This is a genomic window from Buchananella sp. 103232, assembly GCF_058725725.1.
On the sequence record NZ_JBZXJM010000033.1, the window covers coordinates 1 to 57671 of the forward strand.

A 57671-nucleotide genomic window follows, 5' to 3' on the forward strand; every position below is an offset into this window, starting at 1 on the left:
ACTACCTGTACGGCTACGTGCTGGTGGGACTACTGGTGCTGGTGGGCATCTTCTTCACCGTCCTGATGCGCGGCGGCCAGTTCACCTTAATGCCCGACGCTCTGCGCGCGCTGATGCGAAGCAGGCGCGCCTCCCACGGCATCTCCTCCTTCCAGGCCTTCGCGGTCGGCATCGCCTCCCGCGTCGGCATCGGCAACATCGCCGGCGTGGCCCTCGCGCTGGTCTACGGCGGCCCGGGCGCGCTGTTCTGGATGTGGATGGTGGCGCTGCTGGGCATGGCCACCTCCCTGGCGGAGTCCGCCCTGGCGCAGGTGTTCAAGGTGCGCCACCGCGACGGCTCCTACCGGGGCGGCCCGGCCTACTACATGGAGCACGGCCTGGGCTCGAAGGCACTAGGTGGCGTGTTCGCGTCCCTGTTCATCTTCGCCGTGGGCCTGTGCGTCACCATGGTGCAGGCCAACACGGTGGCAGAGATCTTCTCCGCCACCCACGGCGTGCCCATGTGGGCCACCGGCATCGGCCTGATGGTGCTGGTGGCGCCCGTGGTGATCGGCGGCGTGAAGTCCGTTGCCCGCGTCACCGAGTGGCTGGCCCCCGCCATGGCAGTGGTCTACATGATCGCCGTGGCCGTGATCGTGGCCCTCAACATCACCGCCGTCCCGGGCGTGTTCTCTGACATCTTCCGGGGCGCCTTCGGGCTGGACCCGGCCCTGGGCGGCATCGCCGGCGGCGTGCTCGCCACCGTCCTCAACGGCGCCCGCCGCGGCGTGTTCAGCAACGAGGCCGGTCTGGGCACGGCCGCCAACGCGGCCGGCACCGCCACCGTGGCCCACCCGGTCAGCCAGGGCCTTATCCAGTCCCTGGGTGTCTTCATCGACACGATCCTGGTGTGCACCACCACCGGCATCGCCATCCTGTTGGCGGGCCCGGAGATCTACGCCCCCGGCGTGGACCTGGCCTCCCGGGGCGCGGTGCTCACCCAGGAGGCGATCGGGGCCGGTCTGGGCGCCTGGACCGCCACCCCGATGGCGATCATCATCCTGATCTTCGCCTACTCCACGCTGCTGGGCATCTACTCCTACTCCCAGGTCAACATCGACTTCCTCTCCCGCAAGCGCGACCTGCACGTGGTCAACGGCGTGATCGTCACCGCCGCCGCCGGCCTGGGCACCGTGTTCAGCCTGAAGACCGTGTGGGCCATGAGCGACGTGGCCCTGGGCCTGCTCGGCATCCTCAACCTGCTCACCATCATCGTGCTCTCCCCCTGGGTGCTGGCCGTGGTGCGCAACTACCGCGCCCAGCGTGCCCGGGGAATCGAGGAGCCGGTGTTCGACGAGGCCGCCCGCGAGAGCCTGCCCCGCCTGCTGCCCACCGACGCCTGGGTGACCCACGCCGAGAAGGAATAGACCCACCCGGCCCCGCCAACCGGGGCGCGGAACTAGGAAGTCCCGGGACATCTACGGCGATGTCCCGGGACTTCCCCCGTTTTGGCAGCGCGGCTAGTCCCGGCCGCGGCTGCGCGGCAGCGAGGAGCCGCGATCGGCCCAGGAGGCCATGGCCTGCTCCAGCGGCCCGCGCTGGAAGAACCACGCCCAGACCAGCGCGAATACGCTCAGGCCGACCGCCTGCCAGATCAGGGGCGCGTTGGAGCTGTTGTAGCCAGTGCTGGTGAGCACCGCCGTGGTTACCACGTGGATGGTGTAGGCGGTCAGGGACATGGAGCCGACCGCGGCCAGCGGGGCCAGCGCGTACTTCAGGCGCCGCCCGATCGCCACACACCCGGCGATCACGGCCATGGCGAAACCACCGGAGGAAAGGGCCTCAAACGGGGAACCCGTGTGGGGGTCCATCGTGAAGACGTGGGAGACGTAGCGCTGCCAGAAGGAAGAATCCTCCCCGGGGACAAACTCCTGCGGCCCCATCAGGCCGTCGTAGTAGCGCCAGTCCTCCTCGGTCCAGGTGGTGGTGATCCGGCCGAACTCCTCGCCGGTGCAGGGGTAGAGCTCGCCGTCCTCCATGCACATGAAGTCGCTGGGGGCGGTGATGTCGTTTCCGGTCACGCCCTCCTCGAGCCCGGGGGGCGGGGTGGTGGCGGCCGCCAGGCCCCGGATGTCCGGCCCGAGTGGCTCGGGCGAGGGCTGCGGCGGGATCGGGACGCTGATGCCCGGGTAGCTGCCGAAGGGGTCAACAATGCCGTTGTCGACGTCGATGCGCAGCAGCGGGTTGACGCCGTCCTTGGCAACGAACGGGGCGGCGAAGGCGGCGAACAGGAGCAGGCCGCTGACGCCGTAGGCCAGCAGCACCCTGGGCTTGGTCAGGTCGCTGCGCCCGATCGCCATGCCGATCAGGACGAAGCCCATCCAGACCACCGCCGGGTAGACGGAGACGAAGAGCATGGACAGGAAGCCGTTGCCGGGCGAGCCGCCGGTATAGTAGCCGAACCTGACCGAGGCCTCCTCGACCAGGAAGATGGCGGTGCTACCGAGGGCGGCGAACGAGAACCCCCAGGCCAAGAGGGCGCGCACGCTGCACCGCACGAACGGCAGGGCGAGCACGAACCAGAGGGCGTAGGCCCCCAGGATCACGGCGATGGGGGTGGCCAGGGTCTCCAGCACGGAGGCGAGCACCAGCAGCACCACGGCGCGGGTGAAGATCCGCAGACGGTCGCGCAGCAAGTATTCGCCCTCGCGCGGCCTGGTGCCGCCGGTGATGATGGCCAGGGAGATGCCCGCCACCATCGCGAAGAGGATGGAGGCGCGCCCGTGCGCAAAACCCAGCCAGCGTGGCGTGTTGCCCACCGCGTCGATGGCGCCGGCGTGGGCGATGACCATGCCCAGCAGTGCGATTCCGCGCGCCGCGTCCAGGCCGGTCACGCGGCCCGCGCCGCCCAGGTAGGGGCCCTTGCGCAGCTGGGGCCACCACGGGCGCGGTTTCTGCGTCCACGGCGACTTGCTCTCCGGGGCATTAGCGTGGGCTGGCAGGGCGGCCTGGTCCACCGGGAGGGCGGCCTGCGTGGGCGGGGCGGTGGGGGCGGCAGCGTCGTCCACCAAGGAAGTCCCAATCTGCGCGGCGGCCCGTGGGGGGACCGGGCCGGGGGCGGGAATCGAATCTGTCATGGTGGGAGCCTAAATGGGCGCGGCCGGTTTGCAGGTCATGCGTCGGTATGAACGCGCCGCCCGTATCCTCATACCATGCGCATTGCTCGTTTTTCCCTTGCAGACGTTCCCGCCTACGGCGTGCTGGAGCCGGACTCCGACCGGATCGTGGTGCTGGACGGCGACCCCCTTTTCGGCGGCACCAAGCCGCGCGGTGAGATCACCAGCGTGGACGAGGTCCGCCTGCTCTCGCCCGTGATCCCGCGCTCGAAGGTGATCGGCGTGGCCGGCAATTTCCCGGTGGACGACGCTGCCGCCCCGGCCGCCCCCTTCCTGTACGCCAAGCCGAACACCGCCGTGATCGGGCCCGACGTGCCGGTAAACCCGCCGGCGTGGGCGTGCGAGCTGCACGTGGAGACGCACCTGGCTGTGGTGATCAAGTCGCTGTGCAAGAACGTGGCGCAGGCCGACGCGGCCGCCGTGATCCTGGGCTACACGGCGGCTGCGGACTTCACCAGCGCCACCGCCCAGGACGCCGACGGGCAGTGGACCCGCGCCAAGAGCTGGGACACCTCCTGCCCGCTCGGGCCGTGGATCGCGTTGGCCGACGAGTTCGACCCGGCCGCGGCCGTGCTGCGCACCTACGTGGACGGCCAGGTGGTCAGCGAGGCCAAGATGGCCGACGCCGCCTGGGACGCCGCCCGCGTCGTTGCGGAGGTCTCTGCCGTCATGACCCTGCTGCCCGGGGACGTGCTGCTGTGCGGCGCGCCCGCCCCGGCCGCCCGCGTCAAGGCCGGGCAGCGCGTGGACGTGGAGGTCTCCGGGATCGGTTCCTTCTCCAACCCCGTGATCGCGCTGTAACGGCGCGGGAAGGGAAGGGGCGGCGGCGGGCTGGTGGGCCCGCCGCCGCTGTTTTCGCCCCGGGCTCGTGGGCCCGCTTGGGGCAGACGGGCGCAGGGCAGCGGCCGGCGGCTGGCGGGCGGGGGAGATCAGCCCGCTTGGGCGTAGGCGTTGGCCGCAGCGGCGATCTGGCGGGCCAGCTGCGTGACCAGCTCCCGCGAGGTGGCCAGGTTGACGCGGAAGTAATCGGCGTACGCGCTACCGCAGGCCCCGCCGTTGTTCACGTCCACCAGGGCCTCCTTGACCACCACGTCGTGGACGCTTCTGCCCTCGGGCAGCAGCTGGGCCAGCGCGGTGGCGTCCACCCACGCCAGGTAGGTGCCCTCGATGGGGAAGGTGCGCAGCAGGGGGCAGGCCCCTAGCTCGCGGGCAAAGACACGGGCGTTTCCCGCCAGGTAGTCGTTCAGGGAGGCCAGCCAGCCGCGAGCGCGGCTGTAGCCGGCCGCGCTCGCGGCCGCCCCCACCGGCGAGTGCTGCGAGGCGAGCAGGTGCAGCGAGGTCGCAAACCGCCCGGCCAGGTTCGCGTCCGTGACGATCAGCTGGGCGCAGCGCAGCGCCGGGATGTTGAACGCCTTGGTAGCCGCCAGCGCGGTGACCGTGTGCGCGGCCGCCCCCGGCAGGCTGGCGTAGGGCACGTGGCCCGCCCCGGCACTGGGGGAGTGGACCAGCGGGGCGTGGATCTCGTCGGCAAAGACCAGCGCGTCGTAGCGGCCGACCACGTCGCGCAACTCCTCCAACTCGGTGCGGGACAGCACCCGCCCCACCGGGTTCCACGGGTTGCACAGCACCACCAGGCCCGCCCCCGCCTTAAGCGCGTCCTCGATTCCCTCCAGGTCCAGCCGGTACACGCCAGACTCATCCGGGGAGCAGGGCACCTCGATCACCTCGCGGCCCTCCGTGGCCGGCAGCGTCAGGAACGGCATGTACGCCGGCGTGGGGACCACCACCGCGCTACCCGGGCGGGTCAGGCGCCGAATCATCTCCACCAGACCGGACAGGACGTCGGCCGCCAAGTAGACGTTCGAGCACTCGATCTGCCAACCGAAGGTGTCCCGCACAAAATCGCACGTCGCGGAGCGCAGCTCGGCGGTCTCAGCGGGCGTGGGGTAGCCCAGGTGGGCGCTAGTCACGCGGGCGGCCGCCGCCGCTAGCACCGGCGGCGGGGCAGGGAAGTCCATCTCCGCCACCCACGCCCCAATCGCGCCCGGGGTGCGCGACCACTTCAAGGAAGCATCCCGCTCCCGCTCCTGGCGCGTCACATCATCGAACACGCTCATAGCCCGCCAGCCTCGCCACCAGCAACGCGAAGGCCACCCACGAAGTCCTTCCACTCCGTGGGAGCAAAATCCATGGCGTCGCACACCGCCAGCCCCACCAGCATCGAACCGGACTCCACGTCCACGCGCGCCGCGATCGCCCCGTAAGACTTCGACGTGAGCCGGGGCCGGTTCATGAACTCCACCGCCATGAACTCGGTGCCATCCGCGCCCCTCATCGCGCGCGGCTCGCTGCGCTCCTTCAGCTCCGCCTGCTGATTGATCCGCTCCAGCTGCTTGTCCAGGTAGGCGAGCGTGGCGGACTCATCAGAGTCCGCGGGCAGATCAGTGTCCAACTTGAACGCGGTGCCCACGTAGTGGCAGGAGGACGGCCCCGAGAGCTCGAAGGACGCGTTGTTCTCCTGCAACGTGTTCCAGCCCTCCAACTCCGGCCGCACCAGCGTCAGCGGCGGCGCCTCCACCGGGGCCGCCTGCTGAGAACCGGCAGATCCGGCAGACCCGGCGGACGGAAAAGCACAAGCCCCAAGCAAGGCGGTACACGCGGCGGCACTGGCAAGGAGGGCGGCACGACGGCGGCGTCGTGCAACTGGCGCAAAACTCATGCCCACAAGACTAGAGGCTCAGGCGACGCAAAAAGGCGGACGGCGCGGCCGTGCAAGAACACAACCGCGCCGTCCAGGCAACTAGCCAGGCGCACGCCCGGCAGTCAGAATCAGAGAGAACCGGGGTTGCCGGACTCCAAGCGCAGGGAAGAGATAAAGGTAGTCGCCTCGGTGACGTCGAAGGCGGACTTGTCCTGGCACGCGCCCAGGAAGTGGATCGCCTTGTTCGACTCCACGTCGATGCGGATACCAATAACCATCGGAACCTGGAGGCCGTCCTTCTCCAGGGTCACGGAGCGCATGAGCATCTGGGTGCCATCAGCCATCTTCACCTCCTGGATCGCGTCCTTGGACACCACAGTGCCGCCACCGATGGCCTCAGCGATGTGCTCCAACGCGTGCTCGGAGGCGGCCCGGTCGGTGGCACCCTCGAACGGCGGCGGGGCATCCACACCGGTCGCCACCAGGCAACCCGACGGGGTGTTGAAAGAGATCTTCTTGGGCGGCTCGATAGCCAGCGGGGTGAAACCGTCCACCTCCGGGACGGCCAGGGCCAGCTCGCCGGCAGCGGCAGCGCCTTGCGTGGCCTCAGCAGAAACGGACTCGGACGCCGCCTCCGTGGTAGAGACCTCGGGGGCAGCAGAGGCGGACTCGGAGGCGGCCTCAGAAGCGGCGGCGGACGGGGCAGCCGCAGTCGCATCAGGCGTGTTGTCCCCCTGGCTGGAGCAGGCAGACAGGAGCAGGGCGGCACTCGCCGTCAGGGCAATCAGAGAACGTTTCATGCCTCCAGGCTACTGGGGGTGCGATTTTGGGGACTAGGAATATCCACAGAGACCTGGTGTGAAATCGCACAGCGGGGTTGGGCGTGTCCGGGGCCGCTGGGGCTGGTAGGCGCGGGCGTGCGGGCGTGCGGTTGGGTGCGGGTGTGGCCGCTGCGGGAGTGCGGTTGGGGTGGGTGCGGCCGCGGCGGGTGTGACGGCCGCGGCGGGTGTGACGGCGGCGGCGGGGTGCCCCCGAGCTCACAAGCGTGCGGTCGGGGTACATGCGACCGCTCGGGGGCGTGGCACCGGTCGGTCGGATGTACCCCGTTGCAGCATTTGCGAGCTTGGGGGCCGGGGATGGGTGCTGTGGGCCTCGATGGGGCGCCGGTGCTCGCCGTAGGTGCCGGGTGTGCGCAAGCGATTGAGGGCTTAGTGCACCTCTCGTAGGGTTGGTGTACCTCTCGTAGGCTTAGTGAACCAGTCGTAGGCTTACCCGGCCGGGTAACCCCTCAATCGGTGCACCAAACGCTCAACAGCTGCACCAACAGCTCAAAAGGTCGGGAAACCCTACAACCGTTTGCGCAACGATCACTGGCCCGGCGTCGAAGTCCTTCGCCCCCAGGCCCGGGTTGGCTGGGTCGCTCCACCGAGCAGTCCGGCCAGGGCGGCCCCTTCGCCCCAGGCCCGGGTTGGCTGGGTCGCTCCACCGAGCAGTCCGGCCAGGGCGGCCCCTTCGCCCCCAGGCCCGGGTTGGCGGGCCCCGCGAGGCGCGAGATTTGAACTGAGCCGCTGACCGGCGCCTGTATTCCACCTGGGCGGCAGCGGTCATAGACTTATCCCCATCATGACTACTGCAGCAGTTTCTCCGGTTCGCGTTCGTTTCTGCCCATCTCCCACTGGCACCCCGCACGTGGGCATGGTGCGCACCTGCCTCTTCAACTGGGCCTACGCCAGGCACGTTGGGGGCACCTTTGTTTTCCGCATCGAGGACACGGACGCAGCGCGCGACAGCGAGGAAAGCTACGCGGCCATCCTGGACTCCCTGCGTTGGCTGGGCCTGACCTGGGATGAGGGCATCGACGTGGGCGGCCCGCACGGTCCCTACCGTCAGTCGCAGCGCATGGACATTTACAAGGACGTGGCAGCCAAGCTGCTGGAGGGCGGCTACGCGTATGAGTCCTTCTCCACCCCGGATGAGATCGAGGCTCGTCACCGCGCCGCCGGGCGCGACCCGAAGCTGGGTTACGACGGTTTTGACCGCGACCTGAGCGAGGAGCAGAAGGCCGCCTACCGTGCCGAGGGCCGCGAGGCGGTGTTGCGTATCCGCATGCCCGATGAGGACATCACGTTCACCGACCTGGTGCGCGGCGAGATCACGTTCAAGGCGGGCAGCGTGCCGGACTACGCGATCGTGCGCGGTAACGGCCAGCCGCTCTACACGCTGGTCAACCCGATTGACGACGCGCTGATGGAGATCACCCACGTGCTGCGCGGCGAGGATCTGCTTTCTTCCACGCCTCGCCAGATCGTGCTGCACCGCGCTCTGGTGGAGTTGGGCATCTCGAAGGGGGTGCCGGAGTTTGGTCACTTGCCCTACGTGATGGGCGAGGGCAATAAGAAGCTCTCCAAGCGGGACCCGGAGTCGAACCTGCTGCTGCACCGCGAGCGCGGCATGATCCCGGAGGGCTTGACCAACTACCTGGCGCTGCTGGGCTGGTCCATCTCCCCGGACAACGACGTGTTCTCGATGGAGGAGATGGTGGCGGCGTTTGACGTGCACGACGTCAACCCGAACCCGGCCCGCTTTGACCCCAAGAAGTGCATCGCGATCAACGCCGAGCACCTGCGCCGCCTGGATGAGGATGATTTCCGCGACCGTTGCGTGCCTTACTTGCACGACGCTGGCCTCGTGGCCGCCCCCTGCTTCGCCGACCTGAGTGAGCGTGAGCGGGAGATCCTGTCTGCCGTGTCTCCGTTGGTGCAGTCCCGGGTCCAGCTGCTCGGTGAGGTGCCCGGCATGGTGGGCTTCCTGTTCACCGACGGCCCGGTGAGTGTGGAGGACGACGCTCGCGCCAAGCTGCGCCCGGAGGCGGCCGAGGTGCTGGCGGCCTCCCTGCGTGCGCTCGGTGAGTTGGGCGAGGGCGAGTTCGTTGCCGCCCGCCTGGAGGAGTCTCTGCGGGCCGTGCTGGTGGACGAGATGGGCATCAAGCCGCGCTTTGCGTTCGGTCCGCTGCGCGTGGCGATCACGGGCCGTCAGGTCTCCCCGCCGCTGTTTGAGTGCATGGAGGTCCTGGGCAAGGATGTCTGCGTTTCCCGTCTGGAGGCGCTGGCTGCATCTCTCTGATGCGTGAGCTGAGGGGCGGGAGGAGAGCTGTTGCTCTCCTCCCGCCCCCTTGCTTCACCTACGCGGATTAGCGGATAGCTTGGCGCACCGTGTTCTCCACGTGGTTGGACAGGGAGTTCTCCCCGCCCACCAGGTAGGCGTGGACCGGTCGCTTCAGGCTGCGCAGGAAGCGGTCGGCGTGCCCGTCGAGGGTGGGAGCGGCGCTGAGCAGCAGCACGCCACCGCTGCGGGCCGTGAGGGCAGAGGCCGCCAGGGCGTCGGCGAAGTTGTTGCCGTTTGCGATCACCACCCGGGCCGGGTGCGAGGCGGAGACCTGCGCAGGCGGGAACGCGGTGGCCAGCAGGTAGGCGGTCTCATACCTGGAGGAGCCCACGAAGTGCTGGGACATCGGGATGCGTGCGTTGCGTAGCGCGGTCTGCGCGCCCCCACCCAGGACCGCAATCGCTCGCTGGCTGCTCTGCTGCCGCAGGAACGCCGCCGTCCTGGCCGGGAGGGTGCTGCCGCGCGAGAGCACGGTGATCGCCCGGGCGTTGTGAGAGGCCGCGCCCGTTGCCAGGCCGTCGGGGAAGTTGTTGCCGTCGGTGACGAAGATCCGCTCGATGCTAGAACCGCTCACCGCCAGGGCCTGCTGAGCGATTTGGATTGAGGTGTCGAACCGGTCAGAGCCCGCGATGCGCTGCACGCCCATCCCGGCGCGGCGCAGGCTGGCCTCCACCCCGGCAGGCACAGAACCGTTGCCGCCCAGGATGACCACGCGCCGTGTTCCCTGCGTGCGCATCGAGTTCAGCACGCTCGGCTCGAGCGCGTAGCGGTTGACCGTCAGGTAGATCGGCGCGTCCAGTACTCGCGACAGGCCCGCAGCGCTCAGCGCGTCCGCGTAGCTGTTACCCGTTGCGAGGAGGGCGACCTCCGAGCTTTCCTGTGCCTGCGCGATCGAGACTGCCGTGGCGACGCGGTCGGAGCCCGAGAGCCGGACTACCTGGCTTTCCACCTTCGGCGGCGGAGGCGGCGCCACCGGGGGCTTGGCGGTGGCGGTCGGCTTCGCAGTGGCGGAGGCCGAGGGCTTCGCGGTGGCGGTTGCGCTCGGGGTGGGCGAGGGCTTGACCGGCGGGGTCGCCGAGGCCGAGGTCGAGGCGGAAGCACTCGGCTTGGCGGTGGCGGTCGGCTTCGCAGTGGCGGAGGCCGACGGCTTCGGGGTTGCGGTGGCGCTCGGGGTGGCCGAGGGCTTGACCGGGGGCTTGGCGGTGGCGGTCGGCTTCGCGGTGGCGGTTGCGCTCGGGGTGGCCGAGGGCTTGACCGGGGGCTTGGCGGTGGCGGTCGGCTTCGCAGTGGCGGAGGCCGAGGGCTTCGCGGTGGCGGTTGCGCTCGGGGTGGGCGAGGGCTTGACCGGCGGGGTCGCCGAGGCCGAGGTCGAGGCGGAAGCACTCGGCTTGGCGGTGGCGGTCGGCTTCGCGGTGGCGGAGGCCGACGGCTTCGGGGTTGCGGTGGCGCTCGGGGTGGCCGAGGGCTTGACCGGGGGCTTGGCGGTGGCGGTCGGCTTCGCAGTGGCGGAGGCCGACGGCTTCGGGGTTGCGGTGGCGCTCGGGGTGGCCGAGGGCTTGACCGGCGGGGCCACGGGCGTAGTCGCCGGCGCAGACACCGACGCGGTCGCCGACGCCGACGCGGTCGCCGACGCGGTCGGCTCAGAACCCGGCAGCGCGGGCAGCACGGTGATCTCCTCTTCGATCCAGTAGTGGAACGAGGAGAGCTTCACGCGTGCGACGCCGGGTGCTAGACCGCGCGCCTGGTTCGAGTTCTCGATCCGCAGCAGGTCTGGGGTGAGGGATTCCAGGGTGGCGAAGGGGGTGTCGTCGTCGCTGCCGAACGTGCGCACCAGGTTGATGACCTCACCGACGCGGACGGTCCTGGGGCCGCGCAGCTCAAGGCCGGGGCGGATCTGGACGGTTAGGGTGCGGAAGAACATGGTGCCCGGGATGGAGAAGAAGAGCTTGGCCTTGCCGGGCTTGACGAAGTGGAACTCGCCGGTTTCGCGGTCCACGGTGAGCAGATCGAGGGAGTCGGTGCCGAGGCTGAACTCGCCGGAGAGCTGCTCGGTGATGTCCCCGGAGCTGCCGTAGACGGTGAAGACACCGGTGGAGCCCACCACACTGTCGCCCCAGCTCCATCGAACGGTTCTGATCTTGTGGACGTTCACGGTCGCTTCGGCGATGCGCCCGGAGGGGCTGGCGGTGAAGATGATTCGTGCTCGGCCGGGGGAGATGGCCTGGAAGCGGCCGGTGTTCGCGTCGATCGAGATGACGTTGGGCGCGTCAGTGCTGAAGCGGCCCGTCACCGAGGCCTCCTGTCCGTCCACGAGCGCCGTGACGACGGGCGTCTCGAACGATCCCTCCAGCAGGTCGCTGCGGACGGCCAGTGAGAGCTGCGGGACGGGGGCGGCGGATACCTGCACCACCTGGGTCACCGTGTTGCTGGAGTTGGTGGGGGTGAAGGAGATCGTTGCCTGCCCGCCGGTCAGCGCGGTGATCTCGCCGGTGGTCTCGTCCACCTGGGCCACGTCGGGGCGGGAGGAGGTGTAGCGCCCGGCGAGGGCAACGGTGCGGGTGCTGAAGGAGGAGGTGACGGTGGCGAACGCCTTTTCCCCGACCCCCAGGGTGCTGATCGGCTCGAACTGGACGGAGCTGTCGCCGGGGATCGGCACATCGATGGCGTAGCAGCCGTTGCCCACGGGCGCGGCCGGGGTGTTGCCCCCGCTGCGCACCGAGTGGTTTACGTAGTGGGTCTGGTCGCTCTGCGCAAAGGCGTGGTGGGTGTAGGCCGGGTTGAGCAGGGTGTGCAGGTGGCCGGTGCGGAAGTTGAACGCGCCGTTGTCGTCCTGCAGGTAGATCAGCTCGTCCTCCCACAGGGTCAAGCCCGCGAACGGCGTCATCGTGCCGACGCTGCAGGCCAGGTTCTCCGTGTAGAGGGACTGCCCGCCCAGCACCTTGAGCCCGAACAGGTTGGTGCGCACCGGTCGGGTGTGGGTGATTCCGCTCAGCACCTGCTCGGCGGCGCGCTGCAGGGAGATGCGCTCGGCGTCGTTGTCCCAAGACACCATGCTGGCGTACTGCTCGGCGCTGGTGATGCCCTTCTCCCGCAGCACGGTCTGCAACGGGCGCCCGTTGTAGGGCGGGTTGGTCTGCCACATCCTGCGGCGCAGGTTGCGGAAGTCGTCCATTGCCCGCGCGCGAACGTCGTCCTGGTGTAGCTGGACGGGGACGCGCGCAAGCAGTCCCGTGCCCAGATCCGTGCCGAGGTCCACGTAGGTGGACTGCCGCAGGGTGCAGCTGGGGATAGTGGGCTGGTAGCACGGGTGGGTGAGGTTCTGCGGCGTGGCCTGCCCGCCTGGCCCGGAGGCGGTGTTCGACTGGTGGTTGCCCGCGCCGTCCCGGTCTGCCTCGGTGTCGGCATCGAGGAGCGGCTCGGTGAGCAGGGGCGCCTGGTGGGCAGCGTCGTCCACCTGTTCAAAACTGTTCGCGGCGGCGTCTGGGGTGGGGGGCTCCTGGGCGAAGGCGGCGGCGCTGCCGAGTGCGGCCGGGAGGCTGAGACATACCGCTATGGAAGCGGCGAGTAGGGATGGCAATTTCTTGTTGCGCATCGTTACTCCTTTCGGTTTTGTAGTTATTTCTTGGCGGGTGAGGGGGCGGCCTGTCGCTGGGCTCGGCCTGGGGTCGCGTCGGCTCGTCGTGAGCCGATTGGCGGCGTGGCTCGGCCCGCAGGAGGGGCGTGGTGGGGGCGCCCCCAAGCTCTTTCTGGCGCGCTGTCAGCTTGTATTTGGCATGGCTGCGCCCAAACCCGCACGAGACTGGGGTTTTGAACGCAGGCCCTCCGCCAGGGCGGGAGATCAGTCCACGGCTAGGCGAACCGAGTTCTCCACCCGGGTGGAAAGGGAGTTTTCACCCCCTGCCAGGTAGGCGTGCACGGGGCCGGAGAGCTGCATCAGGTAGGAAGCGGCATAGCCCTCCAGCGTCGACGCCGTGCTCAACAGCAGCACCCCTCCCTCACGGGCCGTCAGCGCCGAGGCCGCCAACGCGTCAGCGAAATGGTTGCCGTTGGCGATCACCACGCGGATGGCCCGATTGGGGGCGGCGGGGGAGGCAAACGCCTTTGCCACCCGGTAGGCCGTCTCGTAGCGCGACGCCCCCAGGAACCGCTTCGCCGGCTGCACAGAGGCCTGCTGCAGGGCCGTGTTGGCCTTGCCGCCCAGCACGTCCACCGCCCGGAACCGGGACTGCTCCCGCAGGAACGCGGCAGTGGCGGCGGGCAGGCTGGACCCATTGGTTAGCACCGTGATTGCCTGCGCATTGGCCGACGCTGCCCCCGCGGCCAGACCATCAGGGAAGTTGGTTCCATCCGTGACGAAGACTCGTTTCACGGCCGCGCCGTTCACGCTGATCGCGCGCTGGGCCACCCGCAGCGAGGTGTCCGTGCGGCTGGCGCCCGCGATGCGCTCAACGGTCATGCCGGAGTTCAGCACGGTGCGCTCCACCGCGAGCGGCACCGAGCCGTGCCCTCCCAGGATCACCACGTGGCGCACGCCCTGCCGGCGCATCGAGGCCACCACCTGGCTCTCCAGGCCGGAGGAACTCGCCGTCAGGTAGATCGGCGCGTCCAGCACCCGGGAGAGCCCGGCGGCGCTCAGCGCGTCGGCGTAGCTGTTACCCGTGGCCAGGATGGCGGTGCTGGCGGGGGCCTGGGCCTGAGCGACGGCGATGGCCGTGTCCACCCTGTTGTTGCCTGCCAGGCGCACCACCCGGCTCGTCACTGCGGGCGGCGTCGGGGTGGCCGGCGCGCTGGCGGTAGGGGTGGTGCTGGGGGTGGCCGGTGCGCCGGTGGGGGCCGGCGGTTTTGGCGAGGCGGTAGGGGCGGTGCTGGGGTTGGCCGGTGCGTCGGTGGGCGCCGGCGGTTTTGGCGAGGCGGACGGTGTGGCGGATGGCGTGGAGGGCGCCGAGGGAACGGACGGGTTAGAGGGCGACGTCGTAGGCGACACCGAAACCGAAGGCTGCGCGGAAGGCGTGGCCGGACCATTCGACGGCGTGGGCAATACAGGATTGCCGCCCGGGCCGGGCTCCACGCGGATGTCGAAATCCACCCACCACGACGAATAGGACAAGCGCACCCGGCCGCTACCCGGAGCCAAGCCCCGCACCTGGTCGGTGTTGTGCACCTCAAGCAGCTGAGGCGTCAAAGAGGTAAGCTCCCCGACCTCGTAACCCGGCCCCTGATTCAGGGCGCGCTTGAGCTTGATACTCTGGCCCACCTTCACCACGTTCGGGCCGGTCAGCTCCAGGCCAGGCTGCACGTCGATAGCGATGCGCTTGAAGATGTCCGTGCCCGGAACGGAATACTCGAACCAGACCTTGCCGGTGTTGTTCAGGTGGAAGGAACCCGTGTCGAGATCAATCGTCGCCTTACCGAAAGACTCCGGGGCAACCACGAACTTGCCCGGCACCACCTCGTTCAGGTTGGCCGAAGCCAAGCGCACCACCAGGGTGCCGGACAAGCCGGCGTTGCTGGCAGACCACGTCCACGAATAACGCTTGACCTGCTCAACCCGCACCTCCATGGAGGTGACCCTGCCGCTCGGGACGGCCGTGAAGATCACGCGCGCCTTGCCCGGGGTCAAGCCACGGTAGACGCCCGAAACCGGGTCGACCGCGATGATCTCCGGCGCGTCCGTGGAAAAACGGCCGGTCACCTGAGTCTCGGCGCCGTTCACGGTGGCGCTCACCACGGCAACGTCGTCCAGGCCGGGCAACAGGGCGCGCCGGCCGGCCAGCTTCAGCGTCGGCACGGTGCCGGCGGAAACCGTGATCGTCCGAGTGTGCACGCTGTCCGCACCCGCCGTGCGGAAGGTGATCACCGCAGACCCGGGCGCCTTGGCCCGCATCTCGCCCGTCTGCTGGTCCACCTGGACGACGTCAGGAGCCGACGAAGAGAACGTGCCCACCATGACCAGCTCGCGCTTGTTGAAGACCCCGGTAGGCAGCAGCGTTGCGGTGTCGCCCACGCCCAGCACACCCGGGTCAGAGAGCTTGACCGCAGTGCCCGAGGGCAGCGGGACGTCGAAGGAATAGCAGCCATCCCCGACCGGGGCCGGCGAGGTGTTGCCCTGCGCGCGCACGCTGTGGTTCGTGAAATGGGTCTGGTCGGTCAGCGAGAAGGCGTGGCGGACCTTAGTCGGGTTGAGCAGCGTATGCAGGTGACCGGTCGCGGTGTTGAAGCTGCCGTTGTGGCGAATCAGGTCCGCCAGCTCCGCCTCGAACTGGCTCATGCCCTGCGCGCTGGTCATGAACCCCTCCGCGCACGCGAGGTTCTCAGAACCCAAGCCCTGCCCGCCGCTCACCCCGAGAGCAAAGATGCTGTGCCCGGAGGGGCGGTCGTGGGTGATGCCGCTAATGCTCTGCTCTGCGGCGCGCTGGATGGAGATTCGCTCCGCGTCGTTGTCCCACTGGGGCTGGTTGGCGAACGCCTGGGCGGAAGTGATGCCATGCTCGGCAAGAACTGTGCGCAGCGGGCGGCCGTTGTAGGGCGGGTTGGCGGCCCACATCCTGGTGCGCATCGCGCGCATCTCATTCATCGCCTGCGCGCGGACCTGGTTCTGGACCAGCCGCACCGGCACGCGGGCGCGGGGGCCGGGGCCCAACTCCAGGCCCAGATCCACGTAAGTGGACTCCTGCAAGGAACACGTGGGGACGATCGCCCGATTGCACGGGTGAACGAACTCGTTGGGACCGAGCGGGTCGGGGGCTTGCGGTGCTTGTGGATCCGAGGGGGCCGGCTCATCCGGGGAGGGGGCTTGCGGCGGTAGGGAGGGGGCCGGCTCATTCGGGGAGCCGGAGCCGGGAAGTGGGTCTTGCGGGGGAAGCGCCGGAATCAGCAGGCTGCGCAGTTCGCCGTCCTCGTCCTCGTCCGCGCTCCCGGTGTCGGTCCAAAGGGGCGGGGAGGAAGTGGCGGGCTCCCCCGCCAGTGGGAGGGGGGACTCGGTAGCCAAGGAAGGACTGGCCAATGTCGCTGGCAGAATCAAGCCGATTGAGAGCGAAATGGGGGCCAGTAGGGACCGGCGAGGGCGGCGCATGATTACTCCTTTCGTGAGCGGCAGCCGTGCGCTAGTTAACCGGTAAAGCTGTCCGTTTACCGAGATTTCTCGGAATATGTGACAGATGTCTGACGACTGTGGCGCGTCTCGCGCAAATCGGGGCGCTTGCGGCGGCGTGTCGGTTGCCACGCGGTGATTTGCGCTATCTATCGCTGGGCGTGCGGGGGTGGGGTGGGGCGCGAGCGCCCCTGTCGGAGGGGGCGCTAGGTGGTGGCCGGGGCTCGTGGCGCGGGGTAAAGGGGCGTTTGGGGTCGGGTGCGGGTCGGGGACTGCCGGTGGCGGGTGGGGCGAGGTTCGGGGTTGAGGGTGCGGGGTGGGGTGGGACGGTGCGTCCGGTTGGGTGTGTTGGTGGGGCCGGCCTGCGTCCGCCGTGGCGGCGGGGCGGGCTTGGGTGTTTGGTGGCTGCGGCGGGAGGGACGTCGGCCATAGTGGCGGGCCGTGCTCTGGCGGGCGGCGTTACCGGTTGCGGTGAATGGTGTCGCGTGGCGAGCAGCGTGCGCGGGAAGGTGGCGTGGATTACTCCCCGGGGATTTGCCGGGATCGGCACCCCTCGTGTAACGTTCACATCCGGCGCTCGCAGCCGGGCTTATGTCGGGCCGGGAGAGTCAAAACCCTTGGGGTATGGTGTAATTGGCAGCACGACTGATTCTGGTTCAGTTAGTCTAGGTTCGAGTCCTGGTACCCCAGCTCGCGAGTTAAATCGCGCGGCTCGAAAGAGCCAAGTGGCCCCGTCGTCTAGCGGCCTAGGACACCGCCCTCTCAAGGCGGCGGCGCCGGTTCGAATCCGGTCGGGGCTACAAATCGAAGCGGCTCGGAGGTTTTCCTCCGGGCCGCTTTCACGTTCGGTAGCGGGCCTGTCCCGCCGTCTCCAACGGTAGGGGAAATGGGAATAGGCCGGGCGCTAAGGGCTGGGAGCGCGGCTGCCCGGCTTGGCCGGTAGAGGCCGCCCGGCCTTTTCACCCGTGGTGGCCGACGTTCCGCCCACCGTCGGGTTGTCGTGCCGGCGCTCTGGGTGGCCGACGTTCCACTCGCCGCCCGGTAACACGCCGATCCCCGTGGGGGCCGCCCGTGGTGGCCGACGTTCCGCCTGCCGTCGGGTTTTCGCGCCGGCGTTCTGGGTGGCCGACGTTCCACTCGCCGCCCGGTAACACGCCGATCCCCGTGGGGGCCGCCCGTGGTGGCCGACGTTCCGCCCACCGTCGGGTTGTCGTGCCGGCGTTCCTTGGTGGCCGCTGCGGGTTACCCCCGAGCGTACAAGCGTGCGGTCGGGGTACATCCGACCGCTTGGGGGCGTGGCACCGGTCGGTCGGATGTACCCCGTTGCAGCATTTGCGAGCTTGGGGGCTGGGGATGGGCATTGTGGTCGCGTTAGGAGGCGCTGGTGCTAGCGGTAGGTGCGGGTGTGCGCAAGCGATCGAGGGCTTAGCGCACCTCTCGTAGGGTTGGTGTACCTCTCGTGGGCTTAGTGAACCAGTCGTAGGCTTAGTGAACCAGTCGTAGGCTTACCCGGCCGGGTAACCCCTCAATCGGTGCACCAAAAGCTCAACAGCTGCACCAAGAGCTCAAGAGGTCGGGAAACCCTACAACCGTTTGCGCAACAGTGCTCGGCCCGGTCCTCGGGGTGGTCGGTTCAGCTCGCGAGGTGGTCGTTCCAGTCCGCCAGGAGCTCCGGTCCCCGGGGCGGGCCGGCGTGGTCCCCGGAGTGTGCCGGGCCGGGCGAGACTGACGGGATTCAGGGGCGACGCTGACGCCCGTCAGTAAGGTGCCCACACCAATGCTCCGGCTGCGGTGGGCGTGTCCTGAGCGGTGTGGCGGCGCCCGCCTCCGGGAGGCGGGCGCTGGAGTAGGTTGCGCAAACAGTTGCGTCTTTCTTGTACCTCTTGAGCCGTTCGTGCAGCGGATGCGTCTTTGTTGCAGCTCCTGAGCCCTTAGGACGTGTCGTAGCGCATCAAGAGGTCACATTAGGGCTCAGGAGGAGCCACAAAGGCTCAACTGGTCGGGCAAAGGCGCGATCGTTTGCGCAAGCCCGATGGCTGCGCCTCGCACGAGCAGCGAGCGCGTTACGCGAGTCTCCGCCCGCGTGGATTACCCGGCGCCCCGCATCCCCGCCGCCCCGCAACCCCGCCCCCACCCGCTGGGCCTGTGTGTCATTTCACGGGCGTTCGATTGGCGCTGGCCCCGTGCGGGTCGCTAATGTTTCACCTGTTCGCGCAAGCGAGTGGCCCCGTCGTCTAGCGGCCTAGGACACCGCCCTCTCAAGGCGGCGGCGCCGGTTCGAATCCGGTCGGGGCTACAAATTGAGGCGGCCCGGAGTTTTCTCCGGGCCGCTTTCGTCTCCGGGCCACTAACCCTGTTTCCGGCCAGCTCCCGTGGCGCGTGTGCAACACTTCGACTCATGCGGATTGTGCACATTAGCGACTGCTACACGCCCCGGTTGGGCGGCATCGAGACGCTGGTGCGGGAGCTAGCCACCGCCCAGCACGCGTCCGGACACGAGGTGACGGTGCTGACCGCGACTCCCGACCGCGATGGTGTGGCCGGCGCGCGCTGGCCCGATCCGTTCGAGGTGGTGCGCGTAACGTCGCCCCTGCCGAGGCGCTTTCCGGCGGCGGCGTTTGCGTTTCGGCGCTTGAGGGCGCAGCTGGGCGCTCTGCGGCCGGACGTCGTCCACGTGCACGCCGGCGTGATCAGCGTGTTTGCTTGGCCGGGCATCGAGGCCGCTCTTTGCTTGGGGATCCCCGTGCTGGTGACGTGGCACAGCACGGTGCCGATGCGGGTGGCCGGCGTGGCTGCTCGCTTGGGGTGGGTGCGTAGGTGGCAGGAGCGCGGCGCCGAGCTGACGGCGGTTTCCGGCCTGGCCGCTGGGCGGGTTGAGCTGTGCGGCGCGAAGTCTGTTGGCGTGCTGCCGAACGCGATCGATTTATCGGCCTGGATTGGGGCGAGTGAGGGGGACGACGTTGCCGCGCCGCCGCCCGGTGCTTCCGCCGGCGAGCGGGTGGTGACGGTGGTTAGCGCCGTGCGGATCGTGAAGGCGAAGCGTCCCGAGGTGATGGCTGCGGCTTTCCTGGAGGCGGCCAGGCGCGTGCCTGGCGCGCGGGCGCGGTTCATTCTCTGCGGCGACGGCCCCGAGCTGGGGGCGTTGCGTGCTCGGCTTGCCCGTCACGACGAGCGGGGGTTGATTGAGCTGCGTGGGCGGGTGGACCGCGGCGACCTGGCCGCGCTTTACCGCGACTGCGATGTCTACCTCACCGCCCGGTTGGACGAGGCCTTTGGTCTTTCTCCGTTGGAGGCGCGCGCTGCGGGCCTGGCGGTGGTGGGCCGCGCGGGCACCGGGATGGACGATTTCATCACGCATGGCGAGCACGGCCTGCTGGCCGGGAGCGACGCGGAGCTGGCGGATCACCTGGCCGCGCTCTTGGCGCGGCCGGAGCTTTTGGACAGGCTGAAGCGGAACAACCGGCAAAGCCCCATCCCGTATTCGCAGGATGAGGCTTTGCGGTGGGTCATGGACGCTTACGGGCGCGCCGTCGCGCGCCGGCGAAATCTCAGGTGGGCGTAGCGGCTAGGCGCGCCGATCAGTGCCCGGCCTGGACCAGTAGCTCTGAGAGCCGGTTGGCGGCGGCGGCCACCATCTCGCCGTAGATGCGCCCGGGCTGGCGGCCCATGCGCTCGATGGGTCCAGATATCGAGACGGCGGCGATGACGCGTCCGCCCTTGCCTCGCACTGGGGCGGAGACGGAGCAGACGCCGGCCTCGCGCTCCGAGACGGACTGGGCCCAGCCGCGCCGGCGCACCCCGGACAGGGTGGTGGCGGTGAACGATGCTCCCTTGAGTCCGGCGTGCAGGCGGTCGGGGTCCTCCCAGGCCAGCAGTACCTGGGCGCCGGAGCCGGCCAGCATGGACAGGGTGACACCCACGGGCACGGAGTCTCGCAGGCCGGAGGGGCGTTCCGCTGCGGCCACGCAGATGCGGTGGTCTCCCTGCCGGCGGTAGAGCTGTGCGGACTCGTCGGTGTGGTCGCGCAGCATGGCCAGGACGGGGCCGGCGCAGGCCAGGAGGCGATCCTCTCCAGCGGCTGCGGCAAGCTCCGCCAGGCGGGGACCCAGTACAAAGCGGCCGTGGGAGTCCCGCGACACTAGGCGGTGGTGTTCAAGTCCCACCGCGAGGCGGTGGGCGGTGGGTCGGGTGAGGTGGGTTGCTGCAACAAGCTGAGCTAGCGTGGCGGGGCCGCCCTCAAGGGCGTCCAGCAAGGCCACGGCCTTGTCCAGCACTCCGATTCCACTTGAAGAGTTCGTCTCGTCCATGAGATGATATTGCCATCTCAGTAACTGAGATGCAAGCAATCGGTGGAGTGAATTTCTATTCACGGACCTGTGGAGGTGTTCGGTGGGCAAGACGCTCGCAGAAAAGGTGTGGCAGCAACACGTGGTGCGCGCTGGTGCGCAGGGCCAGCCCGACCTGCTCTACATCGACCTGCACCTGGTTCACGAGGTCACCTCCCCGCAGGCTTTCGATGGCCTGCGCATGGAGGGGCGGCCGGTGCGCCGTCCCGACCTGACCATCGCTACGGAGGACCACAACACCCCGACGCAGAACATCGACCAGCCCATCGCTGACCCGATCTCCCGCTTGCAGATTGAGACGCTGCGGAAGAACTGCGCCGAGTTTGGCGTGCGCATCCACTCCCTGGGGGACGCGCAGCAGGGAATCGTGCACGTGGTGGGCCCCCAGCTTGGCCTGACCCAGCCCGGCATGACCGTGGTGTGCGGCGACTCCCACACCTCCACGCACGGTGCGTTCGGCGCCCTGGCGATGGGAATCGGCACCTCCGAGGTCGAGCACGTGCTAGCCACCCAGACGCTGCCCCTGAAGCGCTTTAAGACCATGAGCGTGACGGTCAACGGGTCCCTGCCGGAGGGCACCACGGCCAAGGACGTCATCCTTGCCGTGATCGCCAAGATCGGCACGGGTGGCGGTGCGGGCCACGTGATCGAGTACCGGGGGCAGGCCTTTGAGGAGATGACGATGGAGCAGCGGATGACCGTCTGCAACATGTCCATCGAGGCCGGTGCCCGCGCCGGCATGGTGGCCCCCGACGAGACCACCTTCGCCTACCTCAAGGGGCGCCCGCACGCCCCGCAGGGGGAGGACTGGGACGCCGCCGTGGCGGCGTGGCGCGAGCTGCGCACGGATGACGACGCCGTCTTCGACACCGAAGTGGTGCTCGAGGCCGCAAACATCACGCCCTTTGCGACCTGGGGAACCAACCCCGGGCAGGGCGTGCCGCTGCACCAGACGGTGCCGGACCCCGAGTCCTTCGAAGACGAGACGGACCGCGCCGCCGCCCGCCGCGCGCTGGAGTACATGGACCTGCGCCCGGGCATGCGGATGAAGGACATCAAGGTAGACACGGTCTTCCTGGGTTCCTGCACCAACGGCCGCTTGGAGGACCTGCGGGCCGCCGCCGCGATCCTGGACGGTAAGCGGATCAAGGAGGGGCTGCGCATGCTGGTAGTGCCCGGGTCGGCCAAGGTACGCCTGGCCGCAGAGGCTGAGGGCCTGGACAAGATCTTCATCAGGGCCGGAGCGGAGTGGCGCAACGCCGGCTGCTCGATGTGCCTGGGCATGAACCCGGACCAGCTCACGGCGGGGGAGCGCTGCGCCTCCACCTCCAACCGCAACTTCGAGGGACGTCAGGGCCCGGGCGGCCGCACCCACCTGGTCTCGCCCCCCGTTGCCGCCGCCACCGCCCTGCTGGGGCACCTGGCCGCCCCGTCCGACCTGCCCGCCTGAGCCCGAGGAGAATAAGAAATGGAAAAGTTCACCGTTCACACGGGCATCGGTGTGCCGCTGCGCCGCTCCAACGTGGACACCGACCAGATCATCCCGGCCGTGTTCCTGAAGCGCATTACCCGCACGGGGTTCGACGACGCCCTCTTTGCCGCCTGGCGCAAGGAGCCGGATTTCGTGCTGAACCAGGAGCCCTACCGGGCCGGTTCGGTGCTGGTGGCTGACACGGACTTCGGCACCGGTTCCTCGCGCGAGCACGCGGTGTGGGCGCTGCGCGACTACGGCTTCAAGGCGGTGCTGGCACCGCGCTTTGCGGACATCTTCCGCTCCAACGCCGGCAAGCAGGGCCTACTGGTGGCGCTGATCGACGAGGCCACCCGCGACGCCCTGTGGGCGTACATGGAGGCCAGTCCCGGTGCCGAGGTGACTGTGGACCTGGTGGAGCGACAGGTGCGCTTTGGTGACCAGGCCGCGCCCATCGAGGTGGACGACCACACGCGCGAGCGCTTGCTGGCGGGCGCAGACGACATCGCCATCACGCTGCAGAACGAAGCGGACATCTCCGCCTTCGAGGCCACCCGGCCCTCTTTCAAGCCCAAGACGCTGCCCGCCCGCTGGTAGGGCGTGGTGGGGGCGCCGAGTTTGAGCGGTGCGCCCGGGCTGTTGCCCGCCCGCTGGTAGGGGGTGGTGGGGGTGCCGCGTTTGAGCGGTGCGCCCGGGCTGTTGCTCGCCCGCTGGTAGGGGGTGGTGGGGGTGCCGCGTTTGAGCGGTGCGCCCGGGCTGTTGCCCGCCCGCTGGTAGGGGCTTCTTGCCCCACGCCTCAGTTAGTCGGCCACCCGGCCAGCTGGCCCAGCTAGCGGGCCGGGGTGGCGAAGCTGTCCAGCGCCGCCTGCACGGCGGCGGCGTAGACGTCGCCGCCCTCCTCGCTGGGGTGGATCAGGTCGTCCGCCAGCAGGTCGGTGCGTGCGGCGATCGCGGTGTCCCAGTCCGCGATACGGACGCGGTCCTTGTGGGCGGCGGCGAACTGGCGGGCCACCTGGTTGTTGGGCGCCATCCACTCCACCGTCTCCGGGCCGTAGGCGGTGACCAGCACCAGGCGGCGGCCGGGAGCCAGCGAGGCCAGGAACTCCTCCATCTCCTCCAGGGAAACCGGGCCGTTAGAGAGCAGGGAGACCACCACGAACGGGCGCTGCCCGTAGGTGGCGTCCAGCCCGGCCAGGATCTCCTGCGCGGAGAGGAAGTGGCGCGAGACCTCGGCGTCGATGGCGCTGTCCACCAGCTGCTCGGCCAGCGAGGGCGCGGAGGCCAAGGTGACGGAGTCTCCCACCACGGCGACGTCGGCCCCCTGCACCGGCACGGAGATCGGCGGCACCGGCGTGGGCGTCGGTTCGACGGGCGAGGGGGAGGGGGCCGGCTCGCTGGGCGCCTCGGGACTCGCGGAGGCGGGGGCGGCAGCGTCGTCGCTGGGAGAAGCGGACGCGGCGGCCGGCGGGGAGGCAGGTGCGGCTGGGGTGGCGGTGGCGAGCGCGCGCCTGCCCGCCTCGATGCTCGCCTGCGCCTGCGACATGGCGGGCTGGTGGGCCAGCGCCCACACGAACGCGCTGCACACGATCACAATGGCCAGGCCGGAGGCCAAGAACGCCTTGTGCGGCATGGTGAATAGCCGCCTGGCCGCGCCGCGCCAACCCGAGTTGCGCACCGGTTCCTCCACGTATTTGTAAGAAAGGGCCGCCAGGGCAACCGACGCCAGGCTGACTGCCAGTGCGCCCCAAAGCGAAGGCACCCTGCGGGCGGCGTAAAAAAGCAACACGTACAGCGGCCAGTGCCACAGGTAGATCCCGTAGGAGCGTTCGCCGATCCACGTCAACGCGCGCGCACCCACCACCTTTTGCAGCCAGCGGGCCGGGCCCGGGTGACTGGAGGCGGAAGGCAAAAGCGCCTGCACCACTCCAACGGAGAGAACGGAGGCCACCAGCAGGGCGCCCATGCCGCGCGTGTCCGCCACCAGCCACGCCAGACCAGGCACTCCCGCCAGCACGCCGGCGCTGAGCGCGACCAGCAGCACCACCGAGACCCAGCCGGCCACGCCGCGCCACGTGGCGCGCACGCTGGAAGTTCTGGCCGTAGAACTCAGCCCGGAGCGGTTGAGCAGCGCCAACGCCGCCCCCAGCATCAGGCCAAAGGAGTGCGTGTCGGTGCCGAAGTAGGCGCGCGACGCTGCCGCCCCGGCCGAAGTCAGTGCCACCCCGGCCCCAAACGAGGCCGCAGCTATCAGTACGCACAGGACCGCAGCCACCCTGCGGGCCTGCCAGTGAGCGGCCCACGGGAAGGCCCGAATGAGGCGGTCGGCCAGCCAGACGATGCCCAGCAGCAACAAAGGCCAGACCAGGTAGAACTGGGCCTCGATCGCCAGCGACCAGGTGTTCGTCAGCAGCAGCGGCTGGGTGTGGTCGTAGTAGGAACCCCCGGCAAAGATCTCCACCCAGTTGGAGACAAAGAAGAGCGAACCCAGGGTCTGGCGGCGCACCGCCAGCAGCGCATCGCCGCCCACCACGGCCGCCATGCCCACCACGGTCACCACCGCCAACACGAGCGCGGGCACCAATCGGCGCCAGCGCCGCAGGAAGAAGCCCCGCAGGTTGACCCGGCCGCTGCGCTGGGTCTCGGCCAGCAGTAGCGAGGTGATCAGGAAGCCGGACAGTACAAAGAACAGGTCCACCCCCAGGCGCCCCTGGGGAGCGAGCTTGGGGAAGAAGTGGTAGCCAAGCACAAAGACGATGGCCAGGGCCCGCAGGCCGTCCAGCGGCGCAAGGTGGCGCTTGCCGGGGCTTCGCGGCACACCTGCGGAGGTGGAGGGCTTGCCGTTTCGAGCAGCGCCAATCGGCTTAGCTTGCAATACCCTTCCCTCCGATAGACCAAGGGCGAGCCTAGCTCGAATGACCATGCCAGGCACCATCCAATGACTGACGTATGGATAACACCTCGCGGTTGCCCACGGCCCGCCGGTATGTGTGACGAGTGCGGGGGCAAGGGACGTAAACTCTTTTCGAGAACTTGCGGGAGGAGAGCCATGGCAGTCATGCGCGTTGAGGGCGGCAAGCCCCTGGTTGGCGAGATCTTTGTGCGCGGCGCAAAGAACCTCGTCTCCAAGGCCATGGTGGCGGCGCTCCTGGCTGAGAGCCCCTCCGTGCTGCGAAACGTGCCGCTGATCCGGGACGTGGACGTGGTCAGCGACCTGCTGCGCCTGCACGGGGTGGAGGTGGACTTCGACGAGGAAGCCGGCGTCCTGCGGATGGACCCGGGCCACGTCAAGGAAGCCGCCGTGGCCCAGGTGGGTGAACTGGTGGGCGCCTCCCGCATCCCGATCCTGTTCTGTGGCCCGCTGCTGCACCGGCTGGGCCGCGCCTTCATCCCCGACCTGGGTGGTTGCCGGATCGGGGACCGGCCGATCGACTTCCACCTGCGCATCCTGCGCGAGTTCGGTGCGGTGATCGACAAGGTGCCCGACGGCATCGAGATCTCCGCCCCCAACGGCCTGCGCGGCGCGATCATCGAGCTGGAGTACCCCTCCGTGGGGGCCACCGAGCAGATGCTGCTCACCGCCGTGCGCGCCCAGGGGCGCACCGTGCTGAAGAACGCGGCGGTGGAGCCGGAGATCATGGACCTGTGCGCGGTGCTGCAGAAGATGGGCGCCCGCATCTCCGTGGCCGCCGAGCGGGTCATCACCGTGGACGGCGTGGAGGAACTCAAGGGCTACCAGCACACCGCGCTCGCGGACCGCATCGAGGCGGCCTCCTGGGGCGCGGCAGCCCTGGCCACCGGCGGCGACATCATGGTGCGCGGCGCCACCCAGCCGGAGATGATGACCTACCTGAACGTGTTTCGGAACATCGGTGGCGCCTTCGACGTCACCGAGGAGGGCATTCGCTTCTCCCACCCGGGTGGCGACCTGCAGGCGGTGGCCATCGAGACCGACGTGCACCCCGGCTTCATGACCGACTGGCAGCAGCCCCTGGTGGTGGCGCTGACCCAGGCCAGCGGGCTGTCCATCATCCACGAGACGGTCTACGAAAACCGCTTCGGTTTCACCTCCGCGCTGGTGGACATGGGCGCCAAGATCCAGGTCTACCCCAACTGCCTGGGCCCGCTCACCTGCCGGTTCGGGGAGCGCTCCTTCCAGCACAGCGCCGTGGTCTCCGGCCCCACCCCGCTGCACGGCGCCGACATCGAGGTGCCCGACCTGCGCGGCGGCTTCAGCCACCTGATCGCGGCCCTGACCGCCTCCGGCACCTCCCGCGTGCACGGCATCGAGCTGATCAACCGCGGCTACGAGCATTTCAACGCCAAGCTGCGTGCCCTGGGCGCGCGCGCCACCATGGAGCGTTGAGTCAAACCAGTGAACAAATCGAGGCAGTCTGTGGGTAGAAGTTATCCGTTGTTCTATCGCGTCTCCGGCGCCGTTGCGCGCCTGCTGATGCGTTCGGTGGCCCGTCTGCGCTGGCAGCGCGTAGACAACTTCCCGAAGGAGGGCGCGTTCCTGGCGGTGGGCAACCACGTCTCCAACGCGGACGGCCTGACGCTTCTCCACCTGCTGCTGGACCAGAAGATCCCGGCGCGCATCCTGGCCAAGCACGAGCTGTGGCGCATCCCCGTGCTGAGCTTCTTCCTGCGGCGCAGCGGCCAGGTGCCGGTGGTGCGCGGCTCTGCCCGGGCGGTGGAGGCGCTGTCGGCGGCATTCAACGCGTTGGAGAAGGGGGAGGTGATCGCCCTCTTCCCGGAGGGCACGCTGACCTCTAACCCCGACCTGTGGCCGATGACTGCGAAGCTGGGCGCCGCCCGCCTGGCGCTGGCCTCCCGCGTGCCGGTTATCCCGGTGGGGCAGTGGGGCGCGCACGCCCTCTACCGCCGCGAGGGCGGGGTGCCGCGCTTCTGGCGCCGCCCGCGCATCGTGGCCCGCGTGGGCAAGCCGGTGGAGCTGAGCGACCTGTACGGCCGCACCGACGCCGCCGCCTACAAGGAGGCAACGCACCGCATCATCCTGGCGCTCACTTCGCTGGTGGAGGAGCTGCGCGGCGAGCAGGCCCCCATGCCGATGTGGGATTCGCGCCGCGACGGCCGCACCTATGACACCTCACCGCGTGTGCACGACGTCCAGTGGAACCCGCTCCTGAGCGTGCCTGCCGAGCAGTCGCGTGGCGGCGACATCACCGAACTCCTGGAACGCGAGGCCGCCGCGCCGGCCGGCGGTGGCTACGACTCCGCCCCCTACACGTGGGGCAAGCGGGCCGACGACGCTGCCCGGCCGCGCCCCGAACTGGCCGGCCCGTCCGTGCCCGCCTCCTCCCCGGAGGCCGTGGCTTCCAAGCAGGCCGGTGAAAAGCGGGCCGAGCAGGAGGGGGCGACCGGCGGAGCGTCGGGCATCAAGGCGGATCGAATCGTTGCGCCCGAAAAGCCGGGCAGCCAGCAACCCGGGCAGGGAGCATGAACGGTCACATCGCCGTAATCGGCACGGGCGCGTGGGGCACCACGTTCGCGCAGGTGTGCGCGCACGCAGGTAACCAGGTGGTCATGTGGGGGCGCGACGCGCAGGTGGTCGCCTCCATCAACGCCCACTGCAACGAGCGCTACCTGCCGGCGCTGAGGCTGGATCCCAAGATCGGTGCCACCACGGACATGCTCGGTGCCGTGGAGGGCGCCCAGCTGGTGGTAGTGGCGATCCCGTCGCAGATCGCCCGCGAGGCGCTGGCCCCCATTCGCGGCAAGCTGGGGCCCAAGACCGTGGTGCTCTCCCTGATGAAGGGAATCGAGCTGGGTACGGACCTGCGCATGAGCGAGGTCTTGGCCCAGGCGCTCGCGGTGGACCTGGCACAGGTGGCGGTGCTCTCCGGGCCCAACCTGGCCAGCGAGATCGCCGAGCAGCAGCCCACCGCCACCGTGATCGCCGCCAAGGACGAGGCCGTGGCAAACCGGGTGGCGCAGCTGTGCGCCGCGCCCTACTTCCGCCCCTACACGAACACCGACGTGGTGGGCGTGGAGCTGGGCGGCGCCGTGAAGAACGTGATCGCCCTGGCCGCCGGGATGGCACTCGGGCTGGGGTACGGGCAAAACACCGCCGCCACGATCATCACCCGCGGCCTGGTGGAAACCACCCGCCTGGGCGAGGCCATGGGGGCGGAGCGAGAGACCTTCGCGGGCCTGGCCGGCATGGGTGACCTGGTGGCCACCTGTGCCTCGCCGTTGTCTCGCAACCAGCGATTTGGGCGCGCGATCGCGGAGGGCTGCAACCTCGAAGAGGCCCAGCGGCGCACGGGTGGAACGGCAGAGGGTGTGAAGTCATGCCAGTCGGTCAGCCACTTGGCCAAGAAGCTTGGGGTGGACATGCCCATCACCTTCGGCGTGCTGGCGATCCTCCACGGCGGAATCGACCCCAAGGAAATCACACGCGTGCTGCTGTCCCGCCCCCGCAAGGCCGAGGGCGTCAGCGGCGCCACCCAGGAATGACCCTGAACAGGGCGCAATTATCAAGGTAGTGAGGTCATCTTGACTGAGGCACAGTCCGGCGCAGCGAAGCCCCGGGTGGCGGTAGTTTTCGGTGGACGCTCCGGCGAGCACGGCATCTCCTGCGCCACCGCGTCCAACGTGCTGGCGGCGATCGACAGGTCCCGGTACGACGTGGTGCCCGTGGGCATCACCCGCGAGGGACAGTGGGTCCTGGTGGCTGACGACCCCGAGCGCTACGCCCTGCGCGACGGCGAGCTGGCGCAGGTGGTGGCGCAGTCCCCGGCACTCCAGATGGTTCTGGAGGACCGCGGTGTGCTGCAGCTAGTTGCCGGCGCGCAGCGCATCGACGTGGACGTGGTGTTGCCGCTACTGCACGGCCCCTACGGCGAGGACGGCACCATCCAGGGCCTGCTGGAGCTCACCGGCGTGCGCTACGTGGGCTGCGGCGTGCTGGCCTCCGCCGCCGCGATGGACAAGCACACCACCAAGCTGGTCCTGGCGGGCGAGGGCCTGCCCATCGGCCGCTCCGTGTCCATCACCGACTCCCTGTGGCGCCGCGACCGCGCCCTCTGCCTGGAGACCGTGGCGGCCCTGGGGCTGCCCGTGTTCGTCAAGCCCGCCCGCGCCGGCTCCTCCCTGGGCATCAGCAAGGTGGAGAGCGCCGACCAGCTGGTGGAGGCGATCGAGGAGGCGCGCCGCCACGACCCGAAGGTCGTCGTGGAGGCCGCAGAGGTCGGACGAGAGGTCGAGGTGGCCGTGCTGGGCGGGCGCGACGGCGCCGCCCCGCGCACCGCGCCCCCCGGCGAGATCGTCATGAACGGGCAGAGCGAGTTCTACGACTTCGACACCAAGTACGTGGCCGGCGCGGACCTCAACCAGATCCCCGCCCAGTTGCCCGCGCCCGTGACCAAGCGGCTGCAGGACCTGGCCGCGCGCGCCTTCGAGGCGCTTGGCTGTGAGGGCCTGGCCCGCGTGGACTTCTTTGTCCGCCCCGGTGGCGACGTGGTGATCAACGAGGTCAACACGCTGCCCGGCTTCACCCAGTTCTCCATGTACCCGCAGGCCTGGCTCGCGGCCGGCATGAGCTACCCCGAGCTCGTCACCGAGCTGATCGAGCTAGCACTCGAGCGGCGTGTGGGCCTGCGCTGAGCGGGGGTTTGAGGCGGTAACACCGGTTGCCGCCAACGGTGCGCCGATCCCTACGGGGGCCGGCGCACTGCGTTTCCGGGGCCGGGTCGGGGTTGGCGCGTGGCCGAGCCGGGGGCGGGGGAGGCGCGGGGGTGCCGAGCCGTCACTGCGCGGATGCGGCCTTTCCCCCTTGCGTGCTCGTATTGAAGGGTGAGACTACGGAGCTCAACTCTTGGAGGGGTGCCGGTTGACTTGTACGCTAAATTGAATCAATCAAGTTTAGCGAGTGGGGTGATGGTGGTGACTCACCAGCAGGAAATGCAGGAATCTGACGCGAAACAGATCTCCCTGGACAAGGTGCCGCAGGGGTGCTGGGCAACGGTCATCGCCATCGAGACGGGGCTACCCACGCACCTGAGCAGGCGCCTGCTGGGCTTAGGTCTAGTGCCCGGCACGCGGGTGCAACTGGTCCGCCCGGCCGCCTACGGTGGGCCGGCCATCTTCCGGGTCGCCAATCACGACGTTTGCCTGCGCCCGGACGACGCCTCCGCCATCACCGTGGTGGCAGCGTAGTTGCGCCCCGTGCGCGGGGAGCTGCCGGGCCTCGACAGGTTGCAGCGGTGGTCGGGAGCATGCTCCCAAAGCCAATCCGGCTGCCGGGCCAGGGCGCTTGAGTTAGCGGGTCAGGGGCAGCACGTGGGAGCGGGCCGGGCGTTTTGCCCGGCCCGCCGCGCATTCGCGAGAGTTAGTCCTTCTGCTGGCTGCGGCGTGCGGCCTCGACCTGGGCCCGCTGCCGCGCGGCCTTCTTGGACAGTCCGGCCGTGGAGGGTCGAGCCTGCTTCTGCTCCTCCCTGGCGACGGGAGCCTTGCTGGCGCGCCACGTGGGGCGAGCAATGCCCGCGTCGCGGTCGCGGTTCCACGCGGCCGACACGTCACCAAACAAGGTCTTACGCACGCCACGGTGAACGTCGCGCATCCGGTAGAACAGAATCAGGCCCACTAGGAAGCAAGAGACGATGACGACGGCGCCCCAGAACTCGTCGTACAGAGCAACGTATCCGCCGCCAAATGCCGCCACCAGGGCGCAAACAGTGATCGTGAGGCCGACCGCCCAGCGGTAGTTGCGGCGCTGAGAGAAATCCATTACTCCGTCCTTGGCAGTAGATAACGGTGCAAAGTCTAGCCGCAGCGCGATACGGTTAGAGAATGAGCAAGCCTGTGGTGACCTTTGCAACCAGCGCAGATCAACCGAACCTAGACGTCGAGGAGCATCCGCTCCTGGACGCAGTTGCCGAGCGTGGCATGGACCCGCGTGTGGCAGTGTGGGACGACCCTAGCGTCAACTGGGGCGACGCGGGCGTCGTAGTGGTGCGCGGAGTGCGTGACTACGCGCAAAAACGCTCCCAGTTCATCGAGTGGGCCGGCTCCATCCCGCGCCTGCTCAACCAGGCACCCGTGCTCGCGTGGAACACGGACAAGCACTATCTACAGGAGCTGGAGGCGCGCGGGCTGCCCACCATCCCCACCACCTGGCTGGAGCCCGACGCCGGGCTGACCAAGCACCAGGTGCACTGCCGCTTCCCCGCCCAGGGCGACTTCGTGGTCAAGCCCGCCATCTCCTCCGGCGGTCGCGGTACGGGCCGCTACACCTCCACCGACGCCAAGAGCCGCATGGAAGCGATCACGCACGCCGTGCGCCAGCTTCGCAAGGGCCGCACCGTCATGGTGCAGCGCTACCTGGAGACCATCGACACCGCCGGTGAGATCTCCCTGGTCTTCTTCAACGGCCTCATCTCCCACGCCGTCTCCAAGCAGGCCATGCTCCACCCCTCCTTCCGCTCCGTGGAAGAGGTGCAGCGGGAGACTGCCGTGCAGGTGCGGGAGGTAACTGAGGCCGAGCGCAACTTCGGTGAGCGCGTGCGCAGCGTGCTGCACGGTTACATCAAGGACACCGTGGGGCGCGACATGCAGCTGTTGTTCAACCGCATCGACCTGGTGCCCGACGGCAAGGGCTCCTTCTACGTCATGGAGGTCTCCCTGATCGACGGCTCCCTCTACCTGGGCGCCGTGCCGGAGGCCGTGGGCAACTTCGCCGACGCCATCGCCCAGCGCGTGTTCTGGTAGAACGCCAAAGATGGGCTGAGGGGGCCGCCGGGGCTGTAAAGCCACCGGCGGCCCCTCAAGTCGCTAATGCGTGCTGAGTGCGGGGCGGGCGCGCGGCCAAGCGATGCCGGCCGCGCGCGGGGCGCGGCCAGGAGGTAGTGGCCGTGCTGGCACGCGATCAGTCCACCCAGACCTCGGTATAGTCGGCGCAGGAGTACCGGAAGGTGGAGTACTGTGCCTCGCGGATGAAGCTCATCTTGCCCACCAGGGTCTTGTCCGCCGGGGACCACTGGGACTCGATAGTCACCTGCGGGTTGTAGGTGCCCGCGTATGCCTCGATGCAGCTGGTCTCGGGGGAAGGCAGATCGGAACGACCATGGGCCGCGAAGAACAGGTCGGTGTAGTCGTAACCGAGCACCACCGCGTAGTAATCCTCGCTAAAGCGGCTCACCCCGACGGACGGGACGGTTACGGTGCCGATCTCCGCCCCGGAGTAGTCGGTTCGACAGGAGTAGAGGAAGGTGTACCTCCCGGAGATTAGGGCCGGGAAGGTCAAGGTGCCCTCGAAGTGACCGGTCGTGTCCGTCGTGAGGGCGCTGTCGGCGAGGCGGGCCGTGTAGGACTGCCCGTCGTCGCCCGCAATCATCAGGCAGGAAGTCTCCGGCCGACGCAGATCGCTCGGGCCCGTGGCCGTGAAGTCCACGTTCAGGCGCAGACCGTCCTGGGAAACGCCCGTCACCTGTGCGGCGTAACTCTCCGAGTACCTGCTTTCTGCCCCAGCCTGCAGTTGCGCCGATGGCGCCTCCGGCAGGCGCAGGTTGGTCCGCGAGGGGGAGGGGGTGGGCGTGGCTACCTGCGTGGTGGTCGCGGGTGTTGCGGACGCAGCCTGAGTTGTTTCGCGTGCGGCGGGGGAGGAGGAAGCGGTAGGGGCTGCAGCCCCCTGCGGCTCGGGCGCCGAGCGGCCCTTGACGAGCCAAACTACCGCTCCGGTAGCCACGGCGGCCAGCGTGACCGTGGCGATGATGGCGGCCATCAGGCCGCGCTTCTTGCCCGGTTCGCGGGCCGGGACCGGGGAAGTGATCGGGGCCGAGACCGGGGCCGGGACCGGGGAAGTGATCGGGGCCTGGGGCGGGAGTGCAGGCGCGGCCGGGGCAGGTTGCGGGGCTGCGGGCGGCGCAGCCGCAGCTGCCACCGGCGGGGGCGGCACAGGAGTAGCCGCCGAGGCTGGGCCCAACGGGGCCGGGCTGACCGCAGGCTGTGTGGGAGGCGGGAAGTTCAGCGGGGCCTCCTGCTGCTGACACCACGGGCACTGACTGTAAGTCTCCGGATAGACGTGCTGGGGATTGAGACGGCAGACCAACATCGGCAGGGCCCTTCCGAGAATGAGTGAGGCCGGGAACGCGCACGCAATGTTGGCGTTCGCGGCAGCGGAGGTGACGGGATGCGGCGCGGGGCGTCGTTCAGGGCGGGGCTCGCCGCAGGGGCTCAATCCCGCCGCAGAACCCGGCGGCGCCGGGGCAGGTACCTGCCCCGGCGAGAGCATACTGAGCGCACACCGGGCCGACGGGAAACCGCAGTGTGAGGGAGCCGATCTAGGGGCGCTGCGAGACCGCAACCGGGGAAGGTGCGCCTAGCGCCGCTGGCCGTAGGCCCCGGGCCCGGGCGGCACGGAACGTACTTTTGCGACATTGGGGTACATGCGACCGATCGGGGGCACGCCCCCAAGCGGTCGCATGTACCCCGCACTAGCATTTGCGTCGCGCCCCTTGGCGATAAGGCCCCGAGCCCGCGCCGACTCCGCCCAGCCCCGGCGCGTGCGTGGCCCGGTCCTCGTGCGCTTGCCGCCCAGCACACGGCACCCGGTGGGCATGAAAAAGCCCAGTCCGCACGGACTGGGCCACCACGCATTTTGCTGCCTGGACTCACCACATGAAAGAACCCAGTCCGCACGGACTGGGCCTTACCTGGGGTGGCTGAGTAGCACGTTCGGCAACTCCGCCCCAAAGACGAAGACCCTGATCAACCGCCTGAACCGTGGGGTCTACGAGGTCTCCCGACGGCCCGAAAGCACCGCTCCCAGGGATGATCGTGGTCCCGTTGTAGGGACTGTCGAGACGGCTCAAACTTTCCTCACGGCCGCCGAGGTGGACGCGCTCGTGGGTGACTACCTGGCCGGGATGAGTGTGCAGTCTCTCGCCGAGAGGTTCGGCATCCACCGGGCCACGGTGTTCTCCCATCTGCGTCGCTGCGGCGTGCCGAGCCGCCGACCAAGGCTGGGGATCGACGAGAAGGCCGAGGCGGTGCGCCTCGCACGCGCGGGTGTCTCCATGCGCGCGATCGGTCGCCGGATGGATGTGGACCGCAAGGCCGTGCGCGCGGCCCTGGTCGAGGCGGGACTCATCGTGGGTGGCGCCGATGCCTCATAGCGCTGTTCCGGGTCGCTGGTCGTGGAGAGTTTTGCCGGACATCGTCGCTCTCGACGTGTCTCGCCCCACAGACCGAAACAGACGGCTAGCGTTCGGCATGAACGACTGCTCTCGCCGGTTGGCCGAGGGCGTGGATCGCCGGACGGAGCACGAGAGCGGGGCTGGGTATGGCTTACGAGCAGCTACCGATAGTCGAGGTCGACCTCGATCAGCTCTTCCTTGACCTGGAGAACTACCGCATACCGACGCGCCGCGACGACGAAGCTGGTGCGCTGAAGTACTTGTTTGCGTCGGAGGACGTCCTCGGAGCGGCGCGACTGATCCTCCGTGACGGTTACTTCGACAACGAAGTCCCGATTGTGACGTCGGCATCGGACTCCGGGAGCGGTTCCCCATACACCGTGTTGGAAGGCAACCGTCGAGTCAGTGCGCTCAAGGCGCTTCGGGACCCGACGATCGTGCCCGGCCATGAGGCAGAGATTCGAGCCCTGCTGAAGCGGTACGCAGTGGAGGCGGAGAATCTTCCGGAACGGGTTCGTGTGATCGTCGCTCCCGACCGAGCGGCAGCGGCACCTCACGTAGCAAGGTTGCATACCGGCATCTCGAAGAGGCGCTGGAGCCGTGATCAGCAGGCCACCTTCTACTATTCGCTCATCGACGAGCAGACCACGGTTGACGATGTGAAGGCGCAGTACCCGGACGTCGGGGTCGCCAGGTTCATGAAAATGGCCGTAATGCGGCGCTTCCTAAGTGCAGCACCGTTTTCTGATCACTCTCTCCGCGAGTATGCTCAAAGTGACGCCTTGAAGATGTCAGCCTTCGAATATGCCTACCGAAACAAGGAGATTGCCTCTGCGATCGGCGTGGAGTTCGATAAGGATGGCATGCTCCTGCCGCGGGCATCGACGCCCGAAAAGATTGCTGTGAAGTTGACGAAAGAGAAGCTCAGCGCTTTGGAGTATCTCGTCGGCGAGTTTCGTGCCGGCCATCTCAACACTCGCTCGCCAGAGTTCAAGAAGAGCAAGCAGGAATATCAGTCCCTGGTGAATCGCCTCAACGGCGTCTCGACTCCTACTTCGCCACAACCAGCGCCGCCCGATCTTCCCGCGCAACCAACGCCATCAGGACCATCCCAAGGCGGTCCGTCCAGTGTGTCCGGCGGGCCCGGCAGTGGTCGGGGTGGAACCGGTCCGACTCCACCTGGCTCACCTGGTGGCACCGGCAGCCGTGGGCCCAACCATCCAGACACGAAGGACACGCTTGACCTGTCGGGGCTTGACTACGAGAACGCGCCACTGAATCTCAAGCTGCGATACTTCGAGCTGCGCAGGATCAGCCTCACGAATCTCCCAATCGCGGCCGCGATCCTCATGCGCTCAGTATTGGAGGCGACCATCAAGGTCCATTTCGAGGGCGACCCAACCCCCGCCACCGGCCAGTTGAGCGATGCATTCAAGCATGTCGTGCAGGCCTACGGTCAAGAGAAGTCTCTCAAGTCGACCATTGCCACTATTCAGTCGGGTAACGCTCACAAGCACGGGTCGATCCAGTGGTTCAACCTCATCGCGCACAGCGCCGATGCTTCCGTTAGCGCGGATGACGTCCGGCAGGCATGGAAGGTCGTGAACCCGCTGCTTAGGCGTTTGTTGCGCCAGTCATCGCGGGCGTCGTCAGCGACGACTTGATCACCCGCGCGACCGAAGGGGATGCTACGAGCAGCTCTTCCGCCTGTCCCGGATACCTAGCGGAGTAGGTGAGCTCTAGTCGGCACTGGAACTGATCTCGGTACAGCTTTTCGATCAGTGGAGCCGCGTCATAGGTTATTAACCAGTGCGCCTCTTCGACTGAGTTGACGATCGTCGAGAGGGCCTTGTGGTCCCGCCCGTCGAAGGCGTTTAAGTAAAGTTGCGATCCTGCCTGCACGTAGGGTGGGTCGATGTACATAAACGATCGCTCATCGTGAGAGTACTGCTGAATCACGGTCCGGCCATCGAGGTCAGAGACCGTGATGTGATCTGCCAGGTCGCCGATTGCCGTCAACCGCTGAACGAGAGTTTGTCGGTTGAACCGGGCATCAATCTTGTACTTCCCCTCCTGGCGCTGCCCACCGATAACACCTGCGTTCAGAATCCCCGAGCGATTAGTGCGGTTCAGGAAGAAGAAGGCGAATCCGAGACGGAGTATATCGCTCTCATCTCGGCTCCGATATATCTCTCGTTGCCTCAGCCACTCGTCAATGGTCAACGGCGTTGACTCGACCAGCTCAACAAAGCTCGCATTGTGGGCAACGACAGACCTCCAAAAGGCATGGACGGCCGGGTCGATGTCATTGATAACCAAGTGCCGAACGATGCCCTCACGAAGTAGCGCGATCCCTGCGCCTGCGCCCCCGGCGTAGGGCTCGATGTATCGGGCTTCTTCGACGCCCAGGGCGGTGATGATGTCAGCAAAGAACCCCGCGAGCGCTGACTTACCGCCTGGGTATCGAAGCGGGGAGAGTGTGCCGTAACGGCGTGATCCAACGACACGCAGGCTGTCATTCATTGGAGTCTTTCCCTCACTCGATGTGCAGCAACTCGGCAGCGAGCAGAGCAGAAACGCGCGTCACCTCGGCCGAGAAAGGGGTCGCCGCAGTGCTCACAATCTCGCCATGCGTCGCGACGACGAAGGCGCTCGCGACGCAGAGCACGGTCCAACTCTGTTAGGCCAGCCTCAGGTAGATAGCCCAGACTCTTCATGTTACGAATAGTACTCGTTACGCGGCGAGCTGCGAGTTGCAACGCGGACAGTGCGCCAGGTGTGGATCTTCGGCGGCACCGCCTTCGCGCTCAGAGCGGAGGGAGCTCCGAGCCTCGTTGCCGCGAGATGCTCAGTGCGCACCTCCTCGGCAGGAAAGCCGAGAGGAAGCGAAGATGGCTGGCTTGACCGACCTTGCAGGTGATGAGCGGGCGGCGCGGATGGTGTTGTCCCTTCTTGTTGAGCCCAATGATCGGGTGACGGGTCGTCTTCTTGCTCGGCTTGGAGCGGTGGGGACGCTCTGGCTTGCCGAGCACGACAGCGCGGTGGTGGGCCTCAGCCCTGTGGACGCGCAGTTCTGGCGGGGCCACTTCGACGTCCCCGCGGTGAAGGGCATCGCCTCCCGTCTGGACCAGGTTCAGCGGTCAGGGGTTCGGGCACTCATTCCCGGTGATGCCGACTGGCCTGCTGCACTCAATGATCTGGGCGTGGGAGCCCCGTACGTGTTGTGGGCTCGTGGTGCGTCGTCATTTCTCGCTCGCCCGGTGCAGGACTTCATCACGATCACGGGGGCACGCGCTTCCACTTCTTACGGCGACCATGTTGCCCGCGAGCTCGCCGCTTCGATGGCTGCGGACGAGCGGGTGGTCGTCGCCGGTGGCGCGTATGGGATCGACGGTGCCGTGCATCAGGCGGCGCTCGCCGCAGGTGGGGACACGATCGCGATTCTCGCTAACGGAGTTGACCGCCCCTATCCTGCTGGCCACCGTGACCTACTCGAACGCGTGGCCGATGTCGGGCTTCTTGTCAGCGAGGTGCCGCCCGGTGCAGTTCCGACCAGGAATCGGTTCATCGCCCGCGCGCGGCTGATGGCGGCGCTCTCGTCCGCGACGGTCGTCGTCGAGGCGGGAAGCCGGTCGGGCTCCTTGGTGGTGGCGCGTCACGCTTTCGAGTTGGGTCGGGGCGTGGGGGCCGTACCAGGCCCGGTGACGAGTGTCGCGAGCATCGGGTCGCATCGTCTGCTTCGGGATGGCACCGCTTCGCTGGTCGCCGACACGTCTGATCTTGCACGTCTGGCGGAACGCGGCACTGGGCACCGTGTTTCGGTGCCACGTGCGCAGATCAAGGCGGATCGACTCCGCGCGGCCAAGCCTGCTCCTGCACACACGTTTGTAGCCGAGTACCGGCGGTCGAACGGCGGAGTTTTACCTCAGCGGCTGATTCGAGCTCAGGTCGAGACAGCTCATCGTGCGCACTGGGCTCGGCACGATTCCTGGCCCGGTTCTCCTGGGCGCGAGCCCTGACCAGCAGCACCACGCTCACTGGGCCGATGACGACCATCTTGAGAGCGTTCCAGATGCAGACCAGCACGACGAGGTGGAGCCATCCGGGGCCACCGTTGTCGATGAGCCGGGTGCACCAGACGGCTATGGCCAGGTAGGGAACGCCCAGCAGCATCGCCGGCACGCCCCACTTCAGTCCCCGCCTGCTCCGGATGAGGTCGAGAACGATGTTGCTTGGCATGTAGCGGCGCAGGAAGTAGCGGGCCTTGACGCTCAGCCCCCACAGAAGGTGGATCATGATGGGCTCCTCTCAACACGCAGGTGCATCGTTGAGGCGGTGCGTGGAGAGCGACCCGAAGGTCTGCCGCAGACGGCCCAAAGGTAAGGAGAAATCCGCCTCACCTCAAGGCTACGTCTACCGCCGGACAATCGGAAGCGTCACATGTTGCGTCCACTCTGGGCCCGGCTCCTCCTCGCAGCCTGGAGCCCAGCCGCCGAAGTGAGGCTCTCCTCTGAGGGGGAGAGCACCCGATCAAGAGCGGCCCGCGCTCGCGCGGCGTCGATCTTCTGCGCTGTGTTGTCTGGTTCCGGGCCGAGGGGTGTTTGGCTGGTGATGCGGTAGCGGTCTCGGTATGCGGCGACTGTGCGTGCGGCTCTCCGCCAGGCCGCGGCTTGGTGTTGGTCGCTGGGTGGGGGGCCGATGGTTTTGGTCCAGGGTGCGTTCTCGGTCAGGGCGGTGTCGAGGACGGCGTCGGCGCGCGTTTCGATGAGTGCTTCTCGTTCGTGGAGGGCGGCTCGCATCTCGGCGTCGATGACGCTGTGGGCGTGTGGGATGAGGCCGGCGATGAGGCGTGGCGGTTTCCGGGTTCGCCCTGATCCTGCGGGTCGCGCGGTTGCTCGTTCGACGCGGTGGTGGAGGACGGCGGCGATGTCGTCGGCGTCACCGAACCCCCGGGCAGCGACGAGCCGCGGTAGGAGGGCATCAAGGTTGTGGTGGTTGGCTTCGGCTCGGCGGAGTTCGGCCGTGAGCGGGCCGAACGCTTCGGATCCGATGGCGCGGCCGGCTTGGTCAGTGGTGAGGCCGGAGGTGCGGAGGAGGGTGGCCCAGCGGTCGTGTTGGGCGGCTGCGGCGATGGTTTCGTATTCGGCGGCGAGTTGCGCGATCGAGCCCCACTGGTCGTGTTCGGCGGTGATGGCCTGGTGGGCGGAGAGTTCGGCTCCGGAGTGTTGTAGGACTCCGTAGAGCACGCTGCGCGCGGTCACGTGCGGGTTGTCCCCGGGGTGTGGCTGGGTGTGGTCGTCGGCGCGGTCGAGGGTGACGTAGGCGTGGTTGGCGTAGCGTCCGCGGGTCATCGCGACGTAGAAGGTTTCCCTGGTGGAGGTGGGTTCGACGAGCACGTGCGCGGTGTCGGTGGTGGTGCCTTGGGCGCGGTAGGCGGTGACCGCGTAGCCGAGGTCGACGTGTTCGGCAACGTAGGCGGCTGGGAGGAGGATGCTGCCGCCGAACCGGCGTCCGGGCTTGCGGATGGTGAGGGTGCCGTCGTCGCCGACGCCGGTGATGGTCCAGATGTCGCCGTTGCGTACCCAGTCCCGCCCACTGGCGGTGCGGAGTCTGCGGTTGTTGCGGCGGGTGATGATCGTGTCGCCGATTCCCGCGGTGGTGCCGTCGTCCAGTTCGACCTCGCGGCTGGGAGTGAGGGTGCCGTCGAGGATCAGGTCGGCTCGGGCACGGGCGTTCAGGGCGGACACGTCTTCGTGGGTTTCGGCGATCAGCACCGATACGAGACCTTGGTCGCGGTCGGCCCGCCACGCGGTGTAGGCGGCGTCGGTCATGGCGTCGTGGTCGCCGTCGGTGATGCGCTGGTGGTCGAGGTAAGTGTCGATGACCTGGGGGTGCCCGTGACGCAACGCGAGGGATGCGGTCTTCTCCCAAGCGTGGGAGAACCGGTGCACGTCGACCAGTTCTGGCGTGTCGACCCGGTTGTTGGCGATCATCGCGAACGCGCCGCCGGCGTCCACGGATTGCAGTTGGGCGTAGTCACCGACCAGCAGCACCTTCGCCCCAGCAGTCTGGGCGAGGTGGGTGATGCGGTCCAACGAGAGGGTACCGGCGAGGGAGGCTTCGTCGATGATGACGATCTGACCCTGCTGGAAGGTGGTGCCGTGCAGGAGATGGTTCTGCCACCACTTCGCCGTGTTCTCGGTCGCGATCCCGAGATCCTCGGCCAACACTTGGGCGACGACCGCGGAGGGGGCGAGACCGACGACGGAACCAGGCCCGTGTTCGGCTTCCCAAGCGCGGCGCAGCGCATTCATGACAGTGGTCTTGCCCGCCCCCGCGGGGCCGACCAGGACGTCGAGCATCCGCCCGGATGCGGCGATGCGGGTCAGGGCGTCGGCTTGGTCGTCACCGAGTATCCGCCCATCCACGTCCGGTCTACCGGTGGCCTTCTCGACTGTCGCCAGCGCCACCGTTGGCCCGGAGAGGTCGTTGGCGCGTTGCAGGAGCCGGTCCTCGGCCGCCAATAGGACCTCGGAGGAGAACACGGTCGAGCCTTTCGGCCGGAACACCGTCGAGCCGTCCGCCCGGCGGAACACCAACGGGGAACTGGCCAGGTCTGGGGGCGTCAATCGGAGTGATGCGTGTTGGGCGGCGTCGGCGACCATCGCGATTATCGTTTCCCGGTCCTGCATGGTGGCGAATCGCCAGCCCATCGTCTGCCGGGACGCCTCCGCTATGAGGTTCCAGCGCCGCCAGGTCGAACGCTTCTCCCCGACGGTCTCCACCACGCGCCGACCGAGGTCGCCGATCACATCGAGTGGCACATCGTCGGCGCGGAGCAGTAGCGGCTGCTCGTTGTTGGTGACCTCTCGTGCCCACAGGGTCGCGTCCCGGCCCAGGATCGTGGTGGCGCGGGTCCGCCAGTCGGCGGTGAGATCGGCCAGGGACCGGACCTGCTTGTCCGGCCGGGTCGTCAACGTCGCCTGCGCCCGCAGCTTCACGACCACCGCCGGGGACGGCCGCCGCCCATGCTCCTCGACATAGGCCGCAATGAGCCGATCTGTTTCGGCGTCGATGTGCCGGGCGCGGGTCGAGAACTCGGTCACCAGATCCTCCGGCACGCCCGAGATCGCCCACGCCGGGTTCCGATCGCGGCCCATCTCCCGGGCCTCCCACTCGACGCCGAACGTGCGGGTCATGTGGTCGGCGAACACCGCCTCATGCAACTCCGAGAGCGCGACCACGGCGGCGTGCATCGGGCGTCCGTCCAAGCTGCGCCACTTACCGTCCAGGACCGTCTTGGCCTTGTTGCTGATCACCACATGCGTATGCAGGTGAGGGTCGCCGACGCGGGAGTCGAAATGATCGAACGCGGTCGCGACCAGCCCGGTGACTTCGACCTGCGCAACGGCACCGTCCCCGGCGGTTGCGCCCGTGCGGGTGGCTGCAACCTCGCGCTCCATGAACGCAACTACCTCCGCAACCGCCCGATGATGTGCCTCCCCAATCAGCGCCTGCTCCCCGGCATCCGCCACGGCCCACAGCACGCTCGCGGACTTCGGGATCGAGAAGGTGAAGTCGAACCCTGCCACGGCGCGCCGGGTGCCGCGAGCGGTCTCCTCGGCCACGATCTGCGTGACCACCTCGCCTTTTGCTCCAGCGGTCAACGACGGATCGAGAGCGGAAATCCGGGATTCGATCCGCTCCGCCGGGGTCTTGTAGTTCGGGAACGCCAAGCCGAGTGGGTTGCCGGTGATGGGGTCTCGCCCCATGCCGATCAGGAGTTGGAGCTGGGCCTCTGAGAGGCGGTCTCGGACGGAGAGTTCACCGTGCCCCAGCGCGCCGACTCCAGCGCCGAGCCAGCGTCCGGGAGGGGTGCCGGCCTCCGCGTAGTAGCGAGTCAACGGCGTTGATAGAGACCTCTCACCGTCAGCGGCCGCGATCGTCTTGAGCAGGTACTTGTAGCCGTCACCCGCCGACATCACGCGCATCGAAACCGTCATGCTCACCTCCGTCTTGCCGGGCAGGTGAGCACCCGCGCCCGGTGACTTCTACGGCGATAAAGCTCAGTTCCCCTCGACCTGCAAGAGGCGTGTGGCCTCAGGAAGAGGTTGGAGCAAACGCCTGAGGACGAGGCGTCGGTGACGGTGCCAGCGGGCTCTGGGCGGGGTGGCTCCGGTCGGCGTGGGCGGTCATCGGATGCGTGTCGGAGGCGTGCACCTGACAGGTGACCAACTCGGCATCAGTTCTCGACGAGGCACCGGATGCCGTGGACGCCTGCCAGCCGGAGCGCTCTTCATGCACGAACTCAACGCCAGCAGCGATTCACCACTCAGGATCGGCTCGCTGTTCAGCGGCTACGGCGGCCTCGACCTCGCCGTCGAGCACGCCTTCAACGCCAGAACGGAGTGGTTCTCCGAACTCAACGAGCCCGTCGCCCGCGTCTTCGCCAAGCACTGGCCCGACGCCCCGAACCTGGGCGACATCACCACCATCGACTGGAGTCAGGTCGAGCCAGTGGAGGTCCTCATCGGCGGGTTTCCCTGCCAGGACGTGTCCACCGTCGGCAAGCGCGCCGGCATCGCGCCAGGCACCCGCTCGGGGCTGTGGGCACACATGGCCGCAGCGATCGACGTGCTCCAGCCTGAATGGCTCGTCATCAAGAACGTCCGCGGGCTGCTGTCCTCACCCGCGACGCGGCCCGCCGCAGAAAGAGACGACCCATGAACAACGCAACCCCCGTGACGCAACCCCCGACGGCGCAACCCTTCGCGGACTGGAACCCGACCCGTGGCACCTGGGAGACAACGCAGCTCGACCTCTACGGGCTCTCGGCGCCGTTCTCGGCGATCTGGCCGACCTGCGGTTGGATGCACGATGGATCGGCCTACCGGCTTCCCTTGTCGGCGCTCCTCACCACCGGCTCCGCATCTTCATCCTCGGCCACCGTACGCTTCCGAACCCCACTGGCGACCGACTCTTCGCGTGGCGGGGAGACTCTCGATCAGGTGCGAGCCCGGCGAGGGACGATCGCGCTCTCGCACCAGATCATCGACTTCGCACTCCACGGGCCACCTGGCTCACCGAGCAGGAGAGCCGAGTCGGAGACGCTGTGGTCCCTGATCGACGGACTGTTCAACGCTGGGGACGCTACGCCGACGCAATTGCCCGGTGGGAGTACGTCATCGGGCGACCCGCGCCTGCGCCAGCCCTCCTGAACGACGCCGACGGACCCCGCCCAGCACCAGCCTTCGTCGAATGGCTCATGGGCTTGCCCGCAGGCTGGGTCACTGGCACCGACGACCTGACGCAGAATCAGCAGATCACCGCACTCGGCAACGGCGTGCTGCCGCTACAGGCTGCGTCTGCGCTGACCGGTGCTGTCCGGTTGGGGAACAAGGCGGCGGCCCGCTAGCGGCTGAGGGGGGTGCCCCTATGTTGTTTGTCAAGCGGCTTGAACGAGTTTTGGGCTTGGTTGTGGGGTATAGAGGGTGCCTGTGCGGATCATGGCGTGCAGGGTGAGGATGCGGCGGTGGGCCAGGGCGAGGAGTGCTTGGTTGTGGCGTTTGCCTTGGGCGCGTTTACGGTCGTAGTAAGCACGGGAGGTGGCATCGCTTCGTAGGGAGGCAAAGGCAGCTAGGAACATGGCTCGTTTGAGGCGTTTGTTGCCTGTTCTGGATACGTGTTCACCTCTGATGGAGCTGCCCGAGCGTCTGGTTACCGGGGTTAGACCGGCGTAGGAGGCTAGGTGGGCTGCGGTGGGGAAGGTCTTGCCCAGGGTCTCGGCGAGGAAAACAGCTGCGGTCCTGATTCCGATCCCGGGCATGGAAGTCAGGACCTGGAAAAGAGGGTGGGCCTGCACTAGGTGCTCGACCTGGGTGGCGATGTCTTTGCGTTGGGCGTGCAGGGTGATTAGCTGCTGGGCCAGGTGGGGCAGGACTGTGCCTGCGGCTTGGGTGCCGGCAACGGTGACACTTTGTTTGGCTAGTGCTTGGACGATCTGGTCGGCCCATGCGGCGTAGAGTTTGGCTCCGTTGGCTTTGAGTTTGGCGGCAATCCGCGTCTTTCCAGCTTTCTTCAGTTGGGCTGGGGTGGGGTAGGTGTTGATGAGCTGGAGTATGGAGTCATGCTCCAGTTTGGGGCCAAGGACAGCTTCCAGGGCGGGGTGGATCTGGGTGTACAGGCCTCTGATCCGGTTTGCTGTCTGGTTGACCTGACGGGCTAGGTCCAGATCAAACCCGGTCAGCATCGCCAAGGCCGGGCCGTCCTGTTCTCCATCGCCTAACGCGCGCAGGGTGTGAGGCATGGTCAAAGCAGCCATGGCGATCACGGCGGCGTCACGTTTGTCTGTTTTCGCATTGCCCGGGGTTAGGTCGGCGATACGGCGCATGGACAGACCTGGCAGGTAGGCCACGGTGATTTCCATGTCTTGGGCTACTGCCACGGCCAGGGCCCCGATGGTGGCTGGCTGGTCCACCACTACCAAGACCGTGCCGTGTCTAGCTAGGTCTTGGTAGAGCGAGCGGAGTTTGGACTCGTCGTTGGGCAAAGGCTTGTCTAGCAGTTTCTTGCCCGCGCGGTCTAGGGCGTGAGCCCAGTGTTCGCTTTTGCCCACGTCGATGCCGACAAAGACTGAGATCTGGTCTACTTCCATGTGTCCTGCCCCTTGCTAAACCACGGCCAGCGCCACGGTCGCTAGTCCCGCACCCACGTGTGCGTTAGACCTCGCTACAAGCGGGTCGTTCCCCTAATCAGCGTCTCCCCTGCGCCCAACTGTCGTGGGTGACAACACCCCCCGGATCATTGGTTAGACAGGGGCAAACCATCATGCCCACGACAGCTGGCCGAGCCCGGAACAACCGAGCCACAAACAAGGTAACGGGGAAGACCGCCGCCGCGAGCGGTCGTATGCGCTCCTCTGCGGCCCAAATCAGGCGCCCTCGATAATTCTCGCCTAGACTTGGAGGTGGCTGCGTGCTCGCTTCCGACGATCGCAGCACACAGGGGCGCCCTCGGCGCACAGGCCGAAGGAGAACAGATGGCTGACGTGCAGGATCGCTGGCTATCCGTCGAGGAGATTTGCCAGCACCTCGGAGTGAGCAGCGACACCGTCTATCGCTGGATTGATCGCTCAGCCATGCCCGCCCACAAGATGGGGCGAAAGTGGGAGTTCAAACGAGACCAGGTTGATGCCTGGGTCGAAGCTGGCGGCGCTGCCGGCGACGCGCGCGAAGAGGCGCCCGAAGGCGGGGCCAAGTGACCACGCCCCGCGTTCGAATCAACGCCGTGGACCTGTTCAGTGGGGCAGGCGGGCTGACCCATGGCCTTGCCAAGGCCGGAATCAACGTCCGCGTCGGCGTCGATGTCGATCCCGCGTGCGAGTACCCGTACACGGAGAACAACAAGGCCAAGTTCCTCCTCAAGTCAGTCGGGGACATTGAGTCCGACGAGCTCGCCTCGTACTACCTGCCGAGAAGCGTTCGCCTGCTGGCTGGCTGCGCCCCGTGTCAGACGTTCTCTTCCTACAACCAGAAGGCTTCAACCGACGACGACCGGTGGTGGTTGCTGCGGCATTTCTCGCGGCTTGCAGGAGAATTGCTCCCAGAGTTGGTCACCATGGAGAACGTGCCCGGTCTGCTCGACCATGCTGTCTTCGATGAGTTCGTTGCATCGCTTGAAGCCAGCGGTTACGAGGTATCCAAGCAGGTTGTCAACTGCCAAGACTACGGTGTTCCGCAGCACCGAAATCGACTGGTTCTCCTCGCTTCGCGCCTTGGCCCGATCAGTCTCCTCACCCCCGCTCAGTTCAAGGCGAAGCCGACGAGCGTTCGCGAAGCGATCGGCAACGGGAGGGTGCCACCCCTGGCAGCGGGCTCAGCAGATGCAACAGATCGGTTGCACCGAGCCTCTGGGCTGTCCTCACTGAATCTGCGCAGGATCAAGGCGTCGAAGCCCGGCGGCACCTGGCGTGATTGGCCCGACGAACTTGTCGCTGAGTGCCACAAGAAGGAGTCCGGCAAGACCTACCCCGGTGTGTACGGTCGCATGGCTTGGGACGAGGCCGCTCCTACCATGACCACCCAGTTCTACGGGTTCGGTAACGGACGCTTCGGGCACCCTTCCCAGGATCGAGCGATCTCTCTACGAGAGGGAGCGATCTTGCAGGGCTTCCCCCCGAACTACCAGTTCGTCGCGCCCGGTGCCCCTGTGCACATGAAGACCATCGGCAGACTGATCGGCAACGCAGTGCCTGTCACACTTGGCGAACTCATCGGCCGGAGCATGAAGGCCCACGTCAAGGCGCATCGTGAGGATGTTCTTCGTCTGCTTGCTGAGGGCCAGCTCGCATGACACCTGACCAAGCACTCTCGACTCAGACTGTTCCTGAACCCGGCCAGCTCGTCGAGGTACGTCGTCGCCAATGGGTTGTGTCTGAAGCGCCAACAGGGAGCGCGCTGCCCGGGACGCGTCCGCAGCACCTCGTCACGCTCTCCTCGCTGGACGAGGATGCGCTAGGAGAAGAGCTTCAGGTGATTTGGGAACTTGAGCCTGGTGCGCAAGTACTCGAAAAGGCCGGGCTGCCGGAGCTCACCGGCTGGGACTCGGATGACCGGCTGGAGGCTTTCCTTGACGCGGTGCGCTGGGGCGCGGCAACCAACGCGAACCGCACGTTCCTCCAAGCACCGTTCCGCAGCGGCATCTCCATTGAGGACTATCAGCTTGATCCACTCGTCAGGGCCATTGACATGGCACGGGCGAACCTCCTGATCGCGGACGATGTGGGCCTCGGCAAGACCATTGAGGCTGGCCTGGTTGTCCAGGAGTTGCTGATCCGGCATCGAGCCCGCACGGTTCTCGTCGTTTGCCCAGCGAGCCTTCAGATCAAGTGGCAAACGGAGATGCAGGAGAAATTCGGTCTGGAGTTCCGAATCGTCGATACGGAGTACGTCAAGCAGCTACGACGCAGCAGAGGAATCCAAGCAAACCCGTGGACTTCTTTCCCACGGCTCATCACGTCAGTGGATTGGGCCAAGTCAGGCGAGGGCCTGCGGTTACTCAAGGACATCCTCCCTACCTCAAGCACCTACCCGCGTAAGTTCGACATCCTCATCGTCGACGAGGCCCACAACGTCGCGCCTGCCGCAGCCACGCGGTATGCCCTTGAGAGCCAACGAACGAGGCTGATCCGGACTCTCGCCCCCAACTTCTCCCACCGCTTGTTCCTGACTGCCACCCCGCACAATGGCTACCAGGCGTCCTTTACCTCGCTGTTGGAGCTTCTGGACGATCAGCGTTTCGCTCGCTCCGTTCTGCCGGACGAACAACAGCTGCATCGCGTCATGGTTCGCCGCCTCAAGAGCGACATCACGGACCCTGACGGCAAGCGCATCTTCCCCGAGCGAAGACTCGTCGCGCTCGAAGTCGCCTACACCGAGAGTGAGATCGAAGCACACGCACTGCTTCAGGATTTCATCACCGACCGCTCAAAGTCTGTTGGCAGTGGCAAGTATGCCTATGGCACGGATTTTGCTCACAAGCTCCTCAAGAAGCGCCTGTTCTCTTCGCCGCTCGCGTTTGCGACGACGCTCGCGCGCCACCGCGAGACGCTGAGCCGCGGCTCGCGCGCATCCAAGCCCCTCGGCGCCATGGATGATCGGGTGTTGCGCAAGGCGATCCTTCGCGCCGAGGAGGACCAGGCGAACGACTCCACGCTGGAGGACGCCCAGCACGAGGCCGTGGAACTGGCCTCCGAGCTCGCCGTACCGCTGACCCAGAGCCAGCGCGACACGCTGGACCGGCTGACCGTCTGGGCCGAAGGCGCGCGCAACAAGCCCGACTCCAAAGCGAAAGCGATCCTCGAATGGATTGAGTCGCATCTCAAAGAGCCCGATGGTCAGTGGAACAACAAGCGCGTCATCCTGTTCACTGAGTACCGCGCGACGCATAGCTGGCTACAGCAGATTCTCGCGAGCCACGGATACGGTGGCGACCGCCTGGCGTTCCTCCACGGCGATGTCGACCCGGACGATCGCGAGACCGTGAAGGCGGCCTTCCAAGCCGACCCAGCGGTGTCCCCAGTGCGCATTCTGCTTGCAACCGACGCCGCATCCGAGGGGATCGACCTCCAGAACCACTGCAACTACCTCATCCACGTCGAGATTCCCTGGAATCCGAACGTCATGGAGCAGCGCAACGGGCGCATTGATCGCCACGGCCAGAAACAAGACACCGTTTTCATCTGGCACCCGGTGGGTCGAGCACGCAGCGCCAGCGCACTCACCCCAGCTGAGGTTGCTGGCGACCATGAGTACCTGATGCGAGCGGCGAACAAGGTCGAAACGATCCGCGAAGACCTCGGCAGTGTTGGGCCAGTCCTCGCGCAGCAGATCGAAGAGATCATGCTCGGTCGGCGGAACCGCTTCGATACGGTCTCGGCCGAAGCCAACGCAGCACGCGCCCGCCGCTTCGTTGCCGCTGAGCGCCAACTGCGCGATCGGATTCAGCGCTTGCACCAGGCGCTGATCCAGGCGCAAAGCGAATTTCGCATGTCACCAGAGAACATCGAACGCGCAGTCAGCGTGGCCCTCGACCTGGCCGAGAAGCCTCCACTGACCCAGGTGAAGCTGTCCGGCGCGTCAGACGCAGTTGCTTTCACGGTGCCTGAGCTCAATGGCTCCTGGGGCAAGGCAACTCGGGGACTTGAACACCCACACACCCACGAACGGCGCCCGATCACTTTCGATCATGAGGCGTCGAAGGGCCGCGATGACGTGGTGCTTGCGCACCTCGGACACAGACTGGTCCAGATGTGCTTGCGGCTCCTACGCGAGGAAATCTGGAAGCCGCACGACACCAAGAAACTGAACCGCGTAGCGGTCCGGGCTGTATCGGACAGCCTTGCTCCGCAGCCCGTTGTCCTCCTCTGGTCACGACTCGTCATCACCGGCGGGGATCACCGACGGCTTCACGAAGAACTCACTCTGTCCGGAGGTGAGCTTGGCCACGACCGCTTCAACCGGATCACCCAGGTTGCCAAGCGTGAAGAGCTGCTCGCATCGGCCACCCCGGTCAATCCGAGCGACGCGCTGTTCGCCGTACTCAAGGAGAGATTCGCGAACAGCGAGCAATCCATCATGAGCGCGGTCGAAGCCCGGTCCAAAGAGCGCCTCGACAGCCTCGACAAGACACTCAACGATCGACTGACCCACGATCTGACCGACCTCCACTCTGTGCTCGACGAGCTCGAACAAGCAATCACCAAGGAGCTGAACCCCAACGACGCCGAGAGCAATCTCTATCTACCGGGCCTGTCGCCGCAAGAGATGAGCCAGGTAGCCAAAGACATCGCTGCCCTCGAAGGCCGCCTCGACCGCATCCCGGCAGAACGCGCGGCTGAGGAGGCGGCTATCAAGCGTCAGTACGCCGATCCTGTCGCACGCACCTTCCCCGCAGCGGTGATTTTCCTGGTCCCTGAGTCTATGGCACGGAGGGGCTGAACGCGTGGTCGCACAGTCGCAGCAAATCGAATGGCTCTCGTTGGTCGAGACCAGCGGTCCGTTCCTGACGCTCACAGTCCTCGAACAGGCGTTCCCACAAGGCCTCGAATCAATCGAGACCCCTCGACGCCAGCAACTCCGTTCCGCCTACTCTGAGTGGCGCGAAGCCGTCGACGAGGACGACGAGCTTCTGCCACAACTTCACGATGCGTGGGTGAACCTGGTCGTGACCGAGTTGCTTGAGTTCGACGAGGAGTCAGCAACGCCACTCTCTTCCTGGGTGGGCGGTGGCCTGTCGGTCTCGTCGCCTGACGGGACGGCACGTTACGCGCCCACATGGATCATCCACGCTCCAGGTTCAACTGAGCCGCGCGCGTTCATAGCAGTGACTCACCCCGACGCCGACCTTGAGTCCGCCGCTCAGTTTGACGGCTGGCTCGCGACTGAGTTGGAACGGATGACCCTGCTGTGTCGTGAGCACGGCGTCCGAATCGGGATCGTTACGAATGGAGAATCGTGGGTGCTCGTCAACGCGCCCGCTGACACACCGTCTGGGCAGGCCGTCTGGCATTCGCGCTTCTGGTTCCAAGAGCCAGCGACGCTCAAGGCGTTCCAGTCGTTACTTGGCGTGCGGCGTTGCTTCGGGCCCACCGACCAGACCCTCGAAGCGCTTCTCGACGAGTCGCTGAAGCACCAGGAGGAAGTCACCGACACGCTTGGCGAGCAGGTACGCCGAGCCACCGAGGTACTGATCCAGGCGCTCGACAAGGCCGATCAGGACCGCAATAGGGAACTCCTGCACGACGTCCCCCCATCACTGCTCTATGAGGCTTCACTCACAGTCATGATGCGCCTTGTGTTCGTCTTGTGCGCCGAAGAACGAGGCCTCTTCCTCCTCGGGGACCCCATATACGACCAGAACCTCGCGGTCTCGACTCTCCGTGGCAAGCTCGCCGAGGAAGCAGACCACCTGGGCGATGAAGTGCTGGAACGCCGCTTCGACGCCTGGGCGAGGCTTTTGGCTGCGTTCCGTGCCGTCTACGCAGGTATCGAGCACGAAGACCTGCGACTACCCGCCATGGGTGGCTCCTTGTTCGACCCCGACCGATATCCGTTCCTCGAAGGTCGCGCGCTTGGCACTTCATGGCTGGACACAGCCTCGCAGCCGCTGCCGATCGATAACCGCACCGTCCTTCTACTCCTCAACTCCTTGCAGGTGCTGGAGCAGTCTCACGGTGCGCTCGCCCTCTCGTATCGAGCCCTTGATGTCGAGCAGATCGGACACGTCTACGAGGGACTGCTCGACCACACCGTAGTTCGTGTGCCGGACATCACTCTTGGCCTCCGGGGCTCAGCAAAGTACCGCTACCCAACGATGAGCTTGGCTGCCCTGGAGTCACTGCGAGTCGAAGGCCAAGACGCTCTGGTCTCCAAGATCGCGGAAGCCACCGCGCGGACGCCGGCCTCCGTCCGGAGCGAGATCACAAGACGTCCCTCGGACACTACAGCGGCAGCCATCTTGAACGCGGCGAATGGAGACCGGACGATCTCAGACCGCATCGCGCCGTTCGCCAATCTGGTGAGGCGCGACGCATGGGGTGAGCCGATCATCTTCAGAGCCCATTCGTTTATGGTCACTCCAGGTGCCGACCGCCGAGAAAGCGGCACGCACTACACGCCACGTTCACTCACCGAACAGATCGTGAACGTGGCCCTCGAACCCCTTGTATACAAAGGTCCTGCAGAGGGCCAGCCGAGAGATCGATGGGCACTCATCCCTCCTGGATCGATTCTCGACCTCAAGATCTGTGACCCCGCGATGGGTTCAGGAGCGTTCCTTGTACAGGCATGCCGTTACTTGGCAGAACGACTGGTCGAGGCGTGGGACACGGCGGAGGCTGAGGGCCTTTCAGTGACAGACGATGGCGAGCCCGTCACGGAGCTTGGCTCCGCCGCGCCACTGCCGCGAAGCGCAGACGAACGGATCATCACGGCGAGGAGGCTCGTCGCAGAACGGTGCCTGTACGGGGTAGACGTCAACTCGCTCGCGGTTGAGCTGGCGAAGCTCTCACTCTGGTTGGTCACGCTCGCGCAGGACAAGCCCTTCGGCTTTCTTGACCACAGTCTTCGGGTCGGTGACAGCCTCCTCGGCGTCCACAGCCTGTCGCAAGTCAGGCAGCTCCGGCTCACCCCCACTAGCGGGGAGCAGCAGACCGAACTCTTTGGCCGGTCTGTAGAGAATGTGGTTGAAGAAGTCATCACGCTCCGGCAGAGACTCCGCGCAATCGTCACGCACGATATTTCCGATACCTACGCCATGGCCGCGCTCGACTCGCAGGCACGAGACCATCTGGCAGCCGTTGATCTCATTGCCGATTGCCTCGTTGGCGAAGGTCTTGAGAGCGCGGGCAATGCAAAGGCGCAGAAGAACGCCGAGGCAGCCCTTCGCGCCAACGCGGAGTTCTTCATGCGTGGCGAGACCGACTATGACCAAGTCATTCACCGGAGAGTGAATCACCTCATGACTGACGGACTCCCCGCAGGGGCACGATCGCGGCAACCATTCCATTGGGCACTAGAGTTTCCGGAAGTATTCCAAGACGGCGGGTTCCACGCCGTTCTCGGCAATCCGCCTTTCCTTGGTAACCGACTCTGGAAATCATCGTTTGGTGACAAGATGCAGGCGCAGGTCAGACAAGTCCTTGGAACGGCGCCCGGTAAAATTGACCTCTGCATCGCCTTCCACCGTCGCGCCGTCGACCTGCTCCGTCCGGGCGGTATGTACGGGCTCGTAGCTCGCGACAACATGACTGAGGGAAGTGCCATCAAGGTCGGACTCGGCGTGATCGTGAAGAACGGCGATGTGACCTGGGCGCGTAAGAGCGTGCGGTGGCCAGGAGCCGCATCCGTCGTAGTCTCACTCATCGCGTTCTTCAAGGGTGCTTGGGCCGGAGCCCGCCACTTGGACGGTCAAGAGGTCGGCTACATCGGCCCTCGCCTTGAAGACGGGAGCCGCGACGATTGGCAGCCGAAGAAACTTGGGGCGGCGCCAGAGGCCTTCGCTGGCGTGGACAATAGCCAAGGCTTAGCGTTCGTCCTCACGCACGGAGACCCATGGCTCGGACGCCTCAGTAGCGAGGCCAACACGTTGGTGAGGCCGTACATCAGCGGAAACGACATTACCGATCACGCTTTGCAGAGGGTGAGACGGTGGGTGCTCGACATTGGCGACCGCGATCTCACTGACATCGCAGCCAACTGGCCCATTGCTTTTGAGTTCCTGACTGAGGTTGTGAAGCCGACCAGGACTGACGCGAAGCTGCGGAGCTACAAAGGGTTGGTTGACCGCTGGTGGCAGTTCTGGAACCATCGATCAGAGGGCATGCGTGCGCTCCGCAAGCACGATTCATTCATCGCGTTTCCCAAGGCCGCCAAGTATCCATTCAGTATGCTTGCGCCGTCCGACTGGGTGTACACAAACATGGTTGTACTCCTGTCGCCCGTGCGATCGGATATGTACGCGATCTGCTTAAGTTCTTTCTTCCGCAGGTGGCTCTACGCATTCTCTGTTCGGAGTCTCGGCGCCGATCCCAAAACGATCCGGCTCTCGATCAGCGAGGCGGTATCGACATTCGCCCTACCGGAGTTGAGTGTCTCCTTCACGGGCGAGCAGGCAGCCGACCGTTTCAATCAGGCTGTGATGCAATGGTCGTTTACCTCGGGGGAAGGACTCACAGGCTTCCTCAACCTCTTAAATGACCCAGCTTGTACAGATGAGGCGATCCTTGGCGCACGTACTCTCCTGGAGCAGGTGGATGGGTTCGTGAGTGACGCATACGGATGGGGAGACCTGGACGTGACCTTCGATTTCCGTCCGTACGCCGCGAGCACGGAGAACGATCCGTGGCGTTGGGCGGTGAGCGACGAAACGAACGGCGAGCTGATGCGACGGCTCACTGCGCTCAATCGCCAGCGATTCGAGGTTGAAGAGGCAGCCAAGGGGCAGCCTGGGAGGCGGGGACCCCGGCGAAAGCCGGCTCACGATGACGCCCAGTCTCTACTCGGCGAAGACTTGAGGATTGAGCAGTAGGAGGCGCAATGGAGAACGCTTGGGCTGTGGCCGCAACACGAGGGATGCCTGCCGGCGATTTCAGGGTGACCCTCCACGAGAACATGGGCGACCGTGCTGTCCGGAAGGGCGATGGTCTACTGCTCGTGTCAGATGCCGTGGCCTTCGCTGTCGCCCGCGTCTACCGCGTGAAGGGGACGGCGAACGGAGTGGTCGTCTACCTGGACCTCGCCGTTCAGGCGGCCGAACCTGCTGTGCTGGCCGACCTCGGCATCACGATCCAGGCGGATCGCGATGCGACTCGGCTCGACTGGGACCTCTTCGAACAGGCTGTAGTTCGGTTGACCGGCGACGCGTTCAACGTCCTCCCGACACTGTCCGGCAAGACGAAGGCCGAGCAGGCCTATGTGCGGGAGCTCCTTCGTCTTGCTGTTGTCGATGATCTACTCGGCCCCGCGAATGGCCCCCACGAAGAGATCGTGGGTATGAGCGTGCGCGACCGGTACCTGGTGGGCAAGCTTGCACCCCTTGACCCCGCGCACAACGCGCCACGGAACGCGGAATTCGCTGAGGAAGAGATCACCGACGGTGATACGCCCGGCGATCTCCGTGTCTACGGGAATGAGGCGCACATCAGCCGGGATTCAGTACCTGCTACGAGCCCGGCCGAGGAAGACGACGAACCAGAGGTCAACGCCTCCGAGAGTCAGTCACTGGTTCCGTCCTCCATGGGATTGACGTTCTGTGTGCCAGAGGATCAGAAAGCGGTCGAAGTCGCGGTCTCGTGGGGTCGCTATGTACGAAGCAAGTCAGAAGAGTCGGGGAAGCGTTGCTGGAAGCGAATCCCCGCAGGCGGCAAGGTCACGCTCGCGCTGAGCGAAGGACCACTCACGCCATGCACCGTGGACAACGCAGTCCCCGAGGTTCGTCTCCAAGGAAGCGTCAGTCGGCCGGTCGGCCAAGGGAATCGACTGGTGACGCTGTTTCTGGTCAACGGACAGACCGAGCCGCAGCAGAACCGTGACCAAGCCTGGGTCTTCCAGCCGGAGATCGTTGTACGAGACGACTCTGGCGGCGCTGTCTTCCGCCGTCGACCGTTGCTTGATGCCGAGCAGCACGACGAAGAACGGCTGTCGCTGGAGATGATCTACAGGAGGCGTGTTGAGTTCGCCACCGGCCACGGAACCTCGGTCCATGCAGTGGTTAGTGCGTCCGACCCTGAGCTGGCGATTGAGGTGCGGACCACCGTCATCCCCGATCAGGAAATCCAGATCACCGAGGCCCCCGGGGCCGAGTCGGCCGACCGTGCGGCCCTACGCGACCTGAGGGCGCACGGTTGGCTCGATATGGAGAAGCTGGCTGATTCAGCCGAGCTGTCCGATGAGGAACTACTTGCAGCCCTGACCGTTCTCGCCGGTGACTATGAGGACTGGATTGCAGAGAACCGCGCTGCCATCGGGGTATCCGTCGAGGGCTACGACACCCAAGCCCAAGACGCTATGGAGCGTTGCGAACTCATCCTCGAACGACTCAAAGAAGGCATCTCGACGCTGCGCCTGAACACGCATGCCATGTCGGCGTTCCGGTTCGCCAACCGCGCTATGGCACAACAGCGCGTTCGTGGCATCTACGCCCGCAAACGTCGCCAGGGTGAGGCGGTTACGGTGGACGAGCTGAGCATCCCTGCGAACCGCACCTGGCATCCGTTCCAGCTGGCCTTCCTGCTCCTATCTGTCCCAGCGTTGGCAGACCCAGAGCACTCGGACCGGACAGAACCGCTGGCCGCATACGCCGACTTGCTCTGGTTCCCAACCGGCGGCGGCAAGACTGAGGCATATCTTGGTGTCGCGGCATTCGCCATGTCGATCCGACGGCTCCAAGGCACGCTCGGCGGCCTTGATGCCACACGCGGTCTCGCCGTCATCATGCGCTACACGCTGCGCCTGCTCACCTTGCAGCAGTTCCAGCGAGCCTCAACCCTCATCTGCGCCATGGAGTTGCTCCGCAAACAAGACCCCGAGACCTGGGGCTCGGAACCCTTCACTCTTGGCCTCTGGGTTGGCGGGAAGGTGACACCGAACCGCACAGAGGACAGCCATGAGGCGATCGAGAAGGAGCGTGACAACCGCCGCGACACAGGCTCAACGCCCGCGCAGTTGACCAGCTGCCCCTGGTGTGGTTCTGCGATCAACCCTGGCCGAGACATCACCGTCGAGAAGTATCCTGGCGCAGACCAGACGTTCATCTATTGCAGCGACAAGTATGGCCGTTGCGAGTTCTCCAAGGCCCAATACCCCGACCTTGGACTCCCTGTCGTTGTGGTGGACGAGGAAATCTATCGTCGTCCACCATCGATGCTGATCGCCACGGTCGATAAGTTCGCGATGATGGCGTGGCGCGGACAGACTCGGACCCTGTTCGGTGCTGCCACGTCGGAATGCCCGCGTCATGGCCTGTTGTGGCACGGGAGTCCTTGCCATGGAAACCACGAGGCTGAGCGAGGAAGACCCGCGACCCGTGTGAAGGTGATTTCGCCGCTTCGGCCACCCGACCTCATCATTCAGGACGAGTTCCACCTCATCAGTGGACCCCTTGGAACGATGGTTGGCGTCTATGAGACGGCCGTCGATGAACTGTCCACGTGGACCCTGGGCGACAAGCGGGTCCGGCCGAAGGTCATCGCCTCGACCGCCACCGTCCGAAAGGCCGAGGAACAGGTGAATAACGTGTTCCTACGCCAAGTCGCGATCTTCCCGCCACACGGGTTGGACGTTGAGGACAACTTCTTCTCGGTGCAGCGCTCCACAGAGGACCGACCCGGCAGGCTCTACCTCGGCATCTGCTCGCCAGGCAGCTCACGGCCTGCGGTGCTCATCCGCGTGTACGTCGCATTGCTCACTGCCGCGAAGACCCTCTTCCAAGACTTCGGCGCTGCCGCGGATCCCTACATGACCCTTGTCGGCTACTTCAACTCACTACGCGAACTCGGAGGCATGAGGCGCCTGGCCGAGGATGATGTGCAGACTCGTGCGTATCGGGTGGAGATGAGTGACGTGAGCCGCCCTGGCCTGACACAACGCTCGGTGAACCAGGTGGACGAGCTGACCTCACGGGTCACCAGCAAGGAGATTCCGCAGAAGCTTGACCGCCTGGAGTTGCCTTTCAAGGAGAAGTGGGAGTCTGGAGAGGCTCGCGCCTACGACATCGTTCTTGCCACCAACATGCTGTCGGTGGGCGTTGACGTGAACCGTCTCGGCCTCATGGTCGTCAACGGACAACCGAAGAACACCGCCGAGTACATCCAGGCCACGAGCCGCGTCGGACGTTCGTTCCCTGGCCTCGTTGTCACAGTCCTCACCTGGAGCAGGCCGCGCGACCTGTCGCACTATGAGACGTTCGAGCACTACCACTCGACGTTCTACAAGCACGTCGAAGCCCAGTCCGTCACTCCGTTCGCTCCCAGGGCACTTGATCGTGCACTGACGGGCACCATGGTCAGCCTGATGCGGCTCGGCAACGACTCGCTGAACCCGAATCTCGGTGCCCAGTCGATGGACAAGACCTCCGGACCAGAAGCAACCCAAGCGATCGAGGCCGTCTCGGAACGGGCGTGGAAGGCCAAAGACAAGGCCGCGCGCGACCTCGTTCTCGGGATGGCCCGTGACCGGACCGACCGTTGGGCAAAGGAAGCGGCAATGGGCGGGCGCCGCCTTGGCTATGAGACTGAGCGCGGGCAGGGCGATGTAGTCGGGCTGTTGAGAAAGCCTGGTGCCCAAGCGTGGGACGAGTTCACTGTCCCGATGTCCATGCGAGAGGTAGAACCCGGCGTTCAACTCGTGATGGACGCGTCAAGACGCTCGGCTGATGCCCCTCCGTGGAAACCACGGTCTCGACCCAGTGACGGAGGCGCCGCATGAGCACGAACAACCACGTAGTGGGCCAGGTCCGTCCGAGTCAGCTCCTGTGGGCTTACGGGCCGGGTTCAATCGTTGATCTGCCAAACCTGTCCGTCGTCACGATGG

Annotated in this window: 37 protein-coding genes, 3 tRNA genes and 1 pseudogene (1 of these 41 running past the window's edge); 26 read left to right on the plus strand and 15 right to left on the minus strand. The window is 66.8% G+C overall.

Annotated elements, in window-relative coordinates; translation table 11 throughout:
• A partial coding sequence (locus AC4PWQ_RS05160) for an alanine/glycine:cation symporter family protein (protein ID WP_492089977.1) occupies positions 1-1406 on the plus strand: 1406 nt, incomplete at its 5' end.
• A gap of 93 nt (positions 1407-1499) precedes the next feature.
• Here the strand turns inward: AC4PWQ_RS05160 and AC4PWQ_RS05165 are convergent.
• Positions 1500-3116, minus strand: a complete 1617-nt coding sequence (locus tag AC4PWQ_RS05165) for a heparan-alpha-glucosaminide N-acetyltransferase domain-containing protein (RefSeq protein WP_492089978.1) — start codon at positions 3114-3116, stop codon at positions 1500-1502.
• Positions 3117-3191: 75 nt separating this feature from the next.
• Here AC4PWQ_RS05165 and AC4PWQ_RS05170 point away from each other — a divergent pair, with 75 nt between their 5' ends.
• Positions 3192-3956 carry a fumarylacetoacetate hydrolase family protein gene (locus AC4PWQ_RS05170; RefSeq protein WP_492089979.1) on the plus strand — a complete coding sequence of 255 codons (765 nt, stop codon included), beginning with the start codon at positions 3192-3194 and terminating at the stop codon, positions 3954-3956.
• 128 nt (positions 3957-4084) lie between these two features.
• Here the strand turns inward: AC4PWQ_RS05170 and AC4PWQ_RS05175 are convergent, their stop codons facing one another.
• The 3 genes from AC4PWQ_RS05175 to AC4PWQ_RS05185 form a co-directional block, all read right to left on the minus strand.
• Complete coding sequence (locus tag AC4PWQ_RS05175) at positions 4085-5272, minus strand: aminotransferase class I/II-fold pyridoxal phosphate-dependent enzyme (RefSeq protein WP_492089980.1); 1188 nt, start codon at positions 5270-5272, stop codon at positions 4085-4087.
• Positions 5269-5733, minus strand: coding sequence for a hypothetical protein (locus tag AC4PWQ_RS05180; protein ID WP_371152517.1), 465 nt, complete (start codon positions 5731-5733; stop codon positions 5269-5271). Before AC4PWQ_RS05180 ends, AC4PWQ_RS05175 begins: the two co-directional genes overlap by 4 nt.
• A 251-nt stretch (positions 5734-5984) precedes the next feature.
• The gene (locus tag AC4PWQ_RS05185) at positions 5985-6656 is read right to left on the minus strand and encodes a hypothetical protein (protein WP_492089981.1); all 672 of its coding nucleotides are present in this window, start codon (positions 6654-6656) and stop codon (positions 5985-5987) included.
• An 823-nt stretch (positions 6657-7479) separates the two neighbouring features.
• On the opposite strand from AC4PWQ_RS05185, the gene gltX reads away from it, so the two are divergent.
• A complete protein-coding gene (gene gltX, locus AC4PWQ_RS05190; RefSeq protein WP_371152515.1) occupies positions 7480-8979 on the plus strand; it encodes a glutamate--tRNA ligase in 1500 nt (499 codons plus the stop codon).
• A 67-nt stretch (positions 8980-9046) separates the two neighbouring features.
• On the opposite strand, the gene AC4PWQ_RS05195 is transcribed toward gltX, so the two are convergent.
• Together AC4PWQ_RS05195 and AC4PWQ_RS05200 are read right to left on the minus strand one after the other, a co-directional pair.
• Positions 9047-12613: a cell wall-binding repeat-containing protein gene (locus tag AC4PWQ_RS05195; RefSeq protein WP_492089982.1), complete on the minus strand. Its 3567-nt coding sequence runs from the start codon at positions 12611-12613 to the stop codon at positions 9047-9049.
• Positions 12614-12859: 246 nt separating this feature from the next.
• Positions 12860-16009, minus strand: a complete 3150-nt coding sequence (locus AC4PWQ_RS05200) for a cell wall-binding repeat-containing protein (RefSeq protein ID WP_492089983.1) — start codon at positions 16007-16009, stop codon at positions 12860-12862.
• Positions 16010-16729: 720 nt separating this feature from the next.
• Between AC4PWQ_RS05200 and AC4PWQ_RS05205 the strand changes: the two genes are divergently transcribed.
• The 4 genes from AC4PWQ_RS05205 (at position 16730) to AC4PWQ_RS05220 (ending at position 19673) form a co-directional block, all read left to right on the plus strand.
• Positions 16730-16801, plus strand: a tRNA-Gln gene (locus AC4PWQ_RS05205).
• Between the two features lie 37 nt (positions 16802-16838).
• A tRNA-Glu gene (locus AC4PWQ_RS05210) sits at positions 16839-16911 on the plus strand.
• 1423 nt (positions 16912-18334) lie between these two features.
• A tRNA-Glu gene (locus AC4PWQ_RS05215) sits at positions 18335-18407 on the plus strand.
• Between the two features lie 102 nt (positions 18408-18509).
• A complete protein-coding gene (locus tag AC4PWQ_RS05220; protein ID WP_371173926.1) occupies positions 18510-19673 on the plus strand; it encodes a glycosyltransferase family 4 protein in 1164 nt (387 codons plus the stop codon).
• Between the two features lie 16 nt (positions 19674-19689).
• Here the strand turns inward: AC4PWQ_RS05220 and AC4PWQ_RS05225 are convergent, their stop codons facing one another.
• Complete coding sequence (locus AC4PWQ_RS05225; protein ID WP_371152510.1) at positions 19690-20418, minus strand: IclR family transcriptional regulator; 729 nt, start codon at positions 20416-20418, stop codon at positions 19690-19692.
• An 82-nt stretch (positions 20419-20500) separates the two neighbouring features.
• Between AC4PWQ_RS05225 and leuC the strand changes: the two genes are divergently transcribed.
• Together leuC and leuD are read left to right on the plus strand one after the other, a co-directional pair.
• Positions 20501-21907: a 3-isopropylmalate dehydratase large subunit gene (gene leuC, locus AC4PWQ_RS05230; RefSeq protein ID WP_371152509.1), complete on the plus strand. Its 1407-nt coding sequence runs from the start codon at positions 20501-20503 to the stop codon at positions 21905-21907.
• A gap of 18 nt (positions 21908-21925) precedes the next feature.
• Positions 21926-22525 (plus strand): 3-isopropylmalate dehydratase small subunit, encoded by a 600-nt coding sequence (gene leuD / locus AC4PWQ_RS05235; protein WP_371152508.1) that lies wholly within the window; start codon positions 21926-21928, stop codon positions 22523-22525.
• A 232-nt stretch (positions 22526-22757) separates the two neighbouring features.
• Here leuD and AC4PWQ_RS05240 read toward each other — a convergent pair whose 3' ends face one another.
• Positions 22758-24800, minus strand: a complete 2043-nt coding sequence (locus AC4PWQ_RS05240; protein ID WP_371152507.1) for an acyltransferase family protein — start codon at positions 24798-24800, stop codon at positions 22758-22760.
• Between the two features lie 174 nt (positions 24801-24974).
• Here AC4PWQ_RS05240 and murA point away from each other — a divergent pair, with 174 nt between their 5' ends.
• The 5 genes from murA to AC4PWQ_RS05265 all read left to right on the plus strand — a co-directional run bounded on the left by murA (position 24975) and on the right by AC4PWQ_RS05265 (position 30106).
• On the plus strand, positions 24975-26291 hold the full coding sequence (gene murA / locus AC4PWQ_RS05245) for a UDP-N-acetylglucosamine 1-carboxyvinyltransferase (protein ID WP_371152506.1): 1317 nt from the start codon (positions 24975-24977) through the stop codon (positions 26289-26291).
• Between the two features lie 48 nt (positions 26292-26339).
• Positions 26340-27389, plus strand: coding sequence for a lysophospholipid acyltransferase family protein (locus AC4PWQ_RS05250; protein ID WP_371152505.1), 1050 nt, complete (start codon positions 26340-26342; stop codon positions 27387-27389).
• Positions 27386-28405, plus strand: coding sequence for an NAD(P)H-dependent glycerol-3-phosphate dehydrogenase (locus AC4PWQ_RS05255; RefSeq protein WP_371176682.1), 1020 nt, complete (start codon positions 27386-27388; stop codon positions 28403-28405). Before AC4PWQ_RS05250 ends, AC4PWQ_RS05255 begins: the two co-directional genes overlap by 4 nt.
• A gap of 39 nt (positions 28406-28444) precedes the next feature.
• Entirely contained in the window at positions 28445-29554 is a 1110-nt protein-coding gene (locus AC4PWQ_RS05260; RefSeq protein WP_371176683.1) for a D-alanine--D-alanine ligase family protein, read from the plus strand.
• A 279-nt stretch (positions 29555-29833) separates the two neighbouring features.
• Positions 29834-30106, plus strand: coding sequence for a FeoA domain-containing protein (locus AC4PWQ_RS05265; RefSeq protein ID WP_492089984.1), 273 nt, complete (start codon positions 29834-29836; stop codon positions 30104-30106).
• 172 nt (positions 30107-30278) lie between these two features.
• On the opposite strand, the gene AC4PWQ_RS05270 is transcribed toward AC4PWQ_RS05265, so the two are convergent.
• Positions 30279-30677, minus strand: a complete 399-nt coding sequence (locus tag AC4PWQ_RS05270; RefSeq protein ID WP_371152501.1) for a hypothetical protein — start codon at positions 30675-30677, stop codon at positions 30279-30281.
• 62 nt (positions 30678-30739) lie between these two features.
• Here AC4PWQ_RS05270 and AC4PWQ_RS05275 point away from each other — a divergent pair, with 62 nt between their 5' ends.
• Entirely contained in the window at positions 30740-31657 is a 918-nt protein-coding gene (locus AC4PWQ_RS05275) for an ATP-grasp domain-containing protein (protein WP_492089985.1), read from the plus strand.
• A 157-nt stretch (positions 31658-31814) separates the two neighbouring features.
• Here the strand turns inward: AC4PWQ_RS05275 and AC4PWQ_RS05280 are convergent, their stop codons facing one another.
• Positions 31815-32843: a hypothetical protein gene (locus AC4PWQ_RS05280; RefSeq protein ID WP_371176686.1), complete on the minus strand. Its 1029-nt coding sequence runs from the start codon at positions 32841-32843 to the stop codon at positions 31815-31817.
• A gap of 937 nt (positions 32844-33780) precedes the next feature.
• Between AC4PWQ_RS05280 and AC4PWQ_RS05285 the strand changes: the two genes are divergently transcribed.
• Together AC4PWQ_RS05285 and AC4PWQ_RS05290 are read left to right on the plus strand one after the other, a co-directional pair.
• Positions 33781-34062, plus strand: a complete 282-nt coding sequence (locus AC4PWQ_RS05285; protein WP_492089986.1) for a hypothetical protein — start codon at positions 33781-33783, stop codon at positions 34060-34062.
• Between the two features lie 167 nt (positions 34063-34229).
• Positions 34230-35747 (plus strand): hypothetical protein, encoded by a 1518-nt coding sequence (locus tag AC4PWQ_RS05290; RefSeq protein ID WP_492089987.1) that lies wholly within the window; start codon positions 34230-34232, stop codon positions 35745-35747.
• Here AC4PWQ_RS05290 and AC4PWQ_RS05295 read toward each other — a convergent pair.
• Together AC4PWQ_RS05295 and AC4PWQ_RS05300 are read right to left on the minus strand one after the other, a co-directional pair.
• The gene (locus AC4PWQ_RS05295; protein WP_492089988.1) at positions 35698-36606 is read right to left on the minus strand and encodes a DNA adenine methylase; all 909 of its coding nucleotides are present in this window, start codon (positions 36604-36606) and stop codon (positions 35698-35700) included. The two genes, AC4PWQ_RS05290 and AC4PWQ_RS05295, sit on opposite strands and share 50 nt — an antisense overlap.
• Before the next feature lie 13 nt (positions 36607-36619).
• A complete protein-coding gene (locus AC4PWQ_RS05300) occupies positions 36620-36751 on the minus strand; it encodes a hypothetical protein (RefSeq protein ID WP_435942137.1) in 132 nt (43 codons plus the stop codon).
• Positions 36752-37019: 268 nt separating this feature from the next.
• On the opposite strand from AC4PWQ_RS05300, the pseudogene AC4PWQ_RS05305 reads away from it, so the two are divergent.
• A pseudogene (locus AC4PWQ_RS05305) lies at positions 37020-37856 on the plus strand (DNA-processing protein DprA); the annotation flags it as partial.
• 64 nt (positions 37857-37920) lie between these two features.
• Here AC4PWQ_RS05305 and AC4PWQ_RS05310 read toward each other — a convergent pair.
• Positions 37921-38379 (minus strand): hypothetical protein, encoded by a 459-nt coding sequence (locus AC4PWQ_RS05310; RefSeq protein ID WP_492090065.1) that lies wholly within the window; start codon positions 38377-38379, stop codon positions 37921-37923.
• 140 nt (positions 38380-38519) lie between these two features.
• On the minus strand, positions 38520-42086 hold the full coding sequence (gene mobF / locus AC4PWQ_RS05315) for a MobF family relaxase (RefSeq protein ID WP_492089989.1): 3567 nt from the start codon (positions 42084-42086) through the stop codon (positions 38520-38522).
• A gap of 295 nt (positions 42087-42381) precedes the next feature.
• On the opposite strand from mobF, the gene AC4PWQ_RS05320 reads away from it, so the two are divergent.
• Together AC4PWQ_RS05320 and AC4PWQ_RS05325 are read left to right on the plus strand one after the other, a co-directional pair.
• Positions 42382-42810: a DNA cytosine methyltransferase gene (locus AC4PWQ_RS05320; RefSeq protein WP_492089990.1), complete on the plus strand. Its 429-nt coding sequence runs from the start codon at positions 42382-42384 to the stop codon at positions 42808-42810.
• Between the two features lie 538 nt (positions 42811-43348).
• Entirely contained in the window at positions 43349-43498 is a 150-nt protein-coding gene (locus AC4PWQ_RS05325; protein WP_492089991.1) for a hypothetical protein, read from the plus strand.
• Between the two features lie 30 nt (positions 43499-43528).
• On the opposite strand, the gene AC4PWQ_RS05330 is transcribed toward AC4PWQ_RS05325, so the two are convergent.
• Positions 43529-44737: an IS110 family RNA-guided transposase gene (locus AC4PWQ_RS05330; protein ID WP_492089992.1), complete on the minus strand. Its 1209-nt coding sequence runs from the start codon at positions 44735-44737 to the stop codon at positions 43529-43531.
• A gap of 384 nt (positions 44738-45121) precedes the next feature.
• On the opposite strand from AC4PWQ_RS05330, the gene AC4PWQ_RS05335 reads away from it, so the two are divergent.
• The 6 genes in view from AC4PWQ_RS05335 to drmB are tightly spaced (at most 40 nt apart) and all read left to right on the plus strand, a layout consistent with a single transcriptional unit that may run on beyond the window.
• Positions 45122-45343, plus strand: coding sequence for a helix-turn-helix domain-containing protein (locus AC4PWQ_RS05335; RefSeq protein WP_492089993.1), 222 nt, complete (start codon positions 45122-45124; stop codon positions 45341-45343).
• A gap of 26 nt (positions 45344-45369) precedes the next feature.
• Entirely contained in the window at positions 45370-46434 is a 1065-nt protein-coding gene (locus tag AC4PWQ_RS05340; RefSeq protein WP_492089994.1) for a DNA cytosine methyltransferase, read from the plus strand.
• The gene (drmD, locus tag AC4PWQ_RS05345; protein WP_492089995.1) at positions 46431-49580 is read left to right on the plus strand and encodes a DISARM system SNF2-like helicase DrmD; all 3150 of its coding nucleotides are present in this window, start codon (positions 46431-46433) and stop codon (positions 49578-49580) included. The genes AC4PWQ_RS05340 and drmD overlap by 4 nt, the downstream gene beginning before the upstream one ends.
• A gap of 40 nt (positions 49581-49620) precedes the next feature.
• Positions 49621-53670, plus strand: coding sequence for an Eco57I restriction-modification methylase domain-containing protein (locus AC4PWQ_RS05350; RefSeq protein WP_492089996.1), 4050 nt, complete (start codon positions 49621-49623; stop codon positions 53668-53670).
• Between the two features lie 8 nt (positions 53671-53678).
• Positions 53679-57566, plus strand: coding sequence for a DISARM system helicase DrmA (drmA, locus tag AC4PWQ_RS05355; protein WP_492089997.1), 3888 nt, complete (start codon positions 53679-53681; stop codon positions 57564-57566).
• On the plus strand, positions 57563-57671 hold the 5' portion of the coding sequence (gene drmB, locus AC4PWQ_RS05360; protein ID WP_492089998.1) for a DrmB family protein. Its footprint extends 1730 nt past the window's final position; only the first 109 of its 1839 coding nucleotides appear in the window; its start codon is at positions 57563-57565; its stop codon lies beyond the right edge, outside the window. Before drmA ends, drmB begins: the two co-directional genes overlap by 4 nt.

What these genes read in the sequence shown, in the direction of transcription:
- AC4PWQ_RS05165 (WP_492089978.1), bottom strand. Translation starts at nt 3,116, where the DNA reads ATGACAGATTCGATTCCCGCCCCCGGCCCGGTCCCCCCACGGGCCGCC.
- AC4PWQ_RS05170 (WP_492089979.1), top strand. Translation starts at nt 3,192, where the DNA reads ATGCGCATTGCTCGTTTTTCCCTTGCAGACGTTCCCGCCTACGGCGTG.
- AC4PWQ_RS05175 (WP_492089980.1), bottom strand. Translation starts at nt 5,272, where the DNA reads ATGAGCGTGTTCGATGATGTGACGCGCCAGGAGCGGGAGCGGGATGCT.
- AC4PWQ_RS05185 (WP_492089981.1), bottom strand. Translation starts at nt 6,656, where the DNA reads ATGAAACGTTCTCTGATTGCCCTGACGGCGAGTGCCGCCCTGCTCCTG.
- gltX (WP_371152515.1), top strand. Translation starts at nt 7,480, where the DNA reads ATGACTACTGCAGCAGTTTCTCCGGTTCGCGTTCGTTTCTGCCCATCT.
- AC4PWQ_RS05195 (WP_492089982.1), bottom strand. Translation starts at nt 12,613, where the DNA reads ATGCGCAACAAGAAATTGCCATCCCTACTCGCCGCTTCCATAGCGGTA.
- AC4PWQ_RS05220 (WP_371173926.1), top strand. Translation starts at nt 18,510, where the DNA reads ATGCGGATTGTGCACATTAGCGACTGCTACACGCCCCGGTTGGGCGGC.
- AC4PWQ_RS05225 (WP_371152510.1), bottom strand. Translation starts at nt 20,418, where the DNA reads ATGGACGAGACGAACTCTTCAAGTGGAATCGGAGTGCTGGACAAGGCC.
- leuD (WP_371152508.1), top strand. Translation starts at nt 21,926, where the DNA reads ATGGAAAAGTTCACCGTTCACACGGGCATCGGTGTGCCGCTGCGCCGC.
- murA (WP_371152506.1), top strand. Translation starts at nt 24,975, where the DNA reads ATGGCAGTCATGCGCGTTGAGGGCGGCAAGCCCCTGGTTGGCGAGATC.
- AC4PWQ_RS05255 (WP_371176682.1), top strand. Translation starts at nt 27,386, where the DNA reads ATGAACGGTCACATCGCCGTAATCGGCACGGGCGCGTGGGGCACCACG.
- AC4PWQ_RS05270 (WP_371152501.1), bottom strand. Translation starts at nt 30,677, where the DNA reads ATGGATTTCTCTCAGCGCCGCAACTACCGCTGGGCGGTCGGCCTCACG.
- AC4PWQ_RS05275 (WP_492089985.1), top strand. Translation starts at nt 30,740, where the DNA reads ATGAGCAAGCCTGTGGTGACCTTTGCAACCAGCGCAGATCAACCGAAC.
- AC4PWQ_RS05290 (WP_492089987.1), top strand. Translation starts at nt 34,230, where the DNA reads ATGGCTTACGAGCAGCTACCGATAGTCGAGGTCGACCTCGATCAGCTC.
- AC4PWQ_RS05295 (WP_492089988.1), bottom strand. Translation starts at nt 36,606, where the DNA reads ATGAATGACAGCCTGCGTGTCGTTGGATCACGCCGTTACGGCACACTC.
- AC4PWQ_RS05310 (WP_492090065.1), bottom strand. Translation starts at nt 38,379, where the DNA reads ATGATCCACCTTCTGTGGGGGCTGAGCGTCAAGGCCCGCTACTTCCTG.
- mobF (WP_492089989.1), bottom strand. Translation starts at nt 42,086, where the DNA reads ATGACGGTTTCGATGCGCGTGATGTCGGCGGGTGACGGCTACAAGTAC.
- AC4PWQ_RS05320 (WP_492089990.1), top strand. Translation starts at nt 42,382, where the DNA reads ATGCACGAACTCAACGCCAGCAGCGATTCACCACTCAGGATCGGCTCG.
- AC4PWQ_RS05325 (WP_492089991.1), top strand. Translation starts at nt 43,349, where the DNA reads ATGGGCTTGCCCGCAGGCTGGGTCACTGGCACCGACGACCTGACGCAG.
- AC4PWQ_RS05330 (WP_492089992.1), bottom strand. Translation starts at nt 44,737, where the DNA reads ATGGAAGTAGACCAGATCTCAGTCTTTGTCGGCATCGACGTGGGCAAA.
- AC4PWQ_RS05335 (WP_492089993.1), top strand. Translation starts at nt 45,122, where the DNA reads ATGGCTGACGTGCAGGATCGCTGGCTATCCGTCGAGGAGATTTGCCAG.
- drmD (WP_492089995.1), top strand. Translation starts at nt 46,431, where the DNA reads ATGACACCTGACCAAGCACTCTCGACTCAGACTGTTCCTGAACCCGGC.
- drmA (WP_492089997.1), top strand. Translation starts at nt 53,679, where the DNA reads ATGGAGAACGCTTGGGCTGTGGCCGCAACACGAGGGATGCCTGCCGGC.